Here is a 56,783-nt window from a genome sequence, read left to right as displayed (position 1 = left end):
GGACGACGCGACCGCCATAATCTCAATGGCCTCCAAGCGGTTTTTCGAAAATCAGCGACGGAATGCCGGATTGTCCGGATGCGTTATTTTCGCTGCGGCCGACCTCCGCAAAACCATGCGCCTGATAGAAGGCAATCGCCGCCGCATTTTGCGGCTCGACTTCCAGACGCATGATTTCCGCGTCCGGGAAGCAGGTTTCGAGCTCGGCGAAAATATCGCGGCCAATGCCCTGACGCTGCAGTTTCGAGCTGACATAAAGGAGGTGCAGCATGACCGTCTTTGTCAGCTTCTGCGACATCGCCGCATAACCCACGCCACCGATATTGCGGCCATCATCGGCAACAAGAAACTCCGCATCCTTGCGCGCCAGCCGCGCCTTCAGCGCTGCCGGCGTAAAGAGATGGGTGATCAGCTCATCCACCTTGGCTTTGCCGTGGAGGCCGTCATAGGTGGCGTGAAAGCTCTCCGCCAGAAGCGCGCGAACCTTCTCCAGGTCGTGCTCTCCGGCGGTGCGGACGAAATACACTGCTTATTCCTCGATGCCGAGCTTCGCCTTGACGAGCGCCTGGACGGCCTGCGGATTGGCTTTGCCGCCGGTCGCCTTCATCACCTGGCCGACGAACCATGCCGCCATGGTCGGCTTCGCCTTGACTTTTTCGACCTGTTCGGGATTGGCGGCGATGATTTCGTCGACGGCCTTTTCGATCGCGCCGGTATCCGTCACCTGCTTCATGCCGCGCGCTTCGACGATCTCGGCCGGATCGCCGCCTTCGGTCAGCACAATCTCGAAGAGGTCCTTGGCGATCTTGCCGGAGATGGTTCCCGCCTTGATGAGGTCGATGATGGCGCCAAGCTGAGCCGGCGAGACCGGCGTCTGCTCGATGTCCTTGCCGATGCGGTTCAGCGCGCCAAGCAGGTCATTGATCACCCAGTTTGCCGCCGTCTTGCCGTCGCGGCCCGCTGCCACGGCCTCGAAATAGTCGGCGATCGCCTTTTCGGAGACGAGCACGGAAGCATCGTAGACCGACAGGCCGAGTTCGCGCACGAAGCGCTCCTTCTTGTCGTCGGGCAGTTCCGGCAGGTCGGCTTCGAGCGCCTTGATGAAGGCATCGTCGAATTCGAGCGGCAGCAGATCCGGATCGGGGAAATAGCGATAGTCGTGCGCGTCTTCCTTGGAGCGCATCGAGCGCGTTTCGCCCTTGTTGGGATCGAAGAGGCGCGTTTCCTGCTCGATCTCGCCGCCATCCTCCAGAATGCCGATCTGGCGGCGGGCTTCGTATTCGATCGCCTGGCCGATAAAACGGATGGAGTTGACGTTCTTGATTTCGCAGCGCGTGCCGAAAGCCTCGCCAGGACGACGGACGGAGACGTTGACGTCGGCGCGCATCGAGCCCTCGTCCATGTTGCCATCGCAGGTGCCGAGATAGCGCACGATCGAGCGCAGCTTGGTCATGTAGGCCTTGGCTTCGTCGGACGAGCGCATGTCGGGTTTGGAGACGATCTCCATCAGCGCGACGCCGGAACGGTTGAGGTCGACATAGGACATGGTCGGGTGCTGGTCGTGCATCGACTTGCCGGCATCCTGTTCCAGGTGCAGGCGTTCGATGCCGATCTCGATATCCTCGAACTGGCCCTGGCGGTCCGGTCCGAGCGAAATGACGATCTTGCCCTCGCCGACGATCGGATCCTTGAACTGCGAGATCTGATAGCCCTGCGGCAGGTCGGGATAAAAGTAGTTCTTGCGGTCGAACAGCGAGCGCTTGTTGATCTGGGCTTTGAGGCCGAGACCGGTGCGCACGGCCTGCCTGACGCATTCCTCGTTGATGACGGGCAGCATGCCGGGCATGGCGGCATCGACGAGCGAGACGTTCGAATTCTGCGGCTTGCCGAATTCCGTCGCGGCGCCGGAGAAGAGCTTCGAATTGGACAGCACCTGGGCATGGACTTCCATGCCGACAATGACTTCCCAGTCGCCGGTGGCGCCGGGGATGAAGCGTTTCGGATCGGGCGTGCGGACGTCGACAAGGGTCATCTGATGCTCTTTGCAGGCTGTTCTTTTCCACTCGTGAGGTAAAGGAAATGGCGTGCCGGTGCAAGACTTTCGCGGAATTGTGTAACGGTTGCACCGCCCCCGCTTCTGCTTGAGCCGCGGAGCTATTTTGCGCCAGCAACGGCTAGGTTCCGCATGAGCACGGACCATCGACGCGAAATTCGACCGGCTCAGTTGCCGATGTTACAATGATCTCTATCTTCAGCCAAAATGTAGCTATGGATTTGAGACCCTCATCATATGGAGGCGCTTTTGAAGGGTTATCTGCCCTATCTGGTTGGGACTCTGGCGGGATTATTGGTCGCGCTTACCCTTTCCGGCCTGTTGACGTTACAGGGAATACCGCAGCTGATGCTTTTCGCATTACTGCCGGCCGCCGGCGGCGCGGTTGTCGAGCGGGTTTTCCAGCGTAAATCCGACTAGTTTTAGAAACGCCATGGGAAAGCTGAAAGAAATCGTCACTGACTGCGACATTCCCTCGCGCGTCGCTCGTTTCTGGGCGGCGGCGCTCGATGGCTACCAAGTGATGCCTTATGACGATGCGGAATTGGCCCGCCTTGCCGCGATGGGACTGACACCGGAAACGGACCCGACCGTGATGGTCGAAGGGCCGGGAACCCGCCTTTGCTTCCATCTTCGCCAGGGAGAGCGTCCCGCCCGCAACCGGGTTCATCTCGATATCGCCGCCATGGATCGGGAGAAGGAAGTGGAACGGCTCCTATCGCTTGGCGCGACATACGTCCGCGAGACGGATGCCTACACGGTATTGAATGATCCTGAAGGCAACAACTTTTGCGTGACGTCCGAATAGTTCGCCATGGGCCGAGAACCGCAGCTGGCGGCATTTGCTGCACATCAAAACTCTTGCCCGTATCCTCGGTCGCCGTCGGAAACGAGCTGTTTGGTCAGCCCGACCGAAGGCACGTCGCGGTCGAGCTTTGGATTATAGGCGACCGAGAGCCAGTGGATGCCATAGCCGTGCTTACGGAAGAAGCCGATCGCCTCGTTATTGCCGGAATGGGTCTGCATCGCCGCCTTCTCGAAGCCCTGCTCGGAGATATCCTTTTCGATGCGTTGGAGAAGCGCGGAGCCGAGCCCCTGACGGGTGAAGATGGGATCGATCCAGAAATCCGAGATGGTTTCGTCAAGTCCCTCGCGCGCCGCCCAGCCGGCGACCTGGCCGTTCTGCTCGATGACGGTGATGGTCAGCCAGTCATTTTCCACGAAATTGCGAAAGGCGTTGCGCGCCGCGTCGATCATCGCGTCCGATTCGCCGATTGACGCCATCGCCTTTTGCCAGGCCCGCAGCCCGATCTCGCTCAACAGTTCCGCTTCCCCGTCGCGGGCATTGCGAATGTGGATCAACGACACCTCCGCGTTACCCAGCAAATAGACCATTGAGTCGCGGAATTTACCAGTGGCCCCAAAGGGATGATGCGTGGAAACTGTGGTTTTTCGACCTGATTTGACCGGCAAAGGCACCCTTGACCACTTTTTCCGGCCTGAATAATAAGGCTTATCGAGGTGTTTTATGTTGAGCCTGCCTGAGACCCGGTAAAGGCCCTGCCCGCAAGTCTTCTTGCGCGCATGGGCCCGAAAAAAACGAAGCCCTGACGTTCGAATGAGCGCCAGATCGTTTTTGTGCGCCCTGCCGGGCGCAATACCGGATCTCACAACATGGATATTTCTCGCACGGAGCAGCGCATCCTGCATCTTATGGCCCAAGGTGGGCGCATCGAAATTACCCGCGACGACGACAGAAGGATCGGGGCAGTCAGTTGCTTCACCCGCGACGGCTGGCTTTATCCTGGCGTCGACCTCGATCTCTTCCGCAGGCTGAAGCGCCTCAAGGCGATCAAGTCTTCGGGCGGCCAGCCCTATCGGATCACCGAAAGAGGGCTGAGGCTGGTCAGATCGCAGCTGGACAACAGGTAATCAGGCAGTCCCCTAACCACGCGCCGGCATCGGCGCGTGGTTAGGGTTCACTTCAAGCCTTTGCAGACAATTCCGCCCGCATCGCCGACCACTCGTCCGCCATCGCGCCCGTGCCGCGGATCTTGCCCGCGCGGCGATACCAGTAATCGGCGTTCCAGTCGTCGCCCTCGATGCGATGGCACAGAGCATGCCCCCAGTCGAACGGCTGCTCGCCTTCGTGGCGCTGACAGATATCGTGAACCGCCTGCCAATCCGCGCCCATGGCAAAACCGCCGACAGCAAGCCGATCGATTGCCTCGATCAGCCGCACAAGATCATTGCTCGCCATAAGACCCTCCTCGGTTTCGGCGACCACTCAGACCAGCCGCTTCTCCATATGCACCTTTTCAAGCGGGACGCCCATGCTCTTGGAAAATTCGATGCCGTGCCAGATGATCGTGAAACCGCAACGTTCGTAAAGGCGGATCGCGCCCTCATTCCTGGCATGTGTATCGAGCCGGACAGTCGCCAGCCCTTCGGCTGCGATCAGGCCGCACAAATGCACGAGTAGAGCCCGGCCGATACCTCTGCCCTGATGATCGGGATGCACCCAGAGATCGGACACATAATTCGGTTCACCTTCGCGCGCTCCCCAGCCGACGATCTCAGAGTCCAGCTCAGCAACGAAAATCTCGCCTTTCGTCTTATGGGGAAAGACGGCGAATTCGTGCTGGACTTTGGCAATCACCTCGGGATTGCGATAGCTGTCCTCGAAGGCACCGCCTGCCGCCCAGGCGGCGAAACCGACGGCGCCGATCGCTTCTCGGTCGGCCGCCTCCATTTTTCGGGTCGTTAGATCCGTTACCACCATTTGGCCGGCGTGAACCTGCCGGCTGCCTGTTCGATAACGTAAGCGGTCTTAAAGAGGGTTTCCTCGTCGAAGGCCTTGCCGATCAGCTGCAGGCCGAGCGGCAGGCCCTTCTGGTCGAGGCCGGCGGGCACGGCGATGCCGGGGAGACCCGCCATGTTGACCGTCACGGTGAAAATGTCGTTCAGATACATCTTCACGGGATCGGCGGCGAGGTTTTCGTCGGCGATGCCGAAGGCGGACGACGGCGTTGCCGGGGTCAGGATGGCATCGACGCCGGCGTCGAAGGCGAGTTCGAAATCGCGCTTGATCAGCGTGCGGACCTTCTGGGCGCGGATGTAATAGGCATCGTAGTAGCCGGCCGACAGCACGTAGGTGCCGATCATGATGCGGCGCTTGACTTCCTTGCCGAAGCCGGCGGCGCGCGTCTTCTCGTACATGTCGACGATATCCTTGCCGTCGACGCGCAGGCCGTAACGCACGCCATCGTAACGCGCGAGGTTCGAGGAGGCCTCGGCAGGAGCGACGATGTAATAGGCCGGAAGAGCATATTTGGTGTGCGGCAGCGAGATGTCGACGATCTCGGCGCCGGCATCCTTCAGCCAGGCGATGCCCTGGCGCCAGAGGGTCTCGATTTCCTCCGGCATGCCGTCGACACGGTATTCGTTCGGAATGCCGATCTTCATGCCCTTCAGCGACTGGCCGAGGACCGCCTCGTAATCCGGCACCGGCAGATCGACTGATGTCGTGTCCTTGGCGTCGACGCTTGCCATCGACCTCAGAAGGATCGCGGCGTCACGCACGTCGCGGGCGATCGGGCCGGCCTGGTCGAGCGAGGAGGCGAAGGCGACGGTGCCCCAGCGCGAACAGCGGCCATAGGTCGGCTTGATGCCGACCGTGCCGGTGAAGGCGGCCGGCTGGCGGATCGAGCCGCCGGTATCGGTTGCCGTTGCGCCGGCGCAAAGATGCGCGGCGACGGCTGCGGCCGAGCCGCCGGAGGAACCGCCCGGGACGAGCTGCTGGTTGGAGCCCCCGGCCCGCCAGGGATTGATCACCGGGCCGTAGTAGGAGGTCTCGTTGGAGGAGCCCATGGCGAACTCGTCCATATTCAGCTTGCCGAGCATGACCGCGCCGTCATCCCAGAGGTTCTGCGTCACGGTCGATTCATAACGCGGCTCAAAACCATCGAGAATGTGGCTGCAGGCCTGGGTGTGGACGCCGACGGTGGCGAAGAGATCCTTGATGCCGAGTGGAATGCCTTCGAGGTCGCCCGCCTTGCCGCTAGCGATACGCTCGTCTGACTTCCGCGCCATGAGGCGGGCGAGATCCGGCGTCGTCTTCACATAGGCATTCAGCCGGCCATTGGCCGCGTCGATTGCCGAAATATAGGCTTCGGTCAGTTCGATCGCGGTGATTTCCTTGGCACGCAGCTTCTGGCGGGCTTCGGCGATGGTCAGGCTGGTGAGTTCGCTCATCGTGTTTTCGCTTCAGATCTGGAAATGACTATAAGGTCGGAAAGAGGCTTTCGAAGCCCTATTCGACGACTTTCGGCACCAGGAAGAAATTGTGGTCGGTGACGGGCGCATTGGCGACGACGTCGGCCGCCTTGTTGCCGTCGCTGACTTCGTCGGTCCGTTTCTTCATCGCCATCGGGGTCACCGATGTCATCGCTTCGACGCCATCGACATTCACCTCGGAGAGCTGCTCGACGAAGCCGAGAATGCCGTTCAGCTCACCGACCATGCGATTTGCCTCGTCTTCGGAAACGGCAATACGGGCAAGTTTGGCGACGCGCTTCACGGTGGCGAGATCGACGGACATGGCATTCTCCGGATGGGATTTTTCTACCCGCTATAAAGGCCATGTCCGCCTGACGCAACGGGGTTTCGTCAGATCGACAGGCTCTCGGCGGGCTTCGGCGCCTTCACCTCCGTCTTCGATCCCTCCATGCCGGTGATGAATTTATCAGCCGTCTGGTCGATGATCGGGAAGGTGCCATAGTGGCAGGGGATCGCGGTCTTGAAGCTGAAATAGCGCTGGCAGGCGAGTGCCGCCACCGCGCCGCCCATGGTGAAGCGGTCGCCGATCGGCACGAAGCCGATATCAGGCTGATGCAGCTCGTTGATCAGCGCCATGTCGGAGAAGATGTCTGTATCGCCCATGGCGAGGATCGAGGCTTCGTCGTCGAAATGCAGCATGAGGCCGTTGGCATTGCCAAGCGCGTGCGAGACGCCGTCCTCGGTGATCTGCGCGGAAGAGTGCAGTGCGTTGGTGAAGGTCGCCGAGAAGCCGGCGAAGGTGACCGTGCCGCCGGTATTGCCCATCTCGAGCCTGTCGACGCCCTTGGAACCGAGCCAGGCGGCGAGATCGGCATTGGCGAGCACGACAGCGCCGGTTTCCTTGGCGAGTGCTATGGTATCACCGACATGATCGCCATGGCCGTGCGTCAGCAGAATATGGGTGATGCCCGAGGAAACGTCCTTGATATCCTGGCCGCTAAAGGAAGCGTTGTGGGTGAGGAACGGATCGAGCAGGATCTTCGCCTTTGATGTCTCGATGCGGAAGGCGGAATGGCCGAGCCAGGTGATCTTCATGAAATGTCTCCTTTATTACGTGATGCAAAAGCCGATATCGATGGTAAGGACATATCTTATGTGGCCGCAGAGAAAAGCAACGGCGACTTCACTTTCTTTTGACGGGATGAAATTGCGATGACGGTGCTGACGATCGAGGAAATGGCCGAAACGCTCGCCCCAGGACAGGCGATCGCCGGCCTTGATCTCGGCACCAAGACGATCGGCCTTTCCATGTCCGATCTCGGGCGGCGTTTCGCCACGCCGCGTCCGGTCATCCGCCGCGTCAAGTTCACGAACGATGCGCAAGCGTTGTTGGACTTTGCGGCAGCCGAAAAGATCGGGGGCTTCGTCATCGGCCTGCCGATGAATATGGACGGATCGGCGGGTCCGCGCGTGCAGGCGACGCGCGCTTTCGTGCGCAACATGGAACAGAAGACGGCGCTGCCCTTCGTCTATTGGGACGAACGGCTTTCGACGGTTGCGGCGGAACGGGCATTACTGGAAATGGACGTTTCGCGCGCCAAGCGGGCCGAACGGATCGATTCGGCCGCGGCAAGCTTCATCCTTCAGGGCGCGCTCGACAGGCTCTCCTTGCTGGCAAGGTCGGCAGATGACGAATTCAGCGCCTGACGCGCCTTCCACCAGGCGATGATCGATTTGCGCTTTCTGAAGCCGATGATCGCGAAGACGACGAGGCTGTCGACGGCAATCGCGCGGGCAACGAGCGGCGGAATGGTTTCCGGGGGAATGCCGAGCACCTTGCCGTAAACCGCGAAGGTCAGATCATGCACCTGCCGCGTCAGCATGAAGATGCCGAAGTTCATGTCGTAATAGGAAAGCCAGTACCATCCGCCCAGAAAGACGATTGGGCCGGCCCAGAAGACTAGAAACCACTTCATGCGGCCTCTCCTCCATGCTTGCGCGCAACGGGCAGATCGAGAGATACCAGCCAGGTCGACAACGCCATAGTGCAAAGCACCAGCGTGGGAACTGCGATGTCCAGTGCCAGGATTGCGAAGAACATCATCGCCGTCACGAGAAACAAGACTCTAGCGATTTTGGCTCCCATGGACATCAACTCGGGACTCTACTCGTACCATCTCTGCTGCCTCCACAGTGGCGGGTTAACCCCGCCCACGCAACGTAAACCATCTGTTAAGGTTAATGCGGGCGACGCCCCTGTGGATGAAGGAAAGGTCAGCCGTAGACACCGCGCACGATGCGTTTGAGCGCCGTCGCCGCCTTCTCCCAGTCTTTCGGCGTCTTCAGCGACAGGCCGGCGCACTGCCCGCCGGCCGCGCCGGTAAGCACGAGATGCTGGATCGCGGCGATGACGACGGCATTGACGGCAGCGGCGTCCACGCCCTTCGGCGGCGCCAGCGAGCCGCGCATCCGTTCGAGCCAGAGAGCAAGCGCCTTCGAACGTGCCTCCGCCAGCCGCCTGACCTGTTCGGTATTTTCCGATATCTCCCACGCGAGGATGCGACGCATCAGCGGGTCATTTTTCAAGGCTTCGAGAAGGAGAAGCGCCAGCCGCTCCATCAGATCGCCATAAGTGAGCAGGAACATGCCGCCGGCGTCTTCCGGGATGCGATCCCTCACCCATGTACCGAGATCGGCGCCGATCGCCTCGACCAACCCGTCGAGGCCGCCATAATAGCGGTAGATCAGCTGCTTGTCGCAACCGGCGCGGCGGGCGACCGCATTGATGCCGAAATTCTGGAAACCCTCCTCGGCCAGCAGCGACTTGGCGGCGGCAAGGATGGCGCGCTCCGTGGCGCCGCGATCGCGCACGCGCCGCTCCGGCTCGGCGCCCGAATTTTCAAGTTTTACCGCTTCAATCAACATGACCGACCCTTCCCCGCTGTCACCAATCGGTGAGTAGCCGGGAGCCTCAAGCCAATCAATCCTATCCCGTTGGGAAGATTGTGGATATTCAAGCCCAGCCGATAATTCTGCATTCCGTCGGAGGCGGAAAGCCGCACGGGTGGTGGATGAGATCCAATCAGAAATGTCGCGCCGGTGGTTGATCGCGATGGACGAACCCGGCATAGCTGCATTATGAACTATTCTAATATTCTCGACTAAGGCCCTGCAATGGTGAACTATATCGAAGCCTCTTCCGCGCCCCCGAAGAATACGGGCGCCATCCGGCTTTACGACGCGGAAGCATTCGAAGGCATGCGCAGGGCGTGCCAGCTGACCGCGCGCTGTCTCGACGCGCTTGCCGATATCGTCAAGCCGGGACTGGTGACCGATGACATCGACCGGTTCGTCTTCGATTTCGGCATGGATCATGGCGCCTATCCGGCAACGCTGAACTATCGCGGCTATACCAAATCGACCTGCACTTCGATCAACCATGTCGTCTGCCATGGCATTCCGAACGACAAGCCGCTGCGCGAAGGTGATATCGTCAATATCGACGTCACCTTCGTGCTCGACGGCTGGCACGGCGATTCCAGCCGGATGTATCCCGTCGGCACGATCAAGCGGGCCGCCGAGCGTCTGCTCGAGGTTACCTATGAATCGCTGATGCGCGGTATTGCCGCCGTCAGGCCGGGCGCTCGTACGGGCGCGATCGGCGAGGCGATCCAGACCTATGCGGAGGCCGAGCGCTGTTCGGTGGTGCGCGATTTCTGCGGACACGGCGTCGGTCGGCTGTTCCACGATCTGCCCAATATCCTGCACTACGGCCGCGCCAACGAAGGGCCGGAGCTGCGCGAAGGCATGATCTTCACCATCGAGCCGATGATCAATCTCGGCCGGCCGCATGTGAAGGTGCTCGCCGACGGCTGGACGGCTGTGACCCGCGACCGCTCGCTTTCGGCGCAGTACGAACATACCGTCGGCGTCACCGCCAACGGCTGCGAGATATTTACGCTGTCGCCCGGCGGGCTCGACCGCCCCGGCCTGCCGCCGTTCAACGGGTGACGCTCCGATGGCGAAGGGGGCTGTTCCGAAATCTTCCGACGACGAACTGCCCTTCGAGGAGCCTGTTGCCTCTGACGAACGTTCGTTCTTCGGGCTGCCGGGAAAACCATCCGCGCCGAAAGCCAGAGCCGGCCTGCCCACCTCGCTGGCGGTGCAAGAGCATTATCACGGCCATCGCGAGCGCCTGCGGGACCGCTTTCGCGAGCACGGCGACACGGCGCTTGCAGACTACGAGATCCTCGAACTCTTGCTTTTCCGCCTGATCCCGCGGCGCGACACCAAGCCGATCGCCAAGGCGCTGATCGAACGGTTCGGCTCACTCTCCGGCGTGTTCGGTGCGCCTGCGGCATTGCTGACGGAGGTGAAGGGTGTCGGTGAGGCTGTGGCGCTCGACCTGAAACTGATCTCGACAGTGGCCCATCGCACTCTGAAGAGCGAACTCAGGAGCAAGCAAGTGCTTTCCTCCTGGTCTTCGGTGATCCAGTATTGCCACGCAGCCATGGCGCACGAGACCCGCGAACAGTTCCGGATCCTCTTCCTCGACAAACGCAATGTGCTGATCGCCGATGAGGTACAGGGCCGCGGCACGGTCGATCATACGCCGGTCTATCCGCGCGAAGTCGTGAAGCGGGCGCTCGAGCTTTCGGCAACGGCGATGATCCTGGTCCACAATCATCCGTCCGGCGATCCGACACCATCGCGCGCCGACATCGAGATGACGAAAGTCATCATCGACGCCGCCAAGGCACTCGACATCACCGTCCACGACCACGTTATCATCGGCAAGGACGGCCATGTCAGCCTGAAAGGGCTGAAGCTGATCTGAAAAGCACACTTTCGCCGGATTCAGCAGTCGTAAAACAATCTGTAACATTGACCGGCTACCGATGGAGGAGCGAAATTTCGCGTCGATGATTCCATTTCCAATCCGGGGCTAGATGATGTTTCAGTACGATCTCGTTGTGGTGGGCAGCGGCCCCGCGGGGCGCCGCGGCGCGATCCAGGCTGCGAAGCTCGGCAAGAAAGTGCTCGTCATCGAGCAGGGCAAACGCGTCGGCGGCGTTTCAGTTCACACAGGCACAATCCCCTCGAAGACGCTGCGCGAGACCGCACTCAATCTTTCCGGCTGGCGCGAGCGCGGCTTTTACGGCCGCAGCTACCGCGTGAAGCAGGAAATCAGTGCTGAGGATCTGCGTCGCCGCTTGCTGATCACGCTCGACCACGAAGTGGAAGTGCTTGAGCACCAGTTCGCCCGCAATCGCGTCCACCATATTCGCGGCAAGGCGAGCTTCGTCGATTCCACCACCTTGCAGGTCATCAAGGACGACGGCGAAGCAGTGACGGTGAGCGGCGCCAGCATTCTGCTAGCGGTCGGCACGAAGCCCTTTCGCCCCGATTACATGCCCTTTGACGGCAAGACCGTTCTCGACAGCGACGAGCTGCTCGACATGCAGGAATTGCCGCGCTCAATGATCGTCATCGGCGCCGGGGTCATTGGCATCGAATATGCGACGATCTTCAGCGCGCTCGACACGGCGGTTACCGTCATCGACCCGAAATCGACGATGCTCGACTTCATCGACAAGGAAATCGTCGAGGACTTCACCTACCAGCTGCGCGACCGCAACATGAAACTGTTGCTCGGCCAGAAGGCCGACAAGGTCGAGACGCTTGAAAACGGCAAGGTCGAGCTGACGCTCGACAGTGGCCGGCGCCTGACGACCGACATGGTTCTCTTCGCTGCCGGCCGCTTGGGGGCGACCGACACGCTGAACCTTCCGGCCATCGGGCTCGAAGCCGACAGCCGCGGCCGTCTCAAGGTCAATCCGGAAACGTTCCAGACATCGGTTCCGAACATTTACGCCGCCGGTGACGTCGTCGGTTTTCCAAGCCTTGCCTCAACCTCGATGGAACAGGGCCGCATCGCCGCCCGCGTCGCGATCGGCGCGGTCGCCAAGGAGCCGCAGAAATATTTCCCCTACGGCATCTATGCCGTGCCGGAGATTTCGACCTGCGGCCTGACCGAAGAAGAAATGAAGGAGCGCGGCATTCCCTATGAGTGTGGTATCGCCCGCTTCCGCGAAACTTCGCGCGGTCACATCATGGGTCTCGACACCGGGCTTCTGAAGCTGATCTTCTCGCTGAAGACGCGCCGCCTGCTCGGCGTGCATATCGTCGGCGAAGGCGCCACCGAACTCGTTCATATCGGCCAGGCGGTGCTCAATCTCAAAGGCACGGTCGAATATTTCGTCGAAAACACTTTCAACTACCCGACCCTCGCCGAAGCCTACAAGATCGCCGGCCTCGACGCCTGGAACCGCATGGGCGACATCAAATCGGAACTTTGAAGCACGCCCACAATAAAGCTGTCGCCCAATCCGGCAGCGAAAATGGAGCCGAACGAAATTGCGGATCATTTCGCTGAATGCATGGGGCGGCAGGCTGCATGAAGCCCTGATTGGTTATGTTAGGGACGCCGATCCGGATGTGTTGTGTCTGCAAGAGGTGCTGCGGGCATCCGATGCAGCCGTGGGGTGGGCGCTCTATCACGACGCGGGATTGGATCTGCCGCAGCGCCCCAATCTCTTCGAGGAAATCAGTGCCGCCCTACCCGGCCATGACGGCTTCTTCTGCCCTACATCGAGAGGCGAACTCTTCGACGGCGATACCGCGATTGCCGCCGAATTCGGACTGGCGACCTTCGTGCGCACATCGCATTCCGTCATCGCCCAGGGACTGGACTTCGTGCACGGGAGTTTTTCCAGCAATGGCTGGGGTGACCATCCCAGGCCGCGAAATGCGCATTGCATCCGCCTCTTCAGCCGCGAAAATGCTTCCACGCTGACCATCGCTCACATGCACGGCCTGCGCGATCCCGCGGGCAAGGGCGATACGGCGGCGCGCGAAGAACAGGCCGAAGCGCTGGTCGGACTTATCGAGCGCGTCTGGCCGGGCGATGAAGGGCTCGTTGTCTGCGGCGATTTCAACGTGCTGCCGGACAGCTCCACCTTCACAGCTCTCGCCAGACTCGGGCTTTCCGATCTCGTCACCGGAAACGGCCTTGCAGACACACGCACCTCCCACTATCTGAAGCCGGGCCGATATGCCGACTACATGCTTGTGACGCCGGGGGTGAATGTTGCCAAATTCAAGGTGGTCGAGGCGCCAGAGGTCTCCGACCACCGCGCATTGCTGCTCGATATCAGGTAGTATATTGATGGTTGAGAACCTGCGCGGAGCGTCGCGCCTTGGCGCGGATTTTCCTCGTAGAGCCTGGTCGTTCGCATCCCTACGCCGTGCCTGACATCTGCCTTCAACGCCATTTTGTCTTCGGGCAAAAGCTTCTAAAGAAAGATAGATACTCTTGTCCCAAATTCCGGAAGCCGTGCGCAGACGTTTTCAGCTCATCCTGATCAAGCCATCGCACTACGACGACGACGGCTACGTCATCCGCTGGTGGCGGGCGATGATCCCCTCCAACTCGCTCGCGGCACTCTACGGCATCGCCGCAGAATGCGCCGAGCGCAAGGTGCTCGGCCCCGACACGGCGATCGACATCACTGTTATCGACGAAACCAATACGCGGATCGACTTCGCCAAGCTGCTCGCGCAGTTCAGGCGTCACGACAATTTCGGCATGGTCGCGCTGGTCGGCGTGCAATCGAATCAATATCCGCGCGCGCTCGATATCGCCCGGCCCTTCCGCAATGCCGGCCTGCCGGTTTCGATGGGCGGCTTCCACGTTTCCGGCTGCCTGTCGATGCTCGACGGCAAGGCGGTCGGGCTTGATGCCTGCCGCGACATGGGCATATCGATGTTCGCCGGCGAGGCCGAGGGCCGACTGGATATGGTGTTGCGCGATGCCGCCGCCGGCGAGCTGAAGCCGCTCTACAATTTCATGAACGACCTGCCCGGCATCGGCGGTACGCCGGTTCCTTTCCTGCCAAGGGACAATATCCAGCGCACGCTCGGACTCAGCACCAGCTTCGATGCCGGACGCGGCTGCCCCTACCAGTGCTCGTTCTGCACCATCATCAACGTGCAGGGGCGCAAGTCGCGCTTTCGCTCGGCTGACGACGTCGAAAAGCTGGTGCGGATGAACTGGGCGCAGGGCATCCACAAATTCTTCATCACCGACGACAATTTCGCTCGTAACAAGGATTGGGAAGCGATCTTCGACCGCCTGATCGAGCTGAAGGAGCGGGACGGCATACCGCTCGGCCTGATGATCCAGGTCGATACGCTCTGCCACAAGATTCCGAATTTCATCGAGAAATCCAAGCGCGCCGGCGTCACCCGCGTCTTCATCGGCCTCGAAAACGTCAATCCGGATAATCTGACGGCCGCCAAGAAGAACCAGAACAAGATCACCGAATACCGCAAGATGCTGCTCGCCTGGAAGGCGCAGGGCATCATGACGCTGGCCGGCTATATCCTGGGTTTCCCCGCCGATACGCCGGAATCGATCCGTCGCGACATCGCCATCATCCAGGAAGAATTGCCGCTCGATGTCATTGAATTCTTTGTGCTGACGCCGCTGCCCGGTTCCGAAGACCATCAGGTCCTGTGGAAGAAGGGCGTCGAGATGGATGCCGATCTCAACATCTACGACGTCGAACACGTCTGCACCGCGCATCCGAAGATGAGCAAGCAGGAATGGGAAGACATCTATCACGAGGCCTGGTCGCTCTACTATTCGCCTGAGCATATGAAGACGCTGCTGCGCCGCGCCGTGGCAACCGGGGTTCCACTGGTAAGGCTCGCCAAGGTTCTCGTTTCCTTCGCCACCACAGTGCCGCTGGAAAATGTGCATCCGCTTCAAAGCGGCCTGCTGCGTCTAAAGACGCCGTCGGAACGGCGCCCGGAGCTGCCGCGCGAAAATCCGCTGGTGTTCTGGCCGCGCTTCGTCTGGGAAACCTTCAGCAAGCATGTCTCGCTCGCCGGCACGATCATCAGCCTGGCAGTCTCGGCATTCCTGATCGCAAGGGACGCCAAGTCGAAGACCTATATGGATCAGGCTTTGACGCCGGTGGCCGATGACGAGGAGGAAACGCTTCACCTCTTCACCCAGACGGCCGGCGGAACCGCGGCGGTCAGCCATGTCAGGAAAGTCGCGCAACTGACAGGGCATTGATTGCAACGGCGGCTGACGCCAATCGACCGGAAATCACGGGTGCCTAAATCGAGGCCCGGAGGCTCCGACTTTGGCGACTGTTTAGGCGAGCCGGATCATCCGGGTCGTCTCGGCCACTTGCAGCGTATCGACGAATTCGACGATCTTCACCGGTTTCCCATTGCTGAAATGAATCTTGTCGACGAATTCAGTATAGAACGTCGCGCCCGTCGGAATGTACCTGACCTCACCTTCGCGATGCGCAAAGACCACATGATGGTCCTCGTCCACATAGATGCCTGATGTATTGACCTTGGATAGATCCCAGTCAGTAATAAGCTGCGCTATCGTCTGGCGAAAAGCATGAGGCCCGCCTGATTCAGACGAAAAAGGCGCCAGCCGTGCATTGCCGGCCATGCGAAAAGTGCAATCGTCGCCGATCAGCGCCAGCGTGCCCTCGATATCACCGCGACCACGGACAGCGTAGATTTCTTCTACCAGCTTCTTCATGTCGAGTTTTGCAGTCATTTGCAGATCCTCCCGCTACTTCGTAAATCTGCATCTATTTATACTTCATTTCAACTATTTGTTGTTGCGAATGGCGAAGACACCACGATGAACACGACGTCCGAGAATGAACTGTCCGGACGAGCAGAAAAGAAAAGGCCCCGCACAATTGAACTGACCCCATAAAGTTGGACGGTTCATAGGCTGGGATGATTTGAGGGCTGGGTCCTGTATTTCACAGGGCTCAGCCCTTTGAGTTTCATCCTGATGCGATCGTTGTTGTAGTAGCGGATGTATTCGTCGATTCCGTCTCGCAGATTGTCGATGCTGTCGAACTGATTGGGATGGAAGAACTCGGACTTGAGCGTGGCAAAGAAGCTCTCCATGGCGGCATTGTCGAGGCAATTGCCCTTGCGTGACATGCTTTGGGCGACATTGCCTTGTTGGAGCATACGGCTCCACTCTGGCATCTGATATTGCCATCCCTGATCGGAATGCAGGATCGGCCTGTCATCGTCATCGAGCTTGGTCAATGCCTTGTTGAGCATGTCCCTGACCAGCTTGAAGATCGGCCGCCTCGCCATCTCATACGCGATGATCTCGCCATTGTGGAGGTCCATGACCGGCGACAGGAAGAGCTTCTCGCCGGCGACATTGAACTCGGTGACATCGGTTGCCCACTTCTCGTTCATGCGCCTGGCAGCGAACTGTCGTTGGATGAGATCTGGCGCGACGTGCCCGGCCTGGCCCCTGTAAGAGCGGTACTTCTTCGGCCGAACCAGGGACTTCAGCCTCATCTCGACCATCAGCCGCTGGACAGTCTTGTGGTTGACCGCCTCTCCGCGGCCACGGATCGCCGCCGTCACCCGACGATAGCCGTAGCGTCCCTTGTGTTCATCGAAGATCGATCGGATCGTCACCTTCAGGGCCGCATGTCGGTCGCCGGAGGAGAGCACCTTCTGCCTATAATAGAACGTGCTGCGCGCCAGGCCCGAAAGCGCCAGCAGCCCGTCGAGCGGATGCTGCGGCCTTAACGCCTGGACGGCTTGCGTCCGTTCGGCGCGTGACGCGCCTGCGTTAAGGCCTCCAGTTTTTTTAGGTAGGCGTTCTCCATGCGCAGATAGGCCAGTTCCGCCAGCAATTCCTCGCGGCTCTTGGCAGCGTCATCCTGCGCTCCATCCGTGCTGGTGTCCGTGGTAGGGGGCTCGGGCATCGATCGCGGTTTGCCTCTCCGGCGCGGGACAAGGGCCTCAAGCCCACCGCGCTCATATTGCCTCTCCCAGACTGAGAGGCTACCGGCGTTGCGAATGTCGAAAAGCGCGGCCGCCTGTCGACGGGACAGACCATCTTTCCACATACGTTCGAGGACCGATAGTCTGAACTGCGCATCATAGTGACTATGTTTACGTGCCAAGCCCGCCAAGCCATGCTCCGCGTGGCTGGCGACCCACCGCCGCACCATCGAATAATCAAGCCCGAAGCGCAGACCTACCTCCCGGTAGCTACGCTCACCACAACCGTAATACTCAATGACTTCTTGCTTGAATGCGCTGCTGTATTTGGACATGCAAAACCCCCGAAGTTGGGTGTCCAACTTTCGGGGGTCTGTTCACAATGGCGGGGCCTTCCAAACTTTCAGAACGGGCGAGTGATTACTCGGCGCTGTCCTCGGAAGCCTTTTTCTTCGGAGCAGCCTTCTTCTTCGGTGCGGCTTCTTCGCCTTCACCGGCCTCAGCAGCTTCGGTCTTCGCGGCAGCCTTCTTCTTCGGAGCGGCCTTCTTGGTTTCAGCCTTGGCTTCGCCTTCTTCCTCGGCGAGCAGCTCTTCCTTCGTCACCTTCTTGTCGGTGACGTCGATTTCGGTCAGCAGGTGATCGATGACCTTCTCTTCGAAGATCGGCGCGCGGATCGAAGCGGCCGCACCCGGCTGGCTGCGGAAGAATTCGAGGATCTGCTTTTCCTGGCCCGGATACTGACGCAGCTGGTCGTAGATGGCGCGCTGCATTTCGTCTTCGGTGACTTCGACACCGGCCTTTTCACCGATTTCGGAGAGAACGAGGCCGAGGCGAACGCGACGCTCGGCGAGCGTCTTGTATTCCTCACGTGCCTTCTCTTCGGTCGTGTCTTCGTCCTCGAAGGTCTTGCCCGACTGTGCGAGGTCGTTGTTCACCTGGCTCCAGATACCGTTGTACTCGGCATCGACGAGCGAAGCCGGGGTCTCGAACTTGTACATCTCGTCGAGCTGGTCGAGGATCTGGCGCTTCAGCTTCTGGCGGGTCAGCGAGCCGTACTGCGATTCGATCTGGCCACGGACGATTTCCTTCAGGCGATCGGCGGATTCAATGCCGAGCTTGGAGGCGAGTTCGTCGTTGATTTCGACAGCGCCGGGGGCTGCGACATCCTTGACCGATATGTCGAAGGTCGCTTCCTTGCCGGCGAGATTCTTGGCCGGATAGTCGGCCGGGAAGGTCACGGTGATGGTCTTCTCTTCGCCGGCCTTGACGCCGACGAGCTGGTCTTCGAAGCCCGGGATGAAGCGGCCGGAGCCGATCACCAGTTCGGCGCCCTGGTCGGTGCCGCCTTCGAAGGCTTCACCGTCGACCTTGCCGACATAATCCATGGTGATGCGGTCGCCGTTGGCGGCCTTGGCGGCCTTGCTCTCATAGGAGCGGGCGCTTTCGGCGACCTTCAGGACCTGCTCGGTAACTTCGTCATCCGAGATGTCGATGACTTCGCGCGTGACCTTGATACCCTTGACGGACTTCAGCTCGATCGGCGGCAGAACTTCATAGGAGAGCGTGAATTCGAAATCCTGCTCTGCAGCGAGGATCTTGTCGGCTTCGTCCTTGTCCTCGGTCATGGCGATTTCCGGCTGGGTGGCCGACTTCTCGCCGCGGCTGGACAGGATGGCGGCCGGCTGCTCGCGGACGATCTCGTTGACGAGGTCGGCCATGATCGACTTACCGTAGACCTTCTTCAGGTGAGCGGCGGGGACCTTGCCCGGACGGAAGCCGTTGATGCGGACCTTGTCCTTCACATCGGCAAGACGCTCATTCATCTTGTCTTCCATGTCCTTGGCCGGGATAACGACCTTGATTTCGCGCTTCAGCCCTTGAGCGAGCGTTTCGATAACCTGCATGTCTTCCTACCTTCATGTCGTGGCGGCCGTGCCCAGACGCCGTTCGTTTCTATGAGCACGACGCCGGCAGCGTGCCGCGCGTGGCTTTTCCCAATTCCTGCATCATTCCACCCAAGGGGGAACGGCACTCGCTTCCGGGTATCAGGGAACTAAATTCTTAGTCTCCCCCTGCATACAGCCTGGTGCGGGTAGAGAGACTTGAACTCCCACGCCTTGCGGCACCAGAACCTAAATCTGGCGTGTCTACCAATTTCACCATACCCGCGTTCACAGAACCGCATGCCTATGCCTGCGCATGAGGCCTTCCGGAGCGCGGCGTCTCTATATCACCCGATTTGGTCGAGGCAAAGGAAAAATGAACGGTAAATGACAGGGGATTTGCGGGTTCGGAGCCGCCCTCGGCTGACGCGTTCGAGGATCAGTAAAGCGGTTCCTCGTAAACTGGTTTGCCATCAACGAGCAGACTGCGGATCTGGGCGCTTCCATCAGGCGAGACGCGCACCGATATGGCGACATTGCCATCATTGCGGGCTTCCTCGATGGGCTTTCCCTCGCCTTCGGGAACATAGTAACGCTCGATACCATATTCGACGCGGATGTTATCGCCGGCGCCAGGCCCGCTATTATAAAACGGCAGGCTGCGCAGGACCACGGTCTCCGGCTGCGGCGGCAGTGACTGGAAAGCCGATTCGATCACCGTCCAGAAACCATCCTCCTGCTTCTTCAACCGGACCCACAGCGTAAGCTCGCCGGGCTTGACCGGAATGCCGCCAGCAATGGTCTGCACCGGCACAGAAGATATGTCGTAGTTCAGGACGACGTAGTCACCGCGCAGGAAATCGCGGGGATCGACGGGAGCCGTCTTCAGCAGCACCTCGGTGCCGTTGCTGAGGATCGCCGCGCGGCTCTGGATGATCGTGCCGAGGATCACGGTCTGCAAGCCGGCGACGATGATCGCCGAAATGAGATACCCCTTGCCGGACTGCAGCCTTGCTATCAACGCGCTCATGCGTGCTCTCCCCGTGCTTCGGCGGAAAAGCGCCGCTCGAGACGGATGACGATCCAGGCAACCAGCGCCACCACGAGGCCGGAGAAGAGGAAGAGGCTTGATGTGCCGAGGATCGAGCCGACAGTGACGGAGGCAAGATAGAGCATCTCCGCCGCAAAACTCGTATAGGCGAGATAACGCACCGCGCCGTTGTCTCGGCCATGCAGGGCGATCGCCAGCACGGAAGCGGCAAGCGTCGCCAGACCGAGGACCACCAGCCGCCAGCCGCCCTCGATTTCGATATGCAGCAGCAAGAAGCCAATCGTAGCAACGAGGAAGCTGTAGAAGGCCGGAGCCGCACCGGCGCTTCTGACCAGGGAGACGATGCGCGGAACCGGCAGCGCCGTCATGACGAAAGCCGCCATGCCGCCGATCGCGAAGGCAAGCGCTACGGCGATCTCCTCATAAAGAGTGTAGAGCCAGGCGAGCCAGCCGATCAGCAGAAGATAGGCCAGATGGCGCGCGCGGTCGGTGCCGGTATAACGCACCAGCGTGATGACGACCGCGGCCATCACAGGCGCCATCCAGGGGTTAAGCCCAATCCAATGATTGTCGTTGTTCTGCAAATAAACGGCGAAGGACGCCCAGGAGAGGAAGCCCGCCACGACGACGACCCCGCCCGAGCGAAACAGAATCGCCGAGACTGTCGCGATGGCGAACCAGAGATACATGACCGTCTGCTCGTCGCCAGAGAGGTGATACATCTGCCCGACCAGCGAAATAGCGCCACCGAAGCTCAGCGCGCCGATGATCAGCAAGCCGCTAGCAGCCGCCACCGCGCCACGAGCGAGCATCAGTGCGGCGGCAATGTGCGCTGCCCAGATCAAGGCAAGGATGAGACCGACGCGGACGAGACGCGGAATGGCCTCCCAATTCGATGAGACGACCAAAAGGACGGCAGCGGCAAGCAGCACCGCCGCCAGCGCCATCAGCACCCGGCCGAGGCTGAAGCTTGCGGGCCGGCTGTCATATTCAGCGAGAAGCGTGGCCGCCGTTTCCTCCCCGAGCAGGCCCTTGCCCACCCAGAGCGAGAGATCCCGCTGCAGTCTGCCGCGATACATGTTCCACCCCTCATTTCCGCGACGCTTACATGGCGTTGCGGCCTCCGTCGTTATAGACGCAGCGCAGCCCTTCGCAAACGCCCTTGCGACAAATATGCAAAATCCTCACTGGTCTAAATTGGGGCGGATGTTAACCGGCCGCTAACGTCAGAATTGCTAGTATGAGCGCATGCTCGAAGAGGCATGCGCATTACGCATACCCCTTATGAAGTTATTGCACTGCAAAATATCAATTAGTCATACTATTTACAGAGACATCGAAGCACGGGGATGGCGCCCCGGCCCGGCATCTGCCGGATGCCCGCGGATCGATTGTCCGTGACGAGATTCGCAGCCGCGCACTCCTCCTCCCAAGCGCGCTGCGATAGGCTGGCAACACTCCTCCTCCCAGTTGCCAGTCACTTTAATGCGCCCGCCGGATCCTCCCCCGGCGGGCGTTTTATTTGATTAACATATTGGAGACTTGAGCATTTTTATCGAGGGTTACTGCCGCGCCGCATTTGCCACGACGCCGCTCCCGACGGATCGCCCGAGCGGCGCAATCGTCTTTTGACCCGAAGCAAGATTCCTTCATGCGGGCTCAGACGCCGAAATGCCCCGAACAGACGCCATTTTCCGCAGCCACGCGTAGACGCTCGTTTCACCGGCTTGCTTTTCCGAAAACCATTTTGCCTATTCGTTGACCAGAAAGCGGTAAAACCGTGTCAAATACCCCAACAGCATTGCATGCTTCGCATAGGTGATCTGAAAACTTGGCTGTTTTCCTCTTTCGCACCGCAACATATATTCCGGTCATCAAATAGAGGTCAGCGCCGATAGGTGGCTGCTGGCAGATGAAACCCTCGGAAAGGGGCTTAACATGAACATCACTCGCTCTTTCAATAACTGGCGCAAGTATCGTCAGACCGTCACCGAACTCGGCCGCATGAGCAACCGCGAATTGCACGATCTCGGCATCGACCGTTCGGACATCCATCGCGTCGCTCGCGAAGCTTCTTCTCGCTAATTCAAGGCGATCGCTGCTCCCTCCCAGGCAGTATCGTCCTCGATCGAAACGCCCGCTGTATCCCAGCGGGCGTTTTCTTTTTGTCTAAGTGCAACCGCCAGTAACCGCACGTTTTCCGGCTTCCTTAGCCCGCTCAAAAAATATTCACCGCTTATTTGACGAGCATCATATTGCACAATTGCATGGCAGACGCCTTTTATTTGCACTGCACAATGGGACTGAGATCGCCTATATAAACATCAACCGCAGAGAGACAGGCGATCCCGCCGTCCAGCGGACATTTGTTCGAGGAAGAAGACAATGAACCCGATCCGCATTGCAAAAAGCTGGCTCAGCTACCGCCGTACGCTCAACGAACTCGGCAGCCTGTCCAACCAGACCCTGTCCGACATCGGCGTCAGCCGTTACGACATCCGCAATATCGCATCCCGCTCGTTCCGCTAATAACGAGCCCGATGCTTCCAAGACGGCGCCATGAGGCGCCGTTTTTGATTCCGGGTGTTGGATCATATCCGTCGACATGATATCAGCCCGGAATGAACACGACCTCTTCCTATTCTCCTATCCACGTTGTCGGCGGCGGGCTTGCCGGTTCGGAAGCCGCCTGGCAGATCGCCAGTTCCGGCGTTCCCGTCATCCTGCATGAAATGCGCGGCGTGCGCGGCACGGATGCGCACAAGACCGACGGCCTTGCCGAACTGGTCTGCTCCAATTCCTTCCGCTCCGACGACGCCACCAGCAATGCGGTCGGCGTGATCCACGCCGAGATGCGCATGGCTGGCTCATTGATCATGGCGGCGGCCGATCGCCACCAGGTGCCCGCGGGCGGCGCGCTCGCGGTCGATCGCGACGGCTTCTCGGAGGCCGTCACCAAAGCAATCCAGGATCACCCGCTCATCACCGTCGTCCGCGAGGAGATCACCGGCCTGCCGCCAAGCGACTGGGATCTTGCCATCGTCGCCACCGGACCGCTGACGGCGCCGTCGCTCGCAGCTGCGATCCAGGCGGAGACCGGCGAGGATCTGCTCGCCTTCTTCGATGCCATCGCGCCGATCGTCTACCGCGAGAGCATCGACATGGATATCTGCTGGTATCAGTCGCGTTACGACAAGGTCGGTCCCGGCGGCACCGGCAAGGACTACATCAACTGCCCAATGGACGAAGCGCAATACAATGCCTTCGTCGACGCGCTGATATCAGGCGATACGGTCGGCTTCAAGGAATGGGAAGGCACACCCTATTTCGACGGCTGCCTGCCGATCGAGGTGATGGCCGAACGCGGGCGCGAGACGCTGCGCCATGGGCCGATGAAGCCGATGGGCCTGACGAACGCGCATAGCCCGACGGTGAAGGCCTATGCCGTCGTGCAGCTGCGGCAGGACAATGCGCTCGGCACGCTCTACAACATGGTCGGTTTCCAGACGAAGCTGAAATATGGCGCGCAGGCGGAGATCTTCCGGCTGATCCCAGGTCTGGAAAATGCGGAATTTGCCCGTCTCGGCGGGCTGCACCGCAATACCTATATCAATTCCCCCACCCTGCTCGATGCGTCGCTGACGCTGAAATCGCGGCCTGGCCTGCGTTTCGCCGGTCAGATCACCGGCTGCGAGGGTTATGTCGAAAGCGCCAGCGTCGGGCTGCTGGCCGGGCGTTTCGCCGCCGCCGAACGCAAGGGCGAGGCGATCTCGCTGCCGCCGGCGACGACGGCGCTCGGTTCGCTGCTCGGCCATATCACCGGCGGGCACCTCGTCACCGACGAAGAGCCGGGCAAACGGTCGTTCCAACCGATGAACATCAATTTCGGGCTGTTTCCGGAGCTTGAGCCCGGCTCGATCGTCAAGCCCGAGGGTGTCAAGCGCTTCCGCGGCAAGGACAAGACGATCATGAAGCGGCAGTTGATCGCGCGCCGCGCGCTTGCCGACTGCGCCGCCTGGCTCGGCCAGACTGCGCCGGTTGCCGAAAGCGCCTGACCGGCGTTTCTACTGCTTGTTCGCCGCCGAGATATTGCTCGGCGGCAATTCCCTGTCCGGCTCAGCGATATAATTGCCGAGCAGCCAGAGCGCGACTTCCGAGGCCTCCTTGGGGGATGCGAACTCGAAATCGCCGTTGTGAGAGGGCGCATCGAGGAAATCGATCACCAGCCCCCTGCCCGTTGCCGAACTCACGACGCGCACGCGGCCCGGCTCGATCAGATGGCAGGCGAAGTGGCGCGACATGTTGCGCATGAAGCCGGCCTTGTTGTCATGCAGACGCACGAAGATGGCCTGGCCGTTTTCCGTCGCCTGCAATTGACGGATCGCCTCGTTCGGAAAGGCGCGGCCGAATTCGATGATGGCGAGGCCCATGTCGTGCAGGCCGTCTTCTTGGTTCTGCGCAGCCATGCGCGTTGCCACAAAGGCAAAGAAAATGACAATGGCGAAAAGAACGCACCAGACGATAATGCCCACGCCGAATCTCCGTTCCAAGGGGTAGCGGTGAAGCTTTCTAATGCGCGAGACTTGCGCGAATTTGACCGATATCAGATTTTCCGGCGGTATGCGGCCAGCGCCATGCTCAGCTGGCGGCGCCACTGCGGCGGCTGCAGGGGCCGGTCGAACAGGAAAGCGCCAAACTTCTGCGCCTTGAGGAGCACCGGTTCGGCAAGCGTTGCCGGCAAAAAGGCTGGAAAGACCGAAGGCGCGATCGGCCCGGCAGCCCTCGCCTTTGCCAGATGCTCGCGACCGAGGCCGGCGAAAGCCTCGATAGCGGCGGAAATGCGCGGCCTGTCTTCGCCAGCGAGGAAGGCATCGCGGTCAAGACCGGTCGCCGAAAGGATCTGCAGCGGAATATAGACCTGGCCGCGTCGGCGATGCAGCGGCATCAGCAGCATCAGGCCGGCGATCGCCTGGGCAACACCGGCATGGCCAGCGGCATTGGCTGACCGGGCAGCTTCTTCCGACGAAAGCACAAGGCTTGCGAGCTGGATCAGGGCGGATGCCGTTTCGCCGGCATAGCCTTCAAGAGAAAGCCGCGTTTCCATCGGGTCGTCATAGAGGTCGAAGGTGCGGGCCTCGATCATGTCGACCAGCGTCTTGCGCGGCAACCGATGGGTTTCGATCGCCGTCAGAAGGGCTGAGGCGACGGGATTGGCCGCCGTCGAACCATGCGCGCTGCCTTCCAGCAGATCGCGCCAATATTGCATGCGCACCTCGCCGGGGAGCGGCTCGTGAACGAGATCGCGGATACGGGCAAGCTCGGCATTGAAGGCGTAGAGGGCTGCAAGCGCCCCGCGCTTGTCCTCCGGTGAGAGGAGGCAGGCGAGATAGCGGTCGCGATCATTGTCGCGCAACATCGCCAGGCAGATATCCTGGTTCGTCGCAATATTGGCTTCCGTCATCATCAGACCGCAATCAATGCCGCGGCGACGGCGCGCTGCTCCGAGAGCATGATGTTGAAGGTGCGAATAGCAGCCCCCGTGCTCATCGGATCGGAGGAGATGCCTCGCGCCTTCAGCGCCTGCTTCAACTCCTCTGGCAAACGGCGAAGCTCGGTGCCGGTGCCGACGAGCAGAACCTCGATATTATCAGCTTCATCCAGCACCCGGCGGAAATTTTCGACCGACAGCGGCTTCGACATATCCATGTCCCAGCCGTAAATGCCGGAGGGCAAGCAAAGGATCGAGCCGCGATGCGACATGTCGGCAAAACGGAAGCCGCCATTGCCATAGGTATCGATCGGAGCGCGGCCGGGAAAATGCGCCGCGCGAATTTCTATGCCTTTTGCCATATTTTCAAACCACCGTGCCGGATCTTACACCAGCATCCGTCTTGTTGCTCTCTTCCCCGCCGGGAGTCTCGGGCCGCAGCCTGAAGACGATCAATACGGGAGCGGCGATATAGATCGAAGAGAAAGTACCGAGAGCGACGCCGAAGAGCATCGCGAAGGTGAAGGAGCGAATGACATCGCCCCCGAAGAGATAGAGCGCAAGCAAGGCGAGCAGCGTCGTCGCCGCCGTCAGGACGGTGCGCGACAGCGTCTGGTTGATCGAGGCATCGATCAGGATCGGCAGCGGCATTTTCCTGTATCGCTGGAGGTTTTCGCGCATTCGGTCATAGACCACGACCGTGTCGTTCAGAGAGTAACCGACGATGGTCAGCACCGCGGCGATGCTCGTCAGGTTGAACTCGATGCCGGTGAGGACAAAGAGACCGAGCATAATGATGACGTCATGCAGCGTGGCGATGATGGCGCCGACCGCGAACTGCCATTCGAAGCGGACCCAGATGTAAATCAGGATCGCCGCAAGGGCGGCCAGCACGCCGAGCGTCGCCATCAGCGTCAGTTCGCCCGAAATGGAGGGGCCGACGACTTCGACCCGGCGGAAATCATAATCCGCCTCGAGCTCGCCGCGCACCAGCGTCGCAGCCGATTGCTCGGCATTCTCGCCGCCGCCCTGGGAAGCGATGCGGATGCGCGCATTCGATGGCCCACCCGTGCGCTCGACCCTGACTTCGCCGAGATTGAGGTCGTTGAGGCGCGCGCTGAGATCGGCGATGTCGGCATCGCCCTGCTTTGCCGTCACCTCGATGAGCGAGCCGCCGGTGAAATCGATGCCGAGATGCAGGCCAACGGTGGCAAAGGCGGCCATGGCGATCAGCGAGACAACCGCCGACACCGTAAAGACGTAACGCCGAATGCCCATGAAGCGAATATTGGCATGCTCGAAAAGATGCGTCAGGACGCTTTTCGGCAAATGCCGGGGATGGCGCCGGTTCAGCCACACGGCGACGATCGAGCGTGTCAGCGTGAAAGCTGTGAAGACCGTCGTCAGGATGCCGACCGCCAGCGTCACCGCGAAACCGCGGATGGATTCGCTGCCGAGGAAAAAGAGGATGATGGCGGCGATGAAGATCGTGACATTGGCGTCGACGATCGTTGCGAACGCGCGAGAGAAGCCGCGACCGACGGCCTCCGCAAAGGAATGGGCGGTTTTCTCCTCTTCGCGGATACGCTCGTAGATCAGTACGTTGGAATCGACCGCCATGCCGACGATCAGCACGATGCCGGCAATTCCCGGCAAGGTGAGCGTCGCGCCGGCAAGGCTGAGCGCCGCGACGATGAGGACCAGGTTGAAGAACAGCGAGACGATCGCGATGATGCCAAGAATGCGATAGAGCGCAATCATCAATGCGGCGACCAGCACAACGGCGACAAGGCTGGCAACGAGCCCGGAAAAGATGGATTCGGCGCCAAAGCTCTGGCTGACGCTACGCTCCTCGACACTGGTCAGCGTCGCCGGCAAGGCGCCGGCCCGCAGCATCACCGCCAGATCGCGAACGCCATCCTCGGAGAAATTCGCAGAAATACTGCCCTCGCCGCTTGTGATCGCCGCATCGATGACCGGCGCCGACATCACCTGATCGTCGAAGACGATGGCCAGGTGTTTGCCGATATTCTGCCCTGTCACCTCAGCCAGCCGCGCTTTGCCTTCCGTATCGAGACGATAGGCAATCGAGGTATCCTGCGTCTGCGGATCGACGACCGGCTGGATATCGACCATGTTGCCGCCGTTGGCGAAGGCGGTGCGGTCGACGAGATAGGGAACCGGCGGATCATCCAGCGAATAGAGGACCTCTGACGTCACCGGCCAGCGGCCGTTCAGCGCCTCCTGACCCGACATGCTTTCATCGATCAAATGAAAGGAAAGCTTGGCCGGCTGGTTCAAGAGGTTCTTCAGCCGCTCCGCGTCGACCGATCCCAGCACCTGCACGACGATCCGGTCGGCGCCATCGGGGCGAACAAGGAAATTGTCGTAGCCGAATCCCGCGATGCGACGGCTGACGATATCGAGCGAGCGGCTGCGGGCCGAGGCAACATCGGTCGTAATGCCGGCATCGGAAATCTGCAGCGAGAGCTGCCCCTCCCCGCCCTGCTGCAAGGCGACATCGGGTACCGACCGTCCGCCCGCCGCCGTCAAAAGCTTCAGGAGATCGACTGCTTTCTGCGTCTCTGCCGGATCGGTGATCCGCACTGTGACCGTTTGGCCGTTGCCGGTCAACCCGGTATAACGGATGCCTGCGCCACGCAGAGCGTTGCGCACATTTGCGACCACCTCTTCCAGGCGATCCTTGACGATATCGGAGCGCTCGACCTTCAGGACGATATGCGAGCCACCCTGCAGATCGAGACCGAGGGTCAAGCGGTCATGCCGCAGCCAGCCTGGAAGGGAGGAGCGCTGCGCCTCGGTCAGCAGATTCGGCGCAGCGATGATGATGGCCGCAAAGGCGACCAGCCAAATCAGAAGTGTTTTCCAGCGGGAAAAATGCAACATTCTCTCGACGATCTTCCGATCCGGCGGTTGCCGTTATCGTTTGTTATGCAGCGTCGGCCTTGACCGGTTCACCCTTGACACGAACCTCCGAAATGCCGCTGCGGACGATGCGCACACGAACGCCTTCAGCGATCTCGACTTCGACTTCCTTGTCGTCGACGACCTTGGTAACCTTTCCGACGAGACCGCCGCCGGTTACGACCTGATCGCCGCGGCGGATCGCCTTCAGGGTTTCCTCGCGCTTCTTGGCCTGCGCACGCTGCGGACGGATCAGCAGGAAGTACCAGACGACCATCAGCGGCACGAACAGGATGATCATTTCGAAGCCGGAGCCGCCGAATCCGGTCGCGGTATCGGTCGCACTCTGGGCGAATGCCGGGGTGATGAACATGCTAAACTCCTCAGGCTTCTGCGGCGGAACTCCGCCTGTCTTTTCAGGTTGCCGGACTATAGTTGCCGCTTCGATGAATGCAACAGAAACAGCCGGGAACAGTACCGATTCCGCTGCCTCATAACCTTTCCGCCGGGAAAACGCCATGGTAGGCGGCATTGAAAGATCAAAGCCCGATTGCCGCAGCGAGAATTCAGGAGGCCCCGATGACCGAGGAAATCAACACCGCCCTTCTTGCCGAACTGAAACGGCTCGCTGACGCCGTCGAGCGTCTTGCCGGACCAGCGCCTGTCGTAAACGACTGGGACCTCGCCGACTGCTTCGTCTGGGCGCCTTTGCGCCAGCACCTGCAGCCTGTGAAGAAGCCGAACCGGGTGGCGCTGAAGCTCATCCGCGGCGTCGATCACGTGCGCGACATCCTGCATGAGAATACCGTGCGTTTTGCTGAAGGTTATCCCGCCAACAACGTGTTGCTTTGGGGCGCACGCGGCATGGGCAAATCCTCGCTTGTTAAGGCCGTGCACGAAGACGTCAGGCGCGAAAGCGGCGCCGCGTTGAAATTGGTCGAGGTCCATCGCGAGGATATCGCGAGCCTGCCCATTCTGCTCGACCTCCTGAAGGACACGCCTTACCGCGTGATCGCCTTCTGCGACGACCTCTCCTTCGATCACGACGACACCGCCTACAAGTCGTTGAAGGCGGCCCTCGACGGCGGCGTCGAGGGCCGGCCGGACAATGTGCTCTTCTACGCCACATCGAACCGGCGGCATCTGCTGCCGCGCCACATGATGGAAAACGAGCAATCGACGGCGATCAATCCGTCGGAGGCCGTCGAAGAGAAGGTTTCGCTTTCCGACCGTTTTGGCCTCTGGCTCGGCTTCCACAAATGCAGCCAGGAGGACTATCTCGGCATGATCGACGGCTATGCCGAGCACTTCAAGCTCGGGCTCGAACGCGACAAGATGCATGCCGAGGCGCTGGAATGGGCAACGACACGCGGCGCGCGCTCCGGCCGCGTCGCCTGGCAGTATATCCAGGATCTGGCCGGACGCATGCGCGTTCACATCGACAGGGCCTGAACTGAAAAAGCGCGTCGCCCGAACCAAGTTCGGTGCGACGCGCTTCCGCCAGGCTCAAGGCCTCGGGCAGTTGCAAGCAGTACCCGTAGGCTCGGACGATCAGCGCTCGCCCGACGCCATCAAGGGTTACTCTCCCGCTGGTCCGTAGAGAGCGAGCCGCTCGAGAAGTACTCGCTGCCGGCCGGCGCTTTCGACCAGCAGACCGGTGTAACGGTCGACGATCCGGTCGCGATGGTTCGGGTCGGAGACGGCGGAGAGCGCACCGACGATGGCCGCGACCTTTTCCGACGTCCGCCGCAACTCATCGAGCAGTTCCGACTTGTCGACGATCTCGCCAACTGCCCGCTTCGTCACCTTGCCGATTCCGGCCGGCGTGCGGCCGCCCGCCGAGACGTAAGCTTCGGGCAGGTCGCCCTTGAGATTGGTGACCGACTTGAAGCGGATGACGTCGAAGATCTGGTCGACCGCCTGCTTGGCGCCGGTGACCCGCGAGGGATGATCAGTATCGGCGGCGGCGTGCGGCAGCAGTTCCAGCTTGCCTTTGTGGCGCTCTTCAAGCGGCAGATAAGGCAGCATCGGTCCGCTGAGCCTGCCCGTCACGGCATCCTTGAAGAGGTCGGCGTCGATCGCCGCATGGGCGATCTTGCCTGATGCCAGTGCTCGATCGAGCGCCGCAGCATCAATGACCTCGCCCCGGTCGTAATTGACCAGCACCGCACCGTCGTTCATCGCCTCGAGGACTTTGCCGTCGACGACTCCGGCATTGGAGTAAACACCGGTTGAAGCATCCAGGCGGCCGAGACCGATATGGACGGAGAGCACATCGGCGCCGGTCGCCGCTTCGACGGGGTTTGCGGCATAACCGAAGCCTTCCGCCTCGATCCAGCGTTGGTGATGCTGGCGGGCGTAGATTGCCACGTTCATGCCGAAGGCCTTGGCGAGCTTGGCGACTTCGCGGCCGATATTGCCGTAGCCGAGGATAGCGATTTTCCGGCCCTCCAGCTTGGCGGTCGGGAAATCCTTGAGCTGGCGCCCGGTATCGAAATCGCCACTGGCAACCATCTGATGCAGCCTGTCGACCGGCAGATCGGGAACGACCTTGAGGATCGCCTTCACAGCCATCTGGGCGGTTGCCCGGCTGTTGATGCCGGGGGTATTCATCAGCGGCGCCTCACCGCCCTCACCGTTGCCTCCGCCCCAGGACGCAGAGCCCATGTTGCCGGTCCCCGCGCCGATGCGCACGCCGCCGAGCGGGAAGACGGAAGCCTTCGGGATGAAGGTCGCCGCCGCGATCAAGGCGTCATACTGGCCCTTGTCCGTCTGCGGCAGGATTTCCGCCTCGGTGCTGAGATCGGGTTGATAGAAGAAATGGATGCGACCCTCCTCCAGCGCCGAGCCGTCGCCGATCGGGCCGACATGGAAGACACCGCCCTTTTCCTCGACATAGGCGCGGATTTCGCTGTGGTCAGGCTTGCCGTCCGCGCCGAGGCGCAGGCCGACCAGATCGGCGATCAGCACCTTGTAGGCGCGTTGCGGATCGTCCTTGCGGACCGCTGTACCGGCGCTGACGGGTGCGTCAAACGTGACGCCCTCTTTCGCCAGTTCCTCTTCGAGAACGACTATCTTGGCGCGCAGATAGGCATATTGCAGGTTTTCCAAGAGGGCTGTGACATCTGCCGGCTCGCGGATGCCACCGACCCAAGCACGGTAGTCGCCGGGCGTTCCCGGGAATGCATTGACGTAGCGCGCCGCGTCGAGACCCGGCTCAAATTCGCCGTTCGGATGGGTGATACCCTCGTAGCCGAGCAACTGCTTCGAGCGGGCGATAATGCGGGCATGGACGGCGGGATCGATGATGCCGGCATCCTCGACCTTCAGCAGCGTCACCGCAGCACCGCGCCGCTCGGCATCGGTAACGGTCAGCGACAGCAGCGGATGCGATTTCACCCACTCGTCGATCACCGCCCGATTGGCGGCGGAGCGCCGGTTGAGCTCGACAACCGAGCCGACCCGCGCCTCAGACTGCAGGAGGCCGAACGTCGTTTCGGCAAAAGCGAGCGCGCTGTAGGTGTTGATGACGCCGCCGAGCATGCGGTCTTCCCCGGCATCGTAGAACGGCCCGGCATCCACGGAGCGCTTGGCTGACAGCGGTTGGCGCGCATCGATCGGCGGCGCGATCTTCAGCTGGCGCGGGATCGCCCAGGCAGGATCCTGCTGGTTCCTCTCGACAAGCGCCAGGGAATACGGGGTGAAGGAGGCGACGAAATATCCCGAGATCCCGCCGATCGCCTTCTGGAACGGCATGAACAGGCAGCATTTTGCCATCACCGCATCGACCAGCTCCGGTTCCCAGGGCATGGCGCCGAGCATCGACGTGGCGTCGAATACCGCATGGTGGTTTGCCGGGTCGCGGTCGATCCAGTTCAGCAGCTCGTGGATCTCGCGGCTCGTATAAGCATTGGCGCCGGTGGTCTCGTGGCCGACGCCGACGAAGATCGACACGCCGAGGTCGGAGAGCTCAGCGGCCGTTGGGATCACACCTTCGGAGGCAGCAAAATGGATACGGCTTTCGCAGCCTTTTTCGGCGAAACGCTGCATCTCGATCAGCTGCGTGGCCCAGGACTGACGGAAGAAACCGGCCGAGCGGGACGGATCGCTTTCCGGGCGCGGCGTATCGACGTAGACGCGCTGGTTGGCGTCGTTGGCGTTCATCAGATGCTGGACGCAGACGGTGTAGCCGCTGTGACCGCCGCCAAGCCCCACCGCCATGCGGTTCGTCTTCGGGAAATGGAAGTAGGTGTGGATCGCCCGCATCATGTCGGTCAGGATTTTATCCGCCGGGTAGCCGCGGTGCATGCTGCGGGAAATCTCGGCGGTTGTGAAGCCGCCGATATCATTGCCCTTGTCGTCGAACTTGCGATAGGTCTTTTCGATCCAAGCATCGAAGGCCAAGCGCCGCAGCCGGCTATCCACTTCGTCAGTGGTCGCATCCGTGATCGGGCCGACGCCGAAAAAGGGGTTGGACGGCAATTCAGGCGCACCCGAACGCGTCAGTCGGAGTGCTTCAAGCCGCTGTTCCTGCATCTTGGCGATATTCGTCATGGGCTGCCTATCCGTTCTAAAGAGGGTCTAGGCATAGTGAATTGAACTTTTGGGAAAGTAGACATCATATGCGCCGAACGTCAGGCAGAATGCGTCATCGGCCCATGTCCAATGCCCGCGATACCCATATGCGACGAAATTCCATATGCCCCAAATGACAAAAGCCCGGCTGGTGGCCGGGCTTTTGCGCTTCCTGGTACACTCTACCTATTCCAGGAAAGTCATCGGGTTGACCGGGGACGCATCCTTGCGCACCTCGAAATGGACCTGCGGCTGCTTGACGTCACCGCTCATGCCGGAGACGGCGACGGTCTGGCCACGCTGGATCTTCTGGCCACGGGTGACGCTCAGCGTATCGGCATTGCCGTAGACGGTCACCGTGCCGTCGTCATGGCGGACGAGAACCGTGTTGCCGAGTTCCTTGAGGCCGTTGCCGGCATAGATGACGACGCCGTTTTCGGCCGCCTTGATCGGCGTACCCTGCGGGACGGAGATATCGATGCCGTCATTGCGGCTGCCGTTGACGTTGGCGCCGTAGGCGGCAATCACCTGGCCGCGGACCGGCCAGCGATACTTGCCGATACCGGTCGATTCCGGTGCAGCGGAGCTGACGTCAGACTTCTTCTCGACATCATCGACCGTCTGGGTGGCGGTCGGCGCCTTGTACGGCCCAGGCTGAACGGAGGCCGTCTGCTGAGCAGGCGCCGCCTGTGCCGGCGTCGGATCGACCTTCTGGGTCGCGATCGAAGCGGTCTTGATCGTATCGGCGCCGCCGGCCGGAATCTTCAAGGCCTGACCAACACGCAGCGAATTGGCAGAAAGATTATTGGCAGCCTTGAGATCGTCGATATCCGAACCGGTCGCCTTGGCGATCTTTGCGAGCGAATCCCCCTGCTTGACGACATAGGAGCCGGCAGGCGCCTTCGGATCCTTGCCGGCGCCGGCAGGAAATTTGCCGGTGGAATCGGCGCTCGCCATCGTCTTGTCGCGGGCGGAATTTGCCCCGGGAACGACAGCGACGTTCTGCTCCGGCGCCTTGGCCGGTTCAGGCATCTTGCCGGGCTTGGAGAGGTCCGCCGTCTGGGATGCCGCCTTGGCGGCATTGCCGCCGTTGAAGGTCGGGATGAGGATCGCCTGGCCGGGCTTGGCGGCAGATGCCGTCTTCAGGTTGTTGACGCGCAGGATCTCATTTTCCGGAACACCGAAGCGTCTGGAGAGGATCGCAACACTTTCACCTGGACGCAACGTGACGGAAGGTGCGTTGGTCGCCGACCAGCCGGAAACCTTGGGCGTTGCGCCCGTCGTCATCTGATCGGGCGTCACCTTCGGCGCAGACGGCGCTACCAGCCGGGGCTTTTCAGCCTGGGTTGCCGAGGGGAAAGGCTGCGCAAGCGCGACTTCTCTTTCCCGCTGGCGGGAGGGCGCCACGGCCGTCGGCGCAGCAAGCTCGGAACGCTGCACCGAAACCGGCGCGGAAGCCATCCGTGCACTCGAATTCGAAGTGCGGATCGGATCATAGCTCGGACGCGACGGATAGGACTGCCCCATCGCATCGTTGCCGCCGCCGTAACCGGACTGGCTCGCCACAGCAGAGCCACCGAGATCGGCACGCGGAACCGGATCGCCCTGGGGACCGCCCCTGCGCGGAATGGAACTTGTGGTGATCTGATCCTGCCCTGAGGAGGCAAACAAGCCACCAAACCGCGTCACATCGGAACTGCAGCCCGTTGCGGCACTCGCCAGCAGGCCAACAATCAGAAGATTACCGGCCGATTTTCCGAACTTCGGCGAAAGACTGAAACACATGACTCGACCCACTGAGAACGCAACCATTTGTGAGTCTATTAAAGCGCGTTAGTGTTACCACGCGGTTAAGATGCTGGAATCAGTGCTATATTTTTGAGAAGTTGCTAACCATAGCTTACGGGTGAAAAATCGCAGTACTACAGCAGCGAGGCAAGCCGCGGAACGATCGGCAGGTAAGGCGCCTCGAACAGTTCTTCGCGCTCGAACCGGCTGCCGGTTTTCGTGAGCCGCACCATGCGACATTCATTCTCGGAAATCATCAGCGGCGCGATCATTGAGCCACCGGAAACGAGCTGGTCGGTATAGAAGCGCGGCATCGAATTGAAGGCTGATGTCACCAGGATACGGTCGAAGGTGCCCTCGCCCTGCATGCCGGCGCTGCCGTCGGCATGGCGGATGACGACGTTGCGCAGACCGAGCGATTCCATGCGCCGCTGCGCGGCCGAGGTCAGCGTCTTGTAACGGTCGATCGACAAAACACGCTCGGCGATGCGGCCGATAACCGCGGCGGTGAAGCCGCTGCCGGTGCCGATTTCCAGGATGCGCTGTCCCGGCTTGAGTTTCAGATGATGCAGGATGCGGACGGCAAAATCGATGCCTTCGAGGAAGGAGCCGCATTCGATCGGTATCGTGCGGCTCGAATAGGCATCGTCTGCGAATTGCGGCGGCACAAACAGCGAGCGCTGCGTCTGCTCGACCGCCGTCAAGAGGTCGAGGTCGGAAATGCCTTCGGCACGCAACCTGAGGACGAGCGCCGCAAAGCCCTCCTTCTCCGCCAGTCTTGCCGTCAAACCTGTGCTCCGTATCCCAGGGCCCGCGCCACGCGGTCCGTCACGGAATAATCGGTCAAATCCAGTTTCAAAGGCGTTACCGAAATCTTGTTATGCTTCAGGGCGTGAATATCGGTGCCTTCGATAAAGGCGCCGGCACGTTCGCCGAACTTCAGCCAGTAATAGGGAAAACCCCGGCCGTCGGAGCGGGCGTCGACCTGGAGGTTGAAGGCGAGCTTGCCCTGCATGGTCACCTCCGCGCCATCGACCTCGTCGGGGCGGCAGTTCGGGAAGTTGAGATTGAGGAAGGTGCCCTCCGGAAGGTCCAGGACCATCAGCTTTTCCAGAAGAGCCGGCGCATGCGTTTCACAGACCTCCCATGGCACGAGGCGCGCGCCGTCCTCGTGGAGATAGGCCTGGCTCAGGGCAAAGGAGCGCACGCCCTGCATCGTGCCCTCGATGGCGCCGGCGATCGTGCCGGAATAGGTCACGTCGTCGGCAACGTTCGAGCCCGAATTGACGCCGGAGAGCACGAGGTCCGGCTTGATGTCCATTACCTGCCGGATGCCCATGATGACGCAATCGGTCGGCGTGCCGCGCAACGCGAAATGCTTGTCGGAAACCTTGCGCAGCCGCAGAGGTTCGGAAAGGCTCAGCGAATGGGCAAGGCCGCTCTGGTCCGTCTCGGGCGCGACGATCCAGACATCGTCAGAGAGCGTGCGCGCGATCCGCTCCAGCGCGGCGAGCCCTTCGGCATGAATGCCGTCATCATTCGTAAGCAGGATGCGCATCGCCTCAGGCCGCCCGTTCGATCTTCGTCAATCCACCCATATAAGGCAGCAAAACGTCCGGAATCGTGACGGAACCATCTTCGTTCAGATAATTTTCGAGAACAGCGATCAGGCAGCGGCCGACGGCGGTGCCGGAGCCGTTCAGCGTGTGGACGAACCTGTTGGCCTTGTCGTCCTTGCCACGGTAGCGCGCATTCATTCGCCGCGCCTGGAAATCGCCGCAGACCGAGCAGGACGAGATTTCACGGAAGGCATTCTGTCCCGGCAGCCAAACTTCGAGATCATAGGTCTTGCGCGAGCCGAAGCCCATATCGCCGGTGCAAAGCGTCATGGTGCGGAAATGCAGGCCGAGGCGCTTCAGCACTTCCTCGGCGCAGGCGGTCATGCGCTCATGCTCGGCAATCGAGCTTTCAGCATCGGTGATCGAGACAAGTTCGCATTTCCAGAACTGGTGCTGACGCAGCATGCCGCGCGTGTCGCGACCGGCCGAGCCCGCCTCCGAGCGGAAGGACGGCGTCAATGCGGTGAAGCGGAGCGGCAGCTTTTCCTGATCGAGGATTTCCTCACGCACCAGATTGGTGAGGGTCACCTCGGCCGTCGGAATGAGATAACGTCCATCCGTCGTCTTGAAGAGATCCTCTTCGAATTTCGGCAGATTGCCGGTGCCGAAGAGCGCTTCAGCGCGCACCATCAGCGGCGAGCTGACTTCGATATAGCCGTGCTCTCTGGTGTGAAGATCGATCATGAACTGGCCGAGCGCGCGCTCGAGTCCGGCGATCTGTCCAGTCAGAACCGTAAAGCGCGAGCCGGAGAGCTTGGCGGCACGCTCGAAGTCCATGTAGCCGAGCGCTTCGCCGATTTCGAAATGCTCCTTCGGTGCATGGTTCCAGCGAGGCTTTTCGCCGACGACGCGGGTGACGACATTGTCGTGCTCGTCTTTGCCAACCGGGACGTCGTCGAGCGGCACGTTCGGGATGCGCGAAAGCGCGTCGTTGAGCTCGGCGGAAAACGCGCGCTCCTCTTCCTCGGCGGCAGGCAGCGTCTCCTTGATGTCGGCGACCTCTGCCTTCAGCTTTTCGGCAAGCTCGGTGTTCTTCTGTGCCATCGCCGCGCCGATCTCCTTGGAAGCGGCGTTGCGGCGGGAAAGCAGATCCTGCGCCTTCTGCACGGCGGAGCGGCGCTTTTCATCGAGGGCGACGAGACTTTGGGCCAGAGGCTCCGCACCGCGCTTGGCAAGGGCGGCATCGAGCGCTTCGGGATTCTCACGGATCCATTTGATATCGAGCATCGTCGTTCCAGGTCGTTACAACAGAAATGACCCGGTCGGAGAAAATCCGACCGGATGGAAAACGGCAGACTTCAGGGAAATGTCCGGAACCGGTCAGACACTATCCGTCTTGGCGACGTCGGAGGAATCAGAAGCCTCTTCAAGTGCCTGTCGGGAACGCTGACGCTCCACGAGTCGTGCCGCGTAGATGGAAATCTCGTAGAGAAGGATCGTCGGCAGCGCAAGGCCGATCTGGGACATCGGATCCGGCGGTGTCAGGACCGCGGCTACGATGAAGGCGAGCACGATTGCGAACTTGCGCTTTTCGGCGAGCCATTGCGACGTCAGAAGACCGACGCGGGCCAGAAGCGTGGTGATGACGGGAAGCTGAAAAACGAGACCGAAGGAGAAGACCAGCGTCATGATGAGGCTCAGATATTCCGAGACCTTCGGCATCAGCGAGATCGCCACCTCGTCATGACCCGGCGCCTGCTGCATCGACAGGAAGAACCACATGACCATCGGCGTGAAGAAGAAGTAGACGAGCGCGCCGCCCATCAGGAACAGGACCGGCGAAGCGATCAGGAACGGCAGGAAGGCCTGGCGCTCGTTCTTGTAGAGGCCTGGCGCCACGAATTTGTAGATCTGGGCGGCGATGATCGGGAAAGCGACCACCAGGCCACCGAACATGGCGACCTTGACCTGCGTGAAGAAGAATTCCTGCGGCGCGGTGTAGATGAGCTGGGCTTTCTCCACGTCGAGATGAGCCCACTGGACCGCCGTCTTGTAGGGAATGACGAGATAGTTGAAGAGGTGCTTGGCAAAAAAGAAGCATACGATGAAGGCGACGAAAAACGCGCCGATCGACCAGATCAGCCGCGTGCGCAGCTCCATCAGGTGCTCGATCAACGGCTGCGGCTTGTCTTCGATATCACCGCTCATGCCTCGTCCTTCTTCTTCTTCGTCTGCGCCGGCGTTTTCGGCGTTGCGGGCTTGCGGGCTGCCGTCGCACGCTTCGGTTTTTCCACCGGCACGGCAACTGCGGCCGCGGCATCGGCCTTATCGGCAGCCTTGGCGCGCGGCTTGCGCTGCACCTTCGGCTTGGCGGCGACCGTATCGGCCTGAACGGCGGCCGCAGCGGCAGGCTCGGGCGCCGGCATCAGTGGCGGCGTTTCCGGCAGGCTCATCGACGGCGTCGGAGCCGAAGCGGCGGCCGGCGGCACCTCGGTCTTGTTATCAGGGGCGACGGTCGCCTTTTGCAGGTCGGCCTTGATCTCGTTACCCATCTGGCGAAGGGGATTCATCGCTTCGCGCAGGCTGTTGACCGGGTTGAGCTTCTGGGCGTCGCTGATCGTCTGACGGACATCGTCAAGCTCGGCCTCACGCAGCGCTTCGTCGAACTGCGCACGAAACTCCCCCGCCACCTTGCGGGCACGCTGCGTCATCTTGCCGAAAGCGCGCAGCATCGGCGGCAAATCCTTGGGACCGACAACCACGATCAGCACGACCGCGATGACCAAAAGTTCGGTCCAGCCAATATCGAACATGCAAGGCTCCTGGACGGGAAGCGCGGGGGCAGCGCTTTTCCCGGACTTGGTTACTTCGTTTCGTCAGCCTTGTGATCGACGGTCTTCGCCGTATCAGGCGCATCTTCGTCCGTCATGCCCTTCTTGAAGCTCTTGATGCCCTTGGCGACGTCGCCCATCAATTCCGGAATCTTGCCGCGACCGAACAACAACAGCACGATGACCAGAACGATCAGCCAGTGCCACATGCTAAAAGAACCCATTACGCTAACTCCCTGTTTCTATGTTCCCACGATGTAAGGATTTCCCACACCGTTTCCAACATCAAGCCCTTTGAACTGAGCTTAATGTCACGGTATCGCCCTTTGTGACAAGTCATTGACCCATCGAAAAGTGATGGCCCCTATTGTTTTCGCCATGCATGGCAAAAGCAAGACGTAAGCCCCTCAATCTTCGGAGGTGCCGCGTGGCGCCAGCAACCCCAGTTCTTCGAGGTCCATCTGGGTGATCGGGTCTTCGTCCTCGGTCAGTTCGTCGTTCATCAACGGCGAGGGAATATTGAAATTCGCAGGGATACGGCCCGACAGCAAGCCTGCGCCCTTCAATTCTTCGAGACCAGGCAGATCGCGCAGTTCCTCGAGGCCGAAATGATCGAGAAAATCGCGCGTGGTGCCCAGTGTCACCGGCCGGCCCGGCGTGCGCCGGCGACCGCGAAACCGCACCCAGCCGGCTTCCATCAGCACATCGAGCGTGCCGCGCGAGGTCTGGACGCCACGAATATCCTCGATCTCGGCGCGCGTCACCGGCTGGTGATAGGCGATGATCGCCAGCACTTCCAATGCGGCGCGCGAAAGCTTCTTCACCTCGTTCTCGTCACGGCGGATGACGAAAGAGAGATCGGCGGCGGTACGGAAAGCCCAGGCGCCTTCTATCTGCACGAGGTTGACGCCACGCGGGGCATATCGCTCCTTCAGCCGCAGCATGATCGCGCGCACGTCCGCCCCCCTGGGCAGGCGCTCGGCGAGGAAAGCTTCGGAGACCGGCTGCGAGGAGGCGAAGACCAGCGCCTCGGCGGTACGCTCGGCCTCGATCTCGGCCTGAATGTCACGGCCCTCCCCCTCGAAATCCTCTTCGCTTCTGGGATCGATCAAGCCGGCCGCTCCTGTTCCACCACCTGCAGCGTGGCGTGTTTGGGACCGCGACGCATGTAAATCGGCTGAAAGGCACCGTCCTGGCGGATTTCGAGCCTGCCCTCGCGCACCAGTTCCAGCGAGGCGGCAAAGGCGCTGGCGATCGCCGTGACGCGCTCCTCGGGTGCAGCGAGATAGCGCAGCAGATAATGCTCCATCGCTGTCCAGTCACCGATCTCGCCGATCATCTGGGTCAGCAGTTCACGGGCGTCGGTCAGCGACCAGACATTGCGCCTTTCGATCGTGACCTGGGTGACCGCATTGCGCTGGCGTAGCGCCGCATAGGCGGTCAAGAGATCGTAGAGGCTTGCCACATAGGCGGATTGCTGCCGGTCGGGGATATGCTCGGGCGCACCGCGGGCGAAGATATCACGGCCAAGGCGGTTGCGGTTGACGAGCCCTTCCGCAGCCTGGCGCATGGCTTCGAGGCGTTTCAGGCGGAAGGCGAGCGTTGCCGCCATCTCCTCGCCCGACGGGCCGTCGTCCTTGATCTGCTGGGGAATGAGCAGTCGCGACTTTAGATAGGCGAGCCAGGCCGCCATGACGAGATAATCGGCGGCCAGCTCGATGCGGATGCGCCGCGCGCTTTCGACGAACTGCAGATATTGTTCGGCGAGCGCCAGCACCGAAATGCGCGACAGGTCGACCTTCTGATTGCGGGCGAGATAGAGCAACAGGTCGAGCGGGCCTTCGAAACCGGCGACATCGATCACCAGCGCCGGCTCGTGGCTGGCGCGATCGGCGCCGTTGTCCTGCCACAGCTTGTCCATCGGCGTTGCCGCCTGGGGACGTTCCGTGCCCTTGACCGTATTCACTCAACCGCTCCCTTAAGATCAGACCGTCGCAAACATCGCCTCGAATTCCGTCCTCAACTCCGCTTCATCGGCCGAATCCGGCGCCCTAAAGCCTGCTTCCACCGCCTTTGCGCGGGCGAGCGACTGGCCGGCGAGCGGGGGAACATTTGCCACAACATCCAGCATCTCGTCCATCTTACCATTGCAATGCAGCACGATATCGCATCCGCCTGCAATGATATTCGCCGCTCTTTCGCCGATCGTGCCAGAAAGAGCATTCATCGAGCTATCGTCGGAGAGCAGCAGACCGTTAAAACCGATATGCTCGCGGATAACGCCGTCGATGACCTTTCGTGAGGTCGTCGCCGGATTGTCCGGGTCGATCGATGTGAAGACGACGTGGCAGGTCATTGCCATCAGCTCGTCCTTCATCGCGACGAAGGGCGGAAAATCATGGGCCTCCAGTTCGTCGCGCGGAACGGTGACGACGGGCAGTTCCAGATGCGAATCCGCAAAGCCGCGACCGTGACCCGGCATATGCTTCATGACGGGCAGCAGGCCGCCGGCCTTCAGCCCCTCGGCGGCGGCGCGGCCCATCGCGATGACGGTCTCCGGATCGTCACCATAGGCGCGGTCGCCGATAACGTTGCTGCTGCCCTCGACGGGCACGTCAAGCACCGGCAGACAATCGACATTGATGCCGAGACTCAAGAGGTCGAAAGCATGCAGGCGCGACATCAGCCAGGCGGCGCGCAGGCCAAGTACCGGGTCACGTCGATAGAGATCACCGAGCGCCTCACCGGAAGGATAACGCGCCAGAATGGGTGGACGGATACGCTGGACGCGGCCGCCCTCCTGGTCGATCAGCACCGGCGCGTGCCAGCCGACGCTTTCGCGCAGTTCGGCGACGAGATCGGAAATCTGCCGCGTTTCGGAAATGTTGCGCCCGAAGAGGATGAACCCCCAGGGTCGTTCGCCCCGATAAAAGGCCTTCTCTTCGGAGGTGAGGGAAAGGCCGCTGCAGCCAAGGATCATCGCTTTTGATTCGGTCATGTTCGAATCATAGACTGCGCCGAACCAAATGCGAGCAAGGCCAGGCGCGATGCACAAAAAAGAGCGGCGGACCCATCCGGCCCGCCGCCCTCTCAATTCAATGAGCCAATGTTACTTGGAGATCAGGCAGCTTCCGCCCGCTGCACGATACTGTTCGCAGAGTGCTGCGGCCTCATCCTTGGAGCCAACCGGGATGCGGACACGGTAGAAAGTGCCCTTGCCGGCAATATCAGCCCTGCGGATCTCATGGCTGCGGCCGTTCAACACGCTGGCGAACTTCTTCGACAGGCTGGCATAGGACTTGTTCGCCTCGTCTTCAGACGGCAGCGAGGCGATCTGGAGGCCGTAGCCGCCTGCTGATGCGGCCTGCTGCGGCTGGGCGGCAACCGGTGCGGCGGCCGCGACCTGTGTCGTCTTCGGCTGCTGCGCAGACGGCTTGACATTCCCCTTCTCGGTCACGGTGCTGACGACGTTGACAGGCTGCTCGGCCGGGCGGGCGATCGGAACAGGAGCGGTATCGGTGATCGCCGTGGTCTTGACCGGCTTTACCGGAGCATCGGCCGGAGCGGCTTGCGCGTCGGTCTTACCGGCTGACGTCGGCTGTACCGGCGCGGTTTCGACAGGTGCTGCGGAACGAGCGTCGGCGGAAGCAACCTCCGCATTTGGCGGGAAGCTTCCGGCCGTCCCACCGACCGCGGGCACGACCGGAGCGGGCTTAGCGGATGGGGTCGACTGAGGAGCCAACGCCGGCTGAACCGGCGATGTCGCCTGGGCAGACTGCGCCGGCTGAGCTGACGATGTCGCAGGAGCGGACGGCGCAGGCTGGTCGGCGGGAGCCGGTTCTTCGCGAGCGACCAACGTGCCGTCAGGCTTGACGATCATCGTGCGGACCTTGCGCGGCGAAACGGACGGCGTCTTGTCTGCATCGCTTGCGGAATTGTTGTCGGCGCTGCCCTGGTTCGGCAGCAGACGCGGATCTTCCGTCTCGCCCACAGCGGTCGGCGTGATCTGATCGTTTGCGCCGGCGTTCTCATCATCCTCGGGCAATGCTTCCGGCGTCAGCGTGCGCTGAACGACATCGACGGGAGCCTCATCGGAGGAAACGAGCGCTTTCTGCTTCGGCTCTTCGGCAGAACCGGCAACTCGGTCGTAGACGGCCTTGTCCTGGTTCGGCACGGTCTTGCCACCCGGATTTTCCGGAACGACCTTGACCGGTTCCTTGTCGGCAACGATCACGCGTGGTTCGCCGGATGCGACGATGCCGAGGCCTTCCCCGTTCCAGACCGAGGAATAGACGCCATAACCGACACCGGCGAAGACGACGAGCACGACGGCGCCGGCAAGCAGGCGGCGCATCGAGCGGGCGCGACTGAAATCAGCGGCCTGACTTGCCGATTCGATATGGACTTCGGAAACAGCTCCCGACCGCTCGACCGGCTCGCGAACGCTACGGCGGAAATCTTCCTCCAGCGCCCTTTCGAAATCATCGAGGCCATCGGCGATGGTCGGCTTGACCGGCTTTGCCGCGGCGGCCGCCGTATCCCGGGCCGGCGCAGGCGTTTCCCGCGGCTTGGCCGGTTCAAAGAAGCTCGCGATTTCCGCATCGAGATCGAAATCGAAATCCGCAGTCTTGGCGACCGGCGCGGGCTGCTCGACCGGCGGAAGCGCCGGCACGTGCATGTCGTCGACCGTCTCGGGACGCTCTTCCGGGTCTGAGATCATCGCCGGATCGAACGGCAGGTCTTCAGTCGAATCGGCGGCAGGCGCCCAGTTGAAAGCCGGAGCCGGAGTTGGAGCCTGCGGCTCGGGAGCAAAGGCCGGTGCGGGCCTTGCAGGCGCGGCAGGCGCCTGCGAGCGCACGGACGTTTCCGGCTGCGGCGCAGGCGTTATCGGCTTCTGCACGGGAGCTGCTGCCTGCGGCTGCGATTCCGGAGCGGGTTCGGAGAAGTCCAGATCGGAAAGTTCCAGCTCGATGCCGGCAAGATCCAGCTCGAAATCATGGCCGGCAAAGGGATCGTCGGCTTCCTGTACCGGCTGCTGCGGCGCCTGCAAAAATGACGGCGCGACAGGCTGCGGCGGAACGGCCTCGGCAAGCTGGGGCGCGATCGGCTTTGCGGCTTCAACGGCATAGGCCGCAGCGGGCCGGATGGGCTCTGCGGCGGCCGGCACGGGCACAATCGTTTCGGGCTGCGCGGGCGCGGCAGCAACGACGGGCGCTGCTTCGATCGGTGCGGGCTGTTGCGCAACAGGCGTCAGATTGGCCCGTTGCGGCATAGGATAGCGCGAGACATCGGCAAGCAAATCGTCGAGATCGAACGTGCCGGCGGTGTGCGGCACTTCGGGCACGACCTCGGTCAGAGCAGCATCGGCCTGGATTTCGCCTTCGACGGCGGCCGCAATGAGATCGAAGCCGGCATCGTCGTCGAAATTCTGCAACTCGTCTTCGATTTCGACGAATTCCTCGGCCTCGGCAGTCTCTTCCGGCGCGACCTCATCATGGCGGTCGAGTTCGGCGGGGAAGCCGAGCGACGGAGCGGCGGATTCGAATTCCTCGGAAGGCTCGACGGCGGCAACGGGCGCAGGCTGCTCGATTGCCGGTTCCGGCTTCGTCTCAGGCAGATCGGCGAACGATGTCTCAACCGCCGGCAAGATAGCCGGCTCAGTCACCGCCTGCGAGGGAATAATCGGCTCCTCGCGTTTGGCGGCATGGAAATTGGCAAGCGGCAGCCGAATGCTGGCAGCCGACCATTGTGGCGCCTTGGCGGGTTGCGCGATCGAGGAGACAGGGGCTGCGCCGATCGATAGTTCGAGTTCCTCGATCAGATCACGGGCGCCACCGAAGGCCGATTGCACCGGCGCCTCCGAAGCAGGCTCGGCGGAAAGCTGCTGTTGCGGGTCGGCTGCCCAGTCGGCGGCGACCGCATCCCAGCCCCTGGCAGCGGGCACCACCGCTTCTACGGTGGGAGCGACGGAAACCGGCTCGGGAGCCTCTACGCTTTCGGCTACAGGGGAAACGTCGAGAACAGGCTCGACATAATCCTCGGGAGCGATATCTTCAGCGACAGGCTCGGCCGGATGATCGAGCTCCGCAAGCGGACGCGGCGAATCGTAACGGTCGAAGTGGCGTACGAGCTCTTCCTCGAGATCGAGGGCAGGCTCGCGGCGTTCTTCAGTTACCGTGTTTGCCGCAACGCGCGGTTCAAAACCAACGATACGGGCGAGTTCGGCCAACGGATCGTCGTCGGCAAACAGATCGTCTTTTCCGCGCGTATCATACGCAAGTTGTTTATCAGCCATACCATCCCACTCGCAAACGCCAACACTCAGATGCCAGCGCATTGTGGGGAAATGGTGACGTTATCGCATTTCGTCAGGTGCGGCAGTGCCCGTAATGGCAAGTCCCGACTTCAAAACCGACGCGACGGCGTACACCAGCCCAAGTCTGGCAATACTTGATTCTCGGTTTTTATCATTAACAAATCGTAATTCCGTCTGATCTTTACCTTTGTTCCAGTGCGCGTGGAAGGAACTGGCGAGGTCATAGAGGTAAAAAGCGATGCGATGCGGCTCCTGCGACTGAGCCGCCGCTTCGACGACACGGGGGAATTCGGCGAGCTTGGCGACCAGCTGCAATTCGGCCGGATCGCCAATGCCAGCAACGCTTTTGGCAAGATCTTCGGGCGAAACGTCGAGGTCGGGAAACGCCTCCCTGGCCTGCCGGAAGACGGACATGCAGCGGGCATGCGCATATTGCACGTAGAAGACGGGATTGTCCTTCGACTGTTCCGTCACTTTGGCGAAATCGAAGTCGAGCGGTTCGGAATTCTTGCGGTAAAGCATCATGAACCGGACCGAATCACGGCCGACTTCCTCGACGACATCCCGGAGCGTGACGAAATCGCCGGAGCGCTTCGACATCTTCACCGGCTCGCCATTGCGATAGAGCTTGACGAGCTGGCAAAGCAGCACCGTCAGCTTCGCCTTACCTTCCGAGACGGCGCGTGCAACCGCTTCCAGGCGCTTGACGTAGCCGCCATGGTCGGCGCCGAGCACATAGATCATCTCGTCGAAGCCACGGTCGAACTTGTTCTTGAAGTAGGCGACGTCGGCAGCAAAATAGGTGTAGGAGCCGTCCGACTTGATCAGCGGCCGGTCCATATCGTCACCCACTTCGGTCGATCGGAACAGCGTCTGCTCGCGATCTTCCCAGTCCTCGGCAACCTGGCCCTTCGGGGGCGGCAGCGTGCCTTTGTAGACATAACCCTTGAAGGTCAGGTCGTTGATGGCCGTGCGGATCGCGGCCGCGCCATTGGCATGCAGCGTCCGCTCGGAGAAGAACACGTCATGATGGACATTCAGCGCCGCCAGATCGTCGCGGATCATCACCATCATGGCGTCGATCGTGCGATCCTTGACGATCGGCATCCACTGCTCTTCCGGCATGTTGTGCAGCCGCACGCCGTAATCGGCGGCGAGCGACTGGCCGACAGGCACCAGATAATCACCCGGGTAAAGACCCGAAGGGATCTCGCCGATCTTTTCGCCAAGCGCCTCGCGATAGCGCAGGAAGACGGAGCGGGCGAGCACGTCGATCTGCGAACCCGCATCGTTGATGTAATATTCCTTCTCGACGCCGTAGCCGGCAAAAGCGAGCAGGTTGGCGAGCGCATCGCCGACGACGGCGCCGCGGCAGTGGCCGACATGCATCGGGCCGGTCGGATTGGCCGAGACATATTCGACGTTGACCTTCCTGCCCTCGCCGAGCGTCGAGCGGCCGTAATCCGTACCGTCGCCGATCATCGAGGCAAGCAGCCGCTGCCAGTAGCCGACAGACAGGCGGATATTGATGAAACCGGGACCGGCGACCGAGACGTCGGCGACGTCGTCATCTTCCTTGAGCTTGGCGATGATGACGTCGGCGAGTGCGCGCGGATTTGAGCCTAGCGGCTTTGCCAACACCATCGCGGCGTTGGTCGCAACATCACCGTGGCTCGCGTCGCGCGGCGGCTCGACCGTGATGCGGCCGAAATCGAGTTCAGATCGCTTTTCCCTGACCAGATCGATCTGTTCAAGGGCGGTTTTGATCCTGGCTTCGAAGTCGGTAAAAAGGTTCATCACACTCTTCCATGCATAGGCTGTGCCAAAAGCTCAAATCGGCCCTCGGCGGGCGACCGCTGCCTATCGCAAATCCGGAGTATGGTCAAACAATCGCCTGTGGGCGCTGATCGCATAAGTATCCGTCATGCCGGCGAGATAGTCACCGACATGGCGGGCTTTCGGCGCATCGGACAGACCGGCGATATGATCCACCCAGTAGTGGCTCTGCATTTCCTTCGGGTTGGCCATATAGGCTCCAAAGAGGTCGGTGACGATCTTTGCCGCGCCGGCGCGAATGCGCATGATATCCGGATTGCGATAGATGCGCTTGAAGAGCATCGCCTTGATCTGCCTGTCCGTTTCGGCCATTTGCTCGGAAAACGTGGCGATAACCCGGTCGGCCGCGCGCACGTCGCCTGCGCTCTGCGGGCGGATGAGGGAAAGGCGCTCTTGCGCGACGCCGATCACGTCTTCGACCATGCGCGTGATCTGGCGGCGCATGATCTCATGGGTGAAGCGGCTCGGCTCCAGATGCGGATAACGCTCCCGTACCTCGGCCATCAGCCCGGCAAGGAACGGGATCTCCTCCAGCATGTCGAAATTGAGGTAGCCGGAACGCAGGCCGTCATCGATATCATGGGTGTTGTAGGCGATATCGTCGGCGATCGCCGCGACCTGGGCCTCCAGGCTGGCGTAGCTTGCAAGCTCGAGATCGTGCAGTTCGCAATAGTCGAGGATCGGCTGCGGAACAGGACCGCGCGTGCCCACACCTTCCGGCGTCAGCAGCGGACCATTGTGCTTGACGAGACCTTCGAGGCTTTCCCATGTCAGGTTGATGCCGTCGAATTCGGCATATCGCCGCTCCAGCTTGGTCACGATGCGCAGCGATTGGGCATTGTGATCGAAGCCGCCATAGGGCAGCAGCACCTCGTGCAGCGCGTCCTCGCCGGTATGGCCGAACGGCGTGTGGCCGAAATCATGGACCAGCGCTACGCCTTCGGCCAGATCCTCGTCGAGCTTCAGGGCGCGGGCAAGCGCGCGGGCAATCTGCGCCACCTCGATCGTGTGGGTGAGCCGGGTGCGATAGTGATCGCCGTCCTGCGCGATGAAGACCTGGGTCTTGTGTTTCAGCCGGCGAAAGGCGGTGGTGTGGACGATGCGGTCGCGATCGCGCTGGAAATCGGAGCGGGTCGGACTTCCATCCTCCTGGTAGAGGCGCCCACGCGTCGTCCAGGGGTCCGCCGCATAGACCGCCCTTTCGCTGTTGCCGAAACCCAATGCACGCCTGTCAACCGTCATTCTTCACCGTCATTCTGCCTGTTGCCGCATCCGCCCATTGACGCCGCTCTGCGCTCTTCATACCTATAGCCTGGCGAACGGCAAAGAGGCGCTTTCTTAACCGCTTCGGCGCATCATGGCCTTTTCGCTGGGATCATGATAAGTTCCTTAGATATCAGGCATTTGAACATTCGAGTGCCAAAACCCATTCTCTCCGGATCTTGACCCCGGCAGGAGGAAACATGACGGATACGAGTGTAACCCTTTCAGATGCCGCGGCAAAGCGCATCGCTGCGATCATCAGTGCGGAAGCCGGCAAAAGCGCGCTGCGTGTGTCGGTCGAAGGCGGCGGCTGTTCGGGCTTTTCCTATAAGTTCGACCTTGCCGATGGCGCAGGTGACGACGACATCATCGTCGAAAAGAACGACGCCAAGGTGCTGATCGACAGCTTGTCGCTCGTCTATATGGCGGGGTCCGAGATCGACTTTGTCGATAATCTGCTCGGCCAATCCTTCCAGATCAAGAACCCGAATGCGGTGGCAAGCTGCGGCTGCGGCACCAGCTTCTCGATCTGATTACTGAACCGTCGCATTGTCTTCATCGAACCGGCCGAAGTTTTGCTTCCGGCCGGTTTATCGTCTTGTCCTGTTGTGAAAGACCACGATAAAAGAACCGCGTTAGAGCGCGTCATGATCTTTCAGATTCGCTTGGCCCACGCTTTAAGTCTTTTGTTTTCCGCATCGCAAAACCGCGCCACAGTTTGCGCGACATGCTTTAAGCCAACAGGACGAAGAGATGAAGATCGCGACTTGGAACATCAACGGCGTCAAGGCGCGCATCGACAATCTCACGCAATGGCTCAAGGATTCCAATCCTGATATCGTCTGCCTGCAGGAGATCAAGACGATCGATGAGGGTTTTCCGCGGCTGGAGATTGAGGCGCTCGGCTATCACGTCGAGACGCACGGCCAGAAAGGCTTCAACGGCGTGGCGATCCTCTCCAAGAGTTCACCTTTCGAAGTCAACCGCGGTCTGCCCGGCGACCCGCTGGATGAGCAGGCACGTTTCCTCGAAGCGGTGTTCACGCTGGCCGACACGCGCATCCTGCGCGTCTGCTGCATCTATCTGCCGAACGGCAATCCTGTCGAAACGGAGAAATATCCCTATAAGCTCGCCTGGATGGAGCGCCTGCGGACCTTCGCGGCCGAACGGCTCGCCTATGAGGAGATGCTGGTCCTTGCCGGTGACTACAACGTCATTCCGGAGCCCCATGACTGCTTCGACCCCAAAGTCTGGGAAAGCGATGCGTTGTTTCTGCCGCAGACACGGGAAGCGTTCCGCAGGCTTGAAAACCTCGGCCTGACGGACGCCGTGCGCGCGACGACGGACGCGACGCAGCTTTACTCCTTCTGGGATTATCAGGCCGGCGCATGGCCGAAAAACAACGGCATCCGCATCGATCATCTGCTGCTGTCGCCGGAAGCCGCCGACCGTATGACGTCAGCGGCGATCGAAAAACATGTGCGCGCCTGGGAAAAGCCATCCGACCACGTACCCGTAATCGCCTATTTCGACTTCGCAGCCTGAGGTTTTTTTATAAGCTCTGTCGTTATCCTGGAACCGATGCACGCTTCCAGGAGACATGCATCAGTCGTCGGAGCCGCTCGCGATCGTGTGCGACAGCGATATCGCCGTGCGGCGGTCGGTCTCGTTGGAAACCGAGAAGGCCTGCTCCTGCAGCGCTTCCATCCAGTTGCAATCCTTGGGTTTGCAGCGGTCGAGCGCCGCCGTCATCAGCGCCAGACCGCGCGTCGTCTGACCTTCGTCGAAAAGAATATTGCCGAAAACGGCCATGGCGCCGGGGTGGCCGCTCTTGCGGGCCTGATTCAGCCATTTCTTGGCCTGCTGCGGGCTGGCTGAGCCGCCCTCTCCCGCCAGCATCATCTGGGCCAGCTGGAACTGTGCCTCAGCGACGCCGAAGGTGGAGGCGACCTGGAAATAGAGCTGGCGCGCCTGGGTGAGGTCGATCTTGACAGGGCTGCCTGATATGCCGTGTTTGTAATAATTGGCGAGCGAAAGCAGCGCGTTGACGAAGAAGCCGGTGTCTTCCGAGCCGGGTTCCACACCCTGCTGGGCGATCTCGCTGTAGATCTTGAAGGCTTCGAAATCGTCCTGGGCGACGCCGTCGCCGTCCGCATACATGTTGGCGAGGGCCCAGCGTGAGCCGGTATGGCCCTTTTCGGCCGCATATTTATAGGCTTCGACCGCCTCTTCCTTCTGGCCGTTCTTATAGGCCTTGAAGCCGAACTTGAAGAGATCGAAAGGACCGGATTCCTTGTTGACGCCGGCTTTGATGTCGAACGCGCGGGCCGGACAGGTCAGCGCCAACGCAACGGCCATCGACATGCCCATCAGCATGAATTTGAACACTTTGAACTCGGACGTCACCATCTCAACCGATTTCTTTCGTTCATCCCTGGCAGGTAGCGGAGGCGCTTACGCCGTGCATCCCGCGGATGTATTCCTTCGAGGCGAGCGATCCCGCGGCGAGCTCCATGGCTCCTTTGCCCGCGTCGCATCCAGCCCATTGGCCCATTTTCAGAGGCCGAATTTCCAGCATGTCATTCAGAGCCACCCGGCTTCCGGCATGGTCTGACTGCAATCTCCGTGGCATTCCTTCGGTGGGCGCGGCATCCGCCTTCCCGCCTTTATCGCATTCGTAAATAGCAAATGTGACCAAACCGGTATCGACCTGCCCGTCGACGCTCCGCTGTTCACGCGAGTGGCCCGAAAACAACGATGATGAGCGGATCGACGATACCATCGCAATCCCCGTCCTGCCGGCGGAACAGCCTTGCTCGGAAGGAGAAACGGCCGCAATCCAACGACTGTCGCCAATCGCGCCGCACGATCTGGTGTTCCCGGAAAAAAATCGACCCATGCTACTAGTTACACGCACCGTAAGTCTGCCATCTCCTCACCCGCAAATACCGCTGCGCTCTCTTTGTGGCGGGAAATGGACAAATTCGCCTCATCTCCACCATACGCCAACCGTCGTAAAAAAGTGTTGCTGAATCGTCACAAATCAGAACGTCGTTTTGTCTTGTGGAGCACCCAAAGAAAAGCCCGGCACACTGCCGGGCTCCGGGACTTCTACTTGAGGCGCAGGATCAGAACTTGATCTTTACACTGGTGGAGAGGGCCGCGACCAGATCGTCGTCGAAGGAATAGGAGACGTCGTCGCCATAGGTCTTGCCCTTATAGACGAAAGTGCCGGATTCACCGCTGGTCATGATGCCGAGCGCGCCGGCCAGACGCCATTCGACATTTTCGACCGGCGTATAGGAAACGCCCGCGCCGAGCGTCCATGTGTCGGTCTGGGAGCCATAGCCTTGGCTCGTGCCGCGATCCCAGGTCAGGCTGACGGCGCCCGCCCACTGGTCGTTAAACTTGTGACCGATGCCGCCACCGATCGTCCAGCCGTCGCGATAGAAGAGATCGAGCGAGGTGAGTTGCGTGCTGCCATTGCAGGCGACGACGCCCTTGTTGGCCTTCGGGCAAAAGGCGATCGACTGCAGCACGCTCCAGTTCGTCCACTTGACCGAACCGAAGGCAAGCCAGTCGGGCGCAATGCCGCTCTGCAGCTTCAATTCAACAGAATCGGGGGCTTCGGCCGAACCATAGACCGGGGTGACGACGCCGAGGTATTTATTGGCGGGATTGACAGCCTTCGGCACCTCGGTCAGGTCAACCGTGCCTGTGAGATCGTCATATTTGACCTTGCTGTTGTAAACCAGGCTGGCGCGAAACGCATATTCCGGGATTTCATAGGCAACGCCCGCACGCCATCCCCAGGCCTGGTCGGAAAGCTCCAGACGGCCGGTGCCGTCATAGATCAGCGAAGCCGGCGGCGTCGTGATCGGAGCAACGAGGCGGGTCTTGAAACCCTCGACCGTCTGGTAGAAGCCGCCACCGATAAAACGAAGCTGGCCGGGACCCATATCGAAACGATAGGAGCAGGTGAGGCCGTAATTGCGGGTGCTGATCTTGGTTTCGATGTTGTTGTTGACACCCAGCCAGTCCGTACCGGGATTGGTGTGCGCGCCGAAGGGTGTGGAATAGTCGCCCAAGCAATCGATCGCGTCGCCAAAACCGACCTTCACCCCGAGATAGGGAACCCAATAATCCACGGTATCGTCAGCAGTGGTCGAACCGCCACCGATGCCATTGGTGCCGAGACCGTCGCTCGCCTTGGTGTCCTTGACATTCTTCAGCTTGCGCTGCGGCATGACATAGGTGGCGCCGGATTGAACGGAAAACCGCGAATTGTCGAACAGTTGATCGATATTGTATCCGCCACGCTCCAGACCGCCGGCGAAGGTCGGCGCCGCGAAGGACGAAAGAAGAACGAGCGACGTTACGCCCTTGGAAAACATACGCGGTGCCATTGTGTCTCCCCCACTCCAGCAATTGATGTGGCGTCACTGTAGTAAGTGTTCGCTCGAGATGGCAACGCGCCCCTGGCGGCGTTTCCCATCGTTACTGGCGACTAACTTACGTAAAGAAATTGACGGACACGTCAAAAAATCTGGTTAATAAAATTTTATTCCAGAGGCTGGTCGTTTTCGGGGGACTTTTGGGCATTCATTCCAAATATTGCAGAAGCTGTATCAATCCAACAACAGTGGCAGTTTTCACCGGCCGGATGCTTCCGGGGTCACGATCCACAGGCTCAAGGCCCGAAATCAGCCGTTTTCCAGACCGAATCGCTCGGCATGTTGACAACAAAAAAGACGCGCCGGCGAAGGGCGCGTCTTTGAAATGACTTATCAAATGGGTCGCGAGAAACTTAACCGGCTTCGCTTACCCTGGAAAGAGCGATCCTCAAGCTGGCGATCTGCCCCTCCAGTTCCTCAAGGCGCTCACGCTCGGCTTCAACGACCTCTGGGTTGGCATTAGCGACGAATTTCTCGTTGGAGAGCTTGCCGTTGATGCGTGAGATCTCGCCTTCCGTCTTGACGATTGCCTTTTCCAGGCGGGCCTTTTCGGCGGAAAGATCGATCAGATTGCCGAGCGGCAGGCAGATGGTGGCTTCGGCCACGACGATCTGAGCGGCGCCCTTCGGCGCATCGTCGGCCAGCGATATGGCTTCCACGCGCGCAAGCCGTTTGATGGCGGCATCGTGGCGGAACAGCCTTTCGCGCGTCAGGTTGTTGGCCTTGACGACGACGAGCGGCGCGGTGGCCGACGGCGGCACGTTCATTTCGGCGCGCACGGAGCGGATGCCGGAGACGAGGTCGATCAGCCAGTTGATCTCGTCGGCCGCCCCATTGTCGGCATAAGACGGCGCCGGCCATTCGGCATGGCAGACCAGCGTGTCGCGCTCCTTGCCTTCGCCTGCCGTATGCGCCCAAAGCTCTTCTGTCATGAAGGGCATGAAGGGATGCAGCAGCTTGTAGATCTCTTCGAGAATATAGGCGCTGCAGGCCTGGGCTTCGGCCTTGGCGCCCTCGTCCTCACCGTTGAAGACCGGCTTCAAGAGCTCGAGATACCAGTCGCAGACCTGGTTCCAGACGAAGCGGTAAAGTGCGCCTGCGGCGTCGTTGAAGCGGAAGGCTTCGAGCGCTTCCGTAACGTCACGTTCCGTACGGGCAAGTTCCGTCAGGATCCAGCGGTTGATGGTGAGTTCGGCCGCCTCCGGCACGAAATGCGGATCGCTCTTCGCGCCGTTCATTTCGGCAAAGCGCGTCGCGTTCCAGAGCTTGGTGCCGAAATTGCGGTAGCCGGCGATGCGGGCCGGATCGAGCTTCACGTCACGACCCTGCGCTGCCATGATCGCCAGGGTGAAGCGCAGCGCGTCGGCGCCGTATTCGTCGATCAGTTCCAGGGGATCGATGACGTTGCCTTTCGACTTCGACATCTTCTGCCCGTTCTTATCGCGCACCAGAGCGTGAATGTAGATCGTATGGAAGGGTTCGACAGGATCGCCATTCTCATCCTTCATGAAATGCAGGCCCATCTGCATCATGCGAACGACCCAGAACGGGATGATATCGAAACCCGTGACCAGAACATTCGTCGGATAATAACGTGCAAGCTCCGGCGTCTGGTTGGGCCAGCCGAGCGTCGAGAAGGGCCAAAGCGCGGAGGAGAACCACGTGTCGAGCACGTCCTCGTCGCGCGTCAGGATCTCACCCGGCTTGAAGTTTTCGAGCAGGTCTTCGACATAGGCCTTCATCGGCCCCTCATGCGAGAGGTAATGCTGGATCGCCGCCTGCAGCGCCTCTTCCTCGGTCTTTTCGACGAAGACCTGGCCATCCGGGCCGTACCAGGCCGGAATCTGATGTCCCCACCAGAGCTGGCGGGAAATGCACCACGGTTCGATGTTCTCCAGCCAGTTGAAATAGGTGTTTTCCCAGTTCCTCGGAATAAACCTGGCTCTTCCCTCGCGAACAGATTCCAGCGCGGGCTGCCCCAAAGTCTTATTGTCGACAAACCATTGTTCCGTCAGCCGCGGCTCGATCGGCACGCCGCCACGGTCGCCATGCGGGACCATATGCTTGTGCGGCTCGATCTTGTCGAGGAGGCCGGCCTCTTCGAAAATCTCGACGATGACCTTGCGGGCATGGAAACGATCCTGCCCTTCCAGACGGTCCCAGGCGCCATGGAGCGCCGCCGGATTGTCGAGACCTTCGAGAAAGTCCTCGTTCTCCTTGATTGCAATGGTGCCATCGACGTTCATGACGTTGATGGCACGCAGCTTCGCCCTCTTGCCGACCTCGAAGTCGTTGAAGTCATGCGCGGGCGTGATCTTCACCGCGCCGGTGCCAGCCGTCGGATCAGCATAGGAATCGGTGACAATCGGAATCTTGCGGCCGACGATTGGTAGGATGACGTGCTTTCCAACGATCGGCTTGTAACGCTCATCTTCGGGGTTCACGGCAATGCCGGTGTCGCCGAGCATTGTTTCCGGCCGCGTCGTCGCGACGACGATATAATCACGCGTCTCGAATTCGGTCGGCTTGCCTTCCTCGTCGAAAGCAATCGGATATTGATAGGTGACGCCAGGCTCGAGCGGATAGCGCAGATGCCAGAGATTCCCCTTCACCTCCTGCTGTTCTACCTCCATGTCGGAGATAGCAGTCAGGAGTTTGGGGTCCCAATTGACGAGGCGCTTGTCCTTGTAGATCAGGCCTTCCTTGTAAAGCGTGACGAATACTTCAAGAACGGCCTGCGACAGGCCTTCGTCCATGGTGAAACGCTCGCGCGACCAGTCGCAGGATGCGCCGAGCCGCTTCAGCTGATTGAAGATCAGCCCGCCGGATTCAGCCTTCCACTCCCAGATCTTGTCGATGAAGGCTTCGCGGCCCATCTCGCGGCGGCCCGGCAGTTGCTGTTCCATCAGCTTGCGCTCGACGACCATCTGCGTGGCGATACCGGCATGGTCCATGCCCGGCTGCCAGAGCACATCCTTGCCGCGCATGCGCTCGAAGCGCACCAGGATGTCCTGCAGCGTGTTGTTCAGCGCGTGCCCCATGTGCAGCGAACCGGTGACGTTCGGCGGCGGGATCACGATGGTGAAGGTCTCGGCCCCCGGCTTGGCGTTCGCGCCGGCGCGGAAGGCGTCCGCCTCATCCCATTTCGCGGCGATTTTCGGTTCGACGGCAGCGGAATCATAGGTCTTGTCGAGCATTTTCTGACCAATTTCGAGGTTCGAGGATGGGGGTTGGTAAATAGGATGGCCACGGCCAAGTCAATAAAAAAGCCGCCCCGGAGACCGGAGCGGCTTTTCAGGGAAAAAGCAATCCGATCAGCGGCGCGGGCCGCGCGCCACGCGCTCGATTTCCTCGCGCACCAGCCGCTCCACCAGCGTCGGCAGATTATCATCAAGCCATTCGCGCAGCATCGGGCGCAGCATGTCCTCGGCGATCTCATCAAGCGAGCGGCGCTCCGCGCCGTCGATCGCCGCGGCGAGCTCTTCGAAAGAGCGGCTGATCTGCAGGCCGGCATCTTCCGAGAGCAGCGTCGGCTGCACCTCTTCCATGACGCTCGGAAGGAAACGCTCGCTCGACAATTCCGCGGCAGGTTCCAGGGCCGGCAGTGCGACTTCGGCGG

56 protein-coding genes and 1 tRNA gene (2 of these 57 cut by a window edge) are annotated in these 56,783 nt (G+C 60.8%); 15 read left to right on the top strand and 42 right to left on the bottom strand.

Annotated elements, in window-relative coordinates:
* The 3 genes in view from NE852_RS09450 to gatB are tightly spaced (at most 4 nt apart) and all read right to left on the bottom strand, a layout consistent with a single transcriptional unit that may run on beyond the window.
* A protein-coding gene (locus NE852_RS09450; RefSeq protein WP_037171531.1) for a GNAT family N-acetyltransferase crosses the window boundary here: on the bottom strand, positions 1-18 show its 5' end (the start). Its footprint begins 456 nt before the window's first position; the window shows 18 of its 474 coding nt (coding positions 1-18); its start codon is at positions 16-18; the stop codon falls past the left edge of the window.
* Positions 19-22: 4 nt separating this feature from the next.
* On the bottom strand, positions 23-526 hold the full coding sequence (locus tag NE852_RS09445) for a GNAT family N-acetyltransferase (RefSeq protein ID WP_008527064.1): 504 nt from the start codon (positions 524-526) through the stop codon (positions 23-25).
* 3 nt (positions 527-529) lie between these two features.
* Positions 530-2,032 (bottom strand): Asp-tRNA(Asn)/Glu-tRNA(Gln) amidotransferase subunit GatB, encoded by a 1,503-nt coding sequence (gene gatB / locus NE852_RS09440; RefSeq protein WP_008527066.1) that lies wholly within the window; start codon positions 2,030-2,032, stop codon positions 530-532.
* Between the two features lie 270 nt (positions 2,033-2,302).
* Here gatB and NE852_RS09435 point away from each other — a divergent pair, with 270 nt between their 5' ends.
* Positions 2,303-2,473 carry a hypothetical protein gene (locus NE852_RS09435; RefSeq protein WP_164841424.1) on the top strand — a complete coding sequence of 57 codons (171 nt, stop codon included), beginning with the start codon at positions 2,303-2,305 and terminating at the stop codon, positions 2,471-2,473.
* Between the two features lie 13 nt (positions 2,474-2,486).
* Positions 2,487-2,861, top strand: a complete 375-nt coding sequence (locus tag NE852_RS09430; protein WP_008527070.1) for a VOC family protein — start codon at positions 2,487-2,489, stop codon at positions 2,859-2,861.
* Positions 2,862-2,905: 44 nt separating this feature from the next.
* Here NE852_RS09430 and NE852_RS09425 read toward each other — a convergent pair whose 3' ends face one another.
* On the bottom strand, positions 2,906-3,415 hold the full coding sequence (locus tag NE852_RS09425) for a GNAT family N-acetyltransferase (RefSeq protein WP_037171533.1): 510 nt from the start codon (positions 3,413-3,415) through the stop codon (positions 2,906-2,908).
* A 312-nt stretch (positions 3,416-3,727) separates the two neighbouring features.
* On the opposite strand from NE852_RS09425, the gene NE852_RS09420 reads away from it, so the two are divergent.
* Positions 3,728-3,985 (top strand): YjhX family toxin, encoded by a 258-nt coding sequence (locus tag NE852_RS09420; RefSeq protein WP_258156444.1) that lies wholly within the window; start codon positions 3,728-3,730, stop codon positions 3,983-3,985.
* Positions 3,986-4,037: 52 nt separating this feature from the next.
* Here NE852_RS09420 and NE852_RS09415 read toward each other — a convergent pair whose 3' ends face one another.
* From NE852_RS09415 to NE852_RS09395, 5 genes are all read right to left on the bottom strand, one after another.
* Positions 4,038-4,313, bottom strand: coding sequence for a hypothetical protein (locus NE852_RS09415; RefSeq protein ID WP_037171540.1), 276 nt, complete (start codon positions 4,311-4,313; stop codon positions 4,038-4,040).
* Between the two features lie 27 nt (positions 4,314-4,340).
* On the bottom strand, positions 4,341-4,805 hold the full coding sequence (locus NE852_RS09410; RefSeq protein ID WP_008527076.1) for a GNAT family N-acetyltransferase: 465 nt from the start codon (positions 4,803-4,805) through the stop codon (positions 4,341-4,343).
* A gap of 20 nt (positions 4,806-4,825) precedes the next feature.
* Complete coding sequence (gatA, locus tag NE852_RS09405; protein ID WP_258156443.1) at positions 4,826-6,307, bottom strand: Asp-tRNA(Asn)/Glu-tRNA(Gln) amidotransferase subunit GatA; 1,482 nt, start codon at positions 6,305-6,307, stop codon at positions 4,826-4,828.
* 58 nt (positions 6,308-6,365) lie between these two features.
* A complete protein-coding gene (gene gatC / locus NE852_RS09400) occupies positions 6,366-6,653 on the bottom strand; it encodes an Asp-tRNA(Asn)/Glu-tRNA(Gln) amidotransferase subunit GatC (RefSeq protein ID WP_008527082.1) in 288 nt (95 codons plus the stop codon).
* Between the two features lie 68 nt (positions 6,654-6,721).
* Positions 6,722-7,426 carry a metal-dependent hydrolase gene (locus NE852_RS09395; protein WP_008527084.1) on the bottom strand — a complete coding sequence of 235 codons (705 nt, stop codon included), beginning with the start codon at positions 7,424-7,426 and terminating at the stop codon, positions 6,722-6,724.
* Positions 7,427-7,543: 117 nt separating this feature from the next.
* Between NE852_RS09395 and ruvX the strand changes: the two genes are divergently transcribed.
* Positions 7,544-8,038, top strand: coding sequence for a Holliday junction resolvase RuvX (gene ruvX / locus NE852_RS09390; protein ID WP_008527085.1), 495 nt, complete (start codon positions 7,544-7,546; stop codon positions 8,036-8,038).
* Here ruvX and NE852_RS09385 read toward each other — a convergent pair.
* The 3 genes from NE852_RS09385 to NE852_RS09375 all read right to left on the bottom strand — a co-directional run bounded on the left by NE852_RS09385 (position 7,975) and on the right by NE852_RS09375 (position 9,256).
* Entirely contained in the window at positions 7,975-8,307 is a 333-nt protein-coding gene (locus tag NE852_RS09385) for a DUF6105 family protein (protein WP_008527087.1), read from the bottom strand. The genes ruvX and NE852_RS09385 overlap by 64 nt on opposite strands.
* A complete protein-coding gene (locus NE852_RS09380) occupies positions 8,304-8,477 on the bottom strand; it encodes a hypothetical protein (RefSeq protein ID WP_037171548.1) in 174 nt (57 codons plus the stop codon). Before NE852_RS09380 ends, NE852_RS09385 begins: the two co-directional genes overlap by 4 nt.
* Positions 8,478-8,605: 128 nt before the next feature.
* Positions 8,606-9,256, bottom strand: a complete 651-nt coding sequence (locus tag NE852_RS09375; RefSeq protein ID WP_258156442.1) for a TetR/AcrR family transcriptional regulator — start codon at positions 9,254-9,256, stop codon at positions 8,606-8,608.
* Positions 9,257-9,505: 249 nt separating this feature from the next.
* Here NE852_RS09375 and map point away from each other — a divergent pair, with 249 nt between their 5' ends.
* From map to NE852_RS09350, 5 genes are all read left to right on the top strand, one after another.
* Positions 9,506-10,342 carry a type I methionyl aminopeptidase gene (gene map, locus NE852_RS09370; RefSeq protein WP_258156441.1) on the top strand — a complete coding sequence of 279 codons (837 nt, stop codon included), beginning with the start codon at positions 9,506-9,508 and terminating at the stop codon, positions 10,340-10,342.
* A gap of 7 nt (positions 10,343-10,349) precedes the next feature.
* The gene (gene radC, locus NE852_RS09365) at positions 10,350-11,168 is read left to right on the top strand and encodes a DNA repair protein RadC (protein ID WP_258156440.1); all 819 of its coding nucleotides are present in this window, start codon (positions 10,350-10,352) and stop codon (positions 11,166-11,168) included.
* Between the two features lie 115 nt (positions 11,169-11,283).
* On the top strand, positions 11,284-12,690 hold the full coding sequence (gene sthA / locus NE852_RS09360) for a Si-specific NAD(P)(+) transhydrogenase (RefSeq protein ID WP_008527101.1): 1,407 nt from the start codon (positions 11,284-11,286) through the stop codon (positions 12,688-12,690).
* 58 nt (positions 12,691-12,748) lie between these two features.
* A complete protein-coding gene (locus tag NE852_RS09355) occupies positions 12,749-13,552 on the top strand; it encodes an endonuclease/exonuclease/phosphatase family protein (RefSeq protein WP_258156439.1) in 804 nt (267 codons plus the stop codon).
* Between the two features lie 154 nt (positions 13,553-13,706).
* Positions 13,707-15,476: a radical SAM protein gene (locus tag NE852_RS09350; RefSeq protein ID WP_008527117.1), complete on the top strand. Its 1,770-nt coding sequence runs from the start codon at positions 13,707-13,709 to the stop codon at positions 15,474-15,476.
* An 81-nt stretch (positions 15,477-15,557) separates the two neighbouring features.
* Here NE852_RS09350 and NE852_RS09345 read toward each other — a convergent pair whose 3' ends face one another.
* The 6 genes from NE852_RS09345 to NE852_RS09320 all read right to left on the bottom strand — a co-directional run bounded on the left by NE852_RS09345 (position 15,558) and on the right by NE852_RS09320 (position 21,208).
* A complete protein-coding gene (locus tag NE852_RS09345) occupies positions 15,558-15,983 on the bottom strand; it encodes a nuclear transport factor 2 family protein (RefSeq protein ID WP_008527119.1) in 426 nt (141 codons plus the stop codon).
* A gap of 176 nt (positions 15,984-16,159) precedes the next feature.
* A protein-coding gene (locus NE852_RS09340; RefSeq protein ID WP_128623698.1) for an IS3 family transposase occupies positions 16,160-17,529 on the bottom strand; the annotation gives its coding sequence in 2 pieces (ribosomal slippage) (positions 16,160-17,049 and positions 17,049-17,529; 1,371 coding nt in all).
* 85 nt (positions 17,530-17,614) lie between these two features.
* Positions 17,615-19,099 carry a trigger factor gene (gene tig, locus NE852_RS09335; protein WP_008527129.1) on the bottom strand — a complete coding sequence of 495 codons (1,485 nt, stop codon included), beginning with the start codon at positions 19,097-19,099 and terminating at the stop codon, positions 17,615-17,617.
* A 180-nt stretch (positions 19,100-19,279) separates the two neighbouring features.
* Positions 19,280-19,364, bottom strand: a tRNA-Leu gene (locus tag NE852_RS09330).
* Positions 19,365-19,517: 153 nt separating this feature from the next.
* The gene (locus NE852_RS09325) at positions 19,518-20,108 is read right to left on the bottom strand and encodes a GDYXXLXY domain-containing protein (protein ID WP_258156438.1); all 591 of its coding nucleotides are present in this window, start codon (positions 20,106-20,108) and stop codon (positions 19,518-19,520) included.
* Positions 20,105-21,208: a DUF2157 domain-containing protein gene (locus NE852_RS09320; RefSeq protein WP_008527133.1), complete on the bottom strand. Its 1,104-nt coding sequence runs from the start codon at positions 21,206-21,208 to the stop codon at positions 20,105-20,107. The genes NE852_RS09325 and NE852_RS09320 overlap by 4 nt, the downstream gene beginning before the upstream one ends.
* Positions 21,209-22,067: 859 nt before the next feature.
* Between NE852_RS09320 and NE852_RS09315 the strand changes: the two genes are divergently transcribed.
* The 3 genes from NE852_RS09315 to trmFO all read left to right on the top strand — a co-directional run bounded on the left by NE852_RS09315 (position 22,068) and on the right by trmFO (position 24,184).
* Positions 22,068-22,214 (top strand): DUF1127 domain-containing protein, encoded by a 147-nt coding sequence (locus NE852_RS09315; protein WP_008527135.1) that lies wholly within the window; start codon positions 22,068-22,070, stop codon positions 22,212-22,214.
* 300 nt (positions 22,215-22,514) lie between these two features.
* On the top strand, positions 22,515-22,658 hold the full coding sequence (locus NE852_RS32720) for a DUF1127 domain-containing protein (RefSeq protein ID WP_004678841.1): 144 nt from the start codon (positions 22,515-22,517) through the stop codon (positions 22,656-22,658).
* 92 nt (positions 22,659-22,750) lie between these two features.
* Positions 22,751-24,184, top strand: a complete 1,434-nt coding sequence (gene trmFO, locus NE852_RS09305; RefSeq protein WP_258156436.1) for a methylenetetrahydrofolate--tRNA-(uracil(54)-C(5))-methyltransferase (FADH(2)-oxidizing) TrmFO — start codon at positions 22,751-22,753, stop codon at positions 24,182-24,184.
* 9 nt (positions 24,185-24,193) lie between these two features.
* Here the strand turns inward: trmFO and NE852_RS09300 are convergent, their stop codons facing one another.
* From NE852_RS09300 to yajC, 5 genes are all read right to left on the bottom strand, one after another.
* Positions 24,194-24,661, bottom strand: a complete 468-nt coding sequence (locus NE852_RS09300) for a hypothetical protein (RefSeq protein WP_008527146.1) — start codon at positions 24,659-24,661, stop codon at positions 24,194-24,196.
* Between the two features lie 71 nt (positions 24,662-24,732).
* Entirely contained in the window at positions 24,733-25,590 is an 858-nt protein-coding gene (locus NE852_RS09295) for a phytoene/squalene synthase family protein (RefSeq protein ID WP_037171560.1), read from the bottom strand.
* A 2-nt stretch (positions 25,591-25,592) separates the two neighbouring features.
* Positions 25,593-25,979: an Mth938-like domain-containing protein gene (locus NE852_RS09290; protein WP_008527150.1), complete on the bottom strand. Its 387-nt coding sequence runs from the start codon at positions 25,977-25,979 to the stop codon at positions 25,593-25,595.
* Positions 25,980-25,983: 4 nt separating this feature from the next.
* The gene (gene secDF / locus NE852_RS09285; RefSeq protein ID WP_008527152.1) at positions 25,984-28,524 is read right to left on the bottom strand and encodes a protein translocase subunit SecDF; all 2,541 of its coding nucleotides are present in this window, start codon (positions 28,522-28,524) and stop codon (positions 25,984-25,986) included.
* Positions 28,525-28,567: 43 nt separating this feature from the next.
* Positions 28,568-28,915 carry a preprotein translocase subunit YajC gene (gene yajC, locus NE852_RS09280; protein WP_004678848.1) on the bottom strand — a complete coding sequence of 116 codons (348 nt, stop codon included), beginning with the start codon at positions 28,913-28,915 and terminating at the stop codon, positions 28,568-28,570.
* A gap of 206 nt (positions 28,916-29,121) precedes the next feature.
* Here yajC and NE852_RS09275 point away from each other — a divergent pair, with 206 nt between their 5' ends.
* Complete coding sequence (locus NE852_RS09275) at positions 29,122-29,994, top strand: ATP-binding protein (RefSeq protein WP_008527156.1); 873 nt, start codon at positions 29,122-29,124, stop codon at positions 29,992-29,994.
* 126 nt (positions 29,995-30,120) lie between these two features.
* Here the strand turns inward: NE852_RS09275 and NE852_RS09270 are convergent, their stop codons facing one another.
* From NE852_RS09270 to NE852_RS09205, 14 genes are all read right to left on the bottom strand, one after another.
* Positions 30,121-33,096, bottom strand: coding sequence for an NAD(P)-dependent oxidoreductase (locus tag NE852_RS09270; RefSeq protein ID WP_258156435.1), 2,976 nt, complete (start codon positions 33,094-33,096; stop codon positions 30,121-30,123).
* A 207-nt stretch (positions 33,097-33,303) separates the two neighbouring features.
* Positions 33,304-34,902, bottom strand: coding sequence for a peptidoglycan DD-metalloendopeptidase family protein (locus NE852_RS09265; RefSeq protein WP_258156434.1), 1,599 nt, complete (start codon positions 34,900-34,902; stop codon positions 33,304-33,306).
* Between the two features lie 137 nt (positions 34,903-35,039).
* Positions 35,040-35,693, bottom strand: coding sequence for a protein-L-isoaspartate(D-aspartate) O-methyltransferase (locus NE852_RS09260; RefSeq protein WP_008527178.1), 654 nt, complete (start codon positions 35,691-35,693; stop codon positions 35,040-35,042).
* Entirely contained in the window at positions 35,690-36,463 is a 774-nt protein-coding gene (surE, locus tag NE852_RS09255; protein ID WP_008527180.1) for a 5'/3'-nucleotidase SurE, read from the bottom strand. Before surE ends, NE852_RS09260 begins: the two co-directional genes overlap by 4 nt.
* Before the next feature lie 4 nt (positions 36,464-36,467).
* Complete coding sequence (serS, locus tag NE852_RS09250; protein WP_258156433.1) at positions 36,468-37,751, bottom strand: serine--tRNA ligase; 1,284 nt, start codon at positions 37,749-37,751, stop codon at positions 36,468-36,470.
* Between the two features lie 93 nt (positions 37,752-37,844).
* On the bottom strand, positions 37,845-38,672 hold the full coding sequence (gene tatC / locus NE852_RS09245) for a twin-arginine translocase subunit TatC (RefSeq protein WP_008537040.1): 828 nt from the start codon (positions 38,670-38,672) through the stop codon (positions 37,845-37,847).
* Positions 38,669-39,277 carry a Sec-independent protein translocase protein TatB gene (gene tatB, locus NE852_RS09240; protein WP_258156432.1) on the bottom strand — a complete coding sequence of 203 codons (609 nt, stop codon included), beginning with the start codon at positions 39,275-39,277 and terminating at the stop codon, positions 38,669-38,671. Before tatB ends, tatC begins: the two co-directional genes overlap by 4 nt.
* 50 nt (positions 39,278-39,327) lie before the next feature.
* Entirely contained in the window at positions 39,328-39,519 is a 192-nt protein-coding gene (locus NE852_RS09235; RefSeq protein WP_003538990.1) for a twin-arginine translocase TatA/TatE family subunit, read from the bottom strand.
* A gap of 183 nt (positions 39,520-39,702) precedes the next feature.
* On the bottom strand, positions 39,703-40,407 hold the full coding sequence (gene scpB / locus NE852_RS09230) for an SMC-Scp complex subunit ScpB (protein WP_008527196.1): 705 nt from the start codon (positions 40,405-40,407) through the stop codon (positions 39,703-39,705).
* A complete protein-coding gene (locus NE852_RS09225) occupies positions 40,404-41,261 on the bottom strand; it encodes a ScpA family protein (RefSeq protein WP_258156431.1) in 858 nt (285 codons plus the stop codon). Before NE852_RS09225 ends, scpB begins: the two co-directional genes overlap by 4 nt.
* 18 nt (positions 41,262-41,279) lie before the next feature.
* Positions 41,280-42,293 (bottom strand): beta-N-acetylhexosaminidase, encoded by a 1,014-nt coding sequence (gene nagZ / locus NE852_RS09220; RefSeq protein WP_258156430.1) that lies wholly within the window; start codon positions 42,291-42,293, stop codon positions 41,280-41,282.
* A gap of 111 nt (positions 42,294-42,404) precedes the next feature.
* Complete coding sequence (locus NE852_RS09215; RefSeq protein WP_258156429.1) at positions 42,405-45,590, bottom strand: SPOR domain-containing protein; 3,186 nt, start codon at positions 45,588-45,590, stop codon at positions 42,405-42,407.
* A 60-nt stretch (positions 45,591-45,650) separates the two neighbouring features.
* The gene (gene argS, locus NE852_RS09210; RefSeq protein ID WP_008527214.1) at positions 45,651-47,408 is read right to left on the bottom strand and encodes an arginine--tRNA ligase; all 1,758 of its coding nucleotides are present in this window, start codon (positions 47,406-47,408) and stop codon (positions 45,651-45,653) included.
* 63 nt (positions 47,409-47,471) lie between these two features.
* Positions 47,472-48,689, bottom strand: a complete 1,218-nt coding sequence (locus NE852_RS09205) for a deoxyguanosinetriphosphate triphosphohydrolase (protein ID WP_008527216.1) — start codon at positions 48,687-48,689, stop codon at positions 47,472-47,474.
* A 221-nt stretch (positions 48,690-48,910) separates the two neighbouring features.
* On the opposite strand from NE852_RS09205, the gene erpA reads away from it, so the two are divergent.
* Together erpA and xth are read left to right on the top strand one after the other, a co-directional pair.
* On the top strand, positions 48,911-49,243 hold the full coding sequence (gene erpA, locus NE852_RS09200) for an iron-sulfur cluster insertion protein ErpA (RefSeq protein WP_258156428.1): 333 nt from the start codon (positions 48,911-48,913) through the stop codon (positions 49,241-49,243).
* Between the two features lie 220 nt (positions 49,244-49,463).
* Positions 49,464-50,255: an exodeoxyribonuclease III gene (gene xth, locus NE852_RS09195; RefSeq protein WP_008527219.1), complete on the top strand. Its 792-nt coding sequence runs from the start codon at positions 49,464-49,466 to the stop codon at positions 50,253-50,255.
* 60 nt (positions 50,256-50,315) lie between these two features.
* Here the strand turns inward: xth and exoR are convergent, their stop codons facing one another.
* The 5 genes from exoR to NE852_RS09170 all read right to left on the bottom strand — a co-directional run.
* On the bottom strand, positions 50,316-51,119 hold the full coding sequence (gene exoR / locus NE852_RS09190; RefSeq protein ID WP_008527221.1) for an exopolysaccharide production regulator ExoR: 804 nt from the start codon (positions 51,117-51,119) through the stop codon (positions 50,316-50,318).
* 19 nt (positions 51,120-51,138) lie between these two features.
* A complete protein-coding gene (locus NE852_RS09185) occupies positions 51,139-51,492 on the bottom strand; it encodes a hypothetical protein (RefSeq protein ID WP_008527222.1) in 354 nt (117 codons plus the stop codon).
* 346 nt (positions 51,493-51,838) lie between these two features.
* Positions 51,839-53,116, bottom strand: a complete 1,278-nt coding sequence (locus tag NE852_RS09180; RefSeq protein WP_037171580.1) for an OmpP1/FadL family transporter — start codon at positions 53,114-53,116, stop codon at positions 51,839-51,841.
* A gap of 401 nt (positions 53,117-53,517) precedes the next feature.
* On the bottom strand, positions 53,518-56,361 hold the full coding sequence (locus NE852_RS09175) for a valine--tRNA ligase (RefSeq protein ID WP_258156427.1): 2,844 nt from the start codon (positions 56,359-56,361) through the stop codon (positions 53,518-53,520).
* 117 nt (positions 56,362-56,478) lie between these two features.
* On the bottom strand, positions 56,479-56,783 hold the 3' end of the coding sequence (locus NE852_RS09170; RefSeq protein WP_258156426.1) for a PopZ family protein. 577 nt of this gene lie beyond the right edge of the window; only the last 305 of its 882 coding nucleotides appear in the window; the start codon falls outside the window, past its right edge — the gene reads right to left on this strand; its stop codon occupies positions 56,479-56,481.

Source organism: Rhizobium sp. Pop5, assembly GCF_024721175.1.
Classification (GTDB): Bacteria; Pseudomonadota; Alphaproteobacteria; order Rhizobiales; family Rhizobiaceae; genus Rhizobium.
The sequence above is the reverse complement of the archived record's forward strand: the minus strand, read 5'-3'. Positions and strand labels throughout refer to the sequence as shown.

Excerpts from the sequence above, each read along its gene's own strand:
- erpA (WP_258156428.1), top strand. The coding sequence starts at position 48,911 with ATGACGGATACGAGTGTAACCCTTTCAGATGCCGCGGCAAAGCGCATC.
- exoR (WP_008527221.1), bottom strand. The coding sequence starts at position 51,119 with ATGGTGACGTCCGAGTTCAAAGTGTTCAAATTCATGCTGATGGGCATG.
- NE852_RS09295 (WP_037171560.1), bottom strand. The coding sequence starts at position 25,590 with ATGACGGAAGCCAATATTGCGACGAACCAGGATATCTGCCTGGCGATG.
- gatA (WP_258156443.1), bottom strand. The coding sequence starts at position 6,307 with ATGAGCGAACTCACCAGCCTGACCATCGCCGAAGCCCGCCAGAAGCTG.
- NE852_RS09385 (WP_008527087.1), bottom strand. The coding sequence starts at position 8,307 with ATGAAGTGGTTTCTAGTCTTCTGGGCCGGCCCAATCGTCTTTCTGGGC.
- NE852_RS09185 (WP_008527222.1), bottom strand. The coding sequence starts at position 51,492 with ATGGTATCGTCGATCCGCTCATCATCGTTGTTTTCGGGCCACTCGCGT.
- NE852_RS09275 (WP_008527156.1), top strand. The coding sequence starts at position 29,122 with ATGACCGAGGAAATCAACACCGCCCTTCTTGCCGAACTGAAACGGCTC.
- map (WP_258156441.1), top strand. The coding sequence starts at position 9,506 with ATGGTGAACTATATCGAAGCCTCTTCCGCGCCCCCGAAGAATACGGGC.
- tatB (WP_258156432.1), bottom strand. The coding sequence starts at position 39,277 with ATGTTCGATATTGGCTGGACCGAACTTTTGGTCATCGCGGTCGTGCTG.
- NE852_RS09290 (WP_008527150.1), bottom strand. The coding sequence starts at position 25,979 with ATGGCAAAAGGCATAGAAATTCGCGCGGCGCATTTTCCCGGCCGCGCT.
- NE852_RS09375 (WP_258156442.1), bottom strand. The coding sequence starts at position 9,256 with ATGTTGATTGAAGCGGTAAAACTTGAAAATTCGGGCGCCGAGCCGGAG.
- NE852_RS09180 (WP_037171580.1), bottom strand. The coding sequence starts at position 53,116 with ATGGCACCGCGTATGTTTTCCAAGGGCGTAACGTCGCTCGTTCTTCTT.
- xth (WP_008527219.1), top strand. The coding sequence starts at position 49,464 with ATGAAGATCGCGACTTGGAACATCAACGGCGTCAAGGCGCGCATCGAC.
- NE852_RS09415 (WP_037171540.1), bottom strand. The coding sequence starts at position 4,313 with ATGGCGAGCAATGATCTTGTGCGGCTGATCGAGGCAATCGATCGGCTT.
- NE852_RS09205 (WP_008527216.1), bottom strand. The coding sequence starts at position 48,689 with ATGACGGTTGACAGGCGTGCATTGGGTTTCGGCAACAGCGAAAGGGCG.
- secDF (WP_008527152.1), bottom strand. The coding sequence starts at position 28,524 with ATGTTGCATTTTTCCCGCTGGAAAACACTTCTGATTTGGCTGGTCGCC.
- NE852_RS09215 (WP_258156429.1), bottom strand. The coding sequence starts at position 45,590 with ATGGCTGATAAACAACTTGCGTATGATACGCGCGGAAAAGACGATCTG.
- radC (WP_258156440.1), top strand. The coding sequence starts at position 10,350 with ATGGCGAAGGGGGCTGTTCCGAAATCTTCCGACGACGAACTGCCCTTC.
- nagZ (WP_258156430.1), bottom strand. The coding sequence starts at position 42,293 with ATGACCGAATCAAAAGCGATGATCCTTGGCTGCAGCGGCCTTTCCCTC.
- serS (WP_258156433.1), bottom strand. The coding sequence starts at position 37,751 with ATGCTCGATATCAAATGGATCCGTGAGAATCCCGAAGCGCTCGATGCC.
- NE852_RS09175 (WP_258156427.1), bottom strand. The coding sequence starts at position 56,361 with ATGCTCGACAAGACCTATGATTCCGCTGCCGTCGAACCGAAAATCGCC.
- NE852_RS32720 (WP_004678841.1), top strand. The coding sequence starts at position 22,515 with ATGAACCCGATCCGCATTGCAAAAAGCTGGCTCAGCTACCGCCGTACG.
- NE852_RS09420 (WP_258156444.1), top strand. The coding sequence starts at position 3,728 with ATGGATATTTCTCGCACGGAGCAGCGCATCCTGCATCTTATGGCCCAA.
- gatB (WP_008527066.1), bottom strand. The coding sequence starts at position 2,032 with ATGACCCTTGTCGACGTCCGCACGCCCGATCCGAAACGCTTCATCCCC.
- NE852_RS09325 (WP_258156438.1), bottom strand. The coding sequence starts at position 20,108 with ATGAGCGCGTTGATAGCAAGGCTGCAGTCCGGCAAGGGGTATCTCATT.
- NE852_RS09315 (WP_008527135.1), top strand. The coding sequence starts at position 22,068 with ATGAACATCACTCGCTCTTTCAATAACTGGCGCAAGTATCGTCAGACC.
- NE852_RS09430 (WP_008527070.1), top strand. The coding sequence starts at position 2,487 with ATGGGAAAGCTGAAAGAAATCGTCACTGACTGCGACATTCCCTCGCGC.
- NE852_RS09320 (WP_008527133.1), bottom strand. The coding sequence starts at position 21,208 with ATGTATCGCGGCAGACTGCAGCGGGATCTCTCGCTCTGGGTGGGCAAG.
- tig (WP_008527129.1), bottom strand. The coding sequence starts at position 19,099 with ATGCAGGTTATCGAAACGCTCGCTCAAGGGCTGAAGCGCGAAATCAAG.
- trmFO (WP_258156436.1), top strand. The coding sequence starts at position 22,751 with ATGAACACGACCTCTTCCTATTCTCCTATCCACGTTGTCGGCGGCGGG.
- NE852_RS09345 (WP_008527119.1), bottom strand. The coding sequence starts at position 15,983 with ATGACTGCAAAACTCGACATGAAGAAGCTGGTAGAAGAAATCTACGCT.
- NE852_RS09235 (WP_003538990.1), bottom strand. The coding sequence starts at position 39,519 with ATGGGTTCTTTTAGCATGTGGCACTGGCTGATCGTTCTGGTCATCGTG.
- tatC (WP_008537040.1), bottom strand. The coding sequence starts at position 38,672 with ATGAGCGGTGATATCGAAGACAAGCCGCAGCCGTTGATCGAGCACCTG.
- NE852_RS09270 (WP_258156435.1), bottom strand. The coding sequence starts at position 33,096 with ATGACGAATATCGCCAAGATGCAGGAACAGCGGCTTGAAGCACTCCGA.
- gatC (WP_008527082.1), bottom strand. The coding sequence starts at position 6,653 with ATGTCCGTCGATCTCGCCACCGTGAAGCGCGTCGCCAAACTTGCCCGT.
- surE (WP_008527180.1), bottom strand. The coding sequence starts at position 36,463 with ATGCGCATCCTGCTTACGAATGATGACGGCATTCATGCCGAAGGGCTC.
- NE852_RS09410 (WP_008527076.1), bottom strand. The coding sequence starts at position 4,805 with ATGGAGGCGGCCGACCGAGAAGCGATCGGCGCCGTCGGTTTCGCCGCC.
- NE852_RS09395 (WP_008527084.1), bottom strand. The coding sequence starts at position 7,426 with ATGAAGATCACCTGGCTCGGCCATTCCGCCTTCCGCATCGAGACATCA.
- sthA (WP_008527101.1), top strand. The coding sequence starts at position 11,284 with ATGTTTCAGTACGATCTCGTTGTGGTGGGCAGCGGCCCCGCGGGGCGC.
- argS (WP_008527214.1), bottom strand. The coding sequence starts at position 47,408 with ATGAACCTTTTTACCGACTTCGAAGCCAGGATCAAAACCGCCCTTGAA.
- yajC (WP_004678848.1), bottom strand. The coding sequence starts at position 28,915 with ATGTTCATCACCCCGGCATTCGCCCAGAGTGCGACCGATACCGCGACC.
- ruvX (WP_008527085.1), top strand. The coding sequence starts at position 7,544 with ATGACGGTGCTGACGATCGAGGAAATGGCCGAAACGCTCGCCCCAGGA.
- NE852_RS09380 (WP_037171548.1), bottom strand. The coding sequence starts at position 8,477 with ATGGGAGCCAAAATCGCTAGAGTCTTGTTTCTCGTGACGGCGATGATG.
- NE852_RS09265 (WP_258156434.1), bottom strand. The coding sequence starts at position 34,902 with ATGTGTTTCAGTCTTTCGCCGAAGTTCGGAAAATCGGCCGGTAATCTT.